The organism is Paenibacillus sp. S-38, assembly GCF_049942825.1.
Lineage (GTDB): Bacteria > Bacillota > Bacilli > Paenibacillales > NBRC-103111 > Paenibacillus_G.
In genome coordinates this window covers 3550435-3606800 of sequence record NZ_CP187970.1, presented here as the reverse complement: position 1 = coordinate 3606800, position 56366 = coordinate 3550435, and the positions used below count along the sequence as shown (strand labels likewise).

The 56366-nt window shown below is 59.3% G+C and carries 55 protein-coding genes and 3 pseudogenes (2 of these 58 only partly in view); 15 read left to right on the top strand and 43 right to left on the bottom strand.

The features are described from left to right. Window positions 1-437: pseudogene (locus ACP26L_RS16585) on the top strand (family 16 glycosylhydrolase); it begins 160 nt to the left of the window's first position. 482 nt (window positions 438-919) lie between these two features. On the opposite strand, the gene ACP26L_RS16580 reads toward ACP26L_RS16585, so the two are convergent. Beyond that, window positions 920-1621: a TetR/AcrR family transcriptional regulator gene (locus tag ACP26L_RS16580; RefSeq protein WP_426454144.1), complete on the bottom strand. Its 702-nt coding sequence runs from the start codon at window positions 1619-1621 to the stop codon at window positions 920-922. A gap of 96 nt (window positions 1622-1717) precedes the next feature. Between ACP26L_RS16580 and ACP26L_RS16575 the strand changes: the two are divergent. Both ACP26L_RS16575 and ACP26L_RS16570 read left to right on the top strand, forming a co-directional pair. Continuing rightward, window positions 1718-2100, top strand: a pseudogene (locus ACP26L_RS16575) (DUF6022 family protein); the annotation flags it as partial. Between the two features lie 150 nt (window positions 2101-2250). After that, window positions 2251-2412: a hypothetical protein gene (locus ACP26L_RS16570; RefSeq protein WP_426455255.1), complete on the top strand. Its 162-nt coding sequence runs from the start codon at window positions 2251-2253 to the stop codon at window positions 2410-2412. Window positions 2413-2658: 246 nt separating this feature from the next. On the opposite strand, the gene ACP26L_RS16565 is transcribed toward ACP26L_RS16570, so the two are convergent. The 8 genes from ACP26L_RS16565 to ACP26L_RS16530 form a co-directional block, all read right to left on the bottom strand. Then, window positions 2659-3084 carry a GNAT family N-acetyltransferase gene (locus ACP26L_RS16565; RefSeq protein ID WP_426454142.1) on the bottom strand — a complete coding sequence of 142 codons (426 nt, stop codon included), beginning with the start codon at window positions 3082-3084 and terminating at the stop codon, window positions 2659-2661. Window positions 3085-3158: 74 nt separating this feature from the next. Then, window positions 3159-3599 (bottom strand): HIT family protein, encoded by a 441-nt coding sequence (locus ACP26L_RS16560; protein ID WP_426454140.1) that lies wholly within the window; start codon window positions 3597-3599, stop codon window positions 3159-3161. A 328-nt stretch (window positions 3600-3927) separates the two neighbouring features. Beyond that, window positions 3928-4236, bottom strand: coding sequence for a hypothetical protein (locus ACP26L_RS16555; RefSeq protein WP_426454138.1), 309 nt, complete (start codon window positions 4234-4236; stop codon window positions 3928-3930). Between the two features lie 75 nt (window positions 4237-4311). Then, window positions 4312-5526, bottom strand: a complete 1215-nt coding sequence (locus tag ACP26L_RS16550; RefSeq protein ID WP_426454136.1) for an MFS transporter — start codon at window positions 5524-5526, stop codon at window positions 4312-4314. Window positions 5527-6242: 716 nt separating this feature from the next. After that, the gene (locus ACP26L_RS16545) at window positions 6243-7412 is read right to left on the bottom strand and encodes an iron-containing alcohol dehydrogenase (RefSeq protein WP_426454134.1); all 1170 of its coding nucleotides are present in this window, start codon (window positions 7410-7412) and stop codon (window positions 6243-6245) included. A 51-nt stretch (window positions 7413-7463) separates the two neighbouring features. After that, window positions 7464-9221 carry a glycoside hydrolase family 13 protein gene (locus tag ACP26L_RS16540; RefSeq protein WP_426454133.1) on the bottom strand — a complete coding sequence of 586 codons (1758 nt, stop codon included), beginning with the start codon at window positions 9219-9221 and terminating at the stop codon, window positions 7464-7466. A gap of 374 nt (window positions 9222-9595) precedes the next feature. Further along, window positions 9596-9991 (bottom strand): hypothetical protein, encoded by a 396-nt coding sequence (locus tag ACP26L_RS16535; RefSeq protein ID WP_426454131.1) that lies wholly within the window; start codon window positions 9989-9991, stop codon window positions 9596-9598. A gap of 232 nt (window positions 9992-10223) precedes the next feature. Continuing rightward, on the bottom strand, window positions 10224-11039 hold the full coding sequence (locus ACP26L_RS16530; RefSeq protein WP_426454129.1) for an SDR family oxidoreductase: 816 nt from the start codon (window positions 11037-11039) through the stop codon (window positions 10224-10226). Window positions 11040-11290: 251 nt separating this feature from the next. Between ACP26L_RS16530 and udk the strand changes: the two genes are divergently transcribed. Next, window positions 11291-11905 carry a uridine kinase gene (udk, locus tag ACP26L_RS16525; protein WP_426454128.1) on the top strand — a complete coding sequence of 205 codons (615 nt, stop codon included), beginning with the start codon at window positions 11291-11293 and terminating at the stop codon, window positions 11903-11905. 348 nt (window positions 11906-12253) lie between these two features. On the opposite strand, the gene ACP26L_RS16520 is transcribed toward udk, so the two are convergent. The 4 genes from ACP26L_RS16520 to ACP26L_RS16505 form a co-directional block, all read right to left on the bottom strand. Beyond that, on the bottom strand, window positions 12254-13651 hold the full coding sequence (locus ACP26L_RS16520) for an MATE family efflux transporter (RefSeq protein WP_426454126.1): 1398 nt from the start codon (window positions 13649-13651) through the stop codon (window positions 12254-12256). 290 nt (window positions 13652-13941) lie between these two features. Next, window positions 13942-15456: a flotillin family protein gene (locus tag ACP26L_RS16515; protein ID WP_426454124.1), complete on the bottom strand. Its 1515-nt coding sequence runs from the start codon at window positions 15454-15456 to the stop codon at window positions 13942-13944. Between the two features lie 88 nt (window positions 15457-15544). Further along, window positions 15545-16093 (bottom strand): protease, encoded by a 549-nt coding sequence (locus ACP26L_RS16510; protein ID WP_426454122.1) that lies wholly within the window; start codon window positions 16091-16093, stop codon window positions 15545-15547. A gap of 538 nt (window positions 16094-16631) precedes the next feature. Beyond that, on the bottom strand, window positions 16632-17441 hold the full coding sequence (locus ACP26L_RS16505; RefSeq protein WP_426454120.1) for a hypothetical protein: 810 nt from the start codon (window positions 17439-17441) through the stop codon (window positions 16632-16634). A 311-nt stretch (window positions 17442-17752) separates the two neighbouring features. On the opposite strand from ACP26L_RS16505, the gene ACP26L_RS16500 reads away from it, so the two are divergent. Further along, window positions 17753-18733 (top strand): YpdA family putative bacillithiol disulfide reductase, encoded by a 981-nt coding sequence (locus tag ACP26L_RS16500; RefSeq protein ID WP_426454118.1) that lies wholly within the window; start codon window positions 17753-17755, stop codon window positions 18731-18733. An 80-nt stretch (window positions 18734-18813) separates the two neighbouring features. On the opposite strand, the gene ACP26L_RS16495 is transcribed toward ACP26L_RS16500, so the two are convergent. Further along, a complete protein-coding gene (locus tag ACP26L_RS16495; RefSeq protein ID WP_426454116.1) occupies window positions 18814-19542 on the bottom strand; it encodes a phosphonate ABC transporter ATP-binding protein in 729 nt (242 codons plus the stop codon). 165 nt (window positions 19543-19707) lie between these two features. Between ACP26L_RS16495 and ACP26L_RS16490 the strand changes: the two genes are divergently transcribed. Next, complete coding sequence (locus tag ACP26L_RS16490) at window positions 19708-19881, top strand: hypothetical protein (protein WP_426454114.1); 174 nt, start codon at window positions 19708-19710, stop codon at window positions 19879-19881. Window positions 19882-20062: 181 nt separating this feature from the next. On the opposite strand, the gene ACP26L_RS16485 is transcribed toward ACP26L_RS16490, so the two are convergent. Further along, window positions 20063-20230 (bottom strand): hypothetical protein, encoded by a 168-nt coding sequence (locus ACP26L_RS16485; protein WP_426454112.1) that lies wholly within the window; start codon window positions 20228-20230, stop codon window positions 20063-20065. A gap of 162 nt (window positions 20231-20392) precedes the next feature. Here ACP26L_RS16485 and ACP26L_RS16480 point away from each other — a divergent pair, with 162 nt between their 5' ends. The 3 genes from ACP26L_RS16480 to ACP26L_RS16470 all read left to right on the top strand — a co-directional run bounded on the left by ACP26L_RS16480 (window position 20393) and on the right by ACP26L_RS16470 (window position 22310). Next, the gene (locus ACP26L_RS16480) at window positions 20393-20563 is read left to right on the top strand and encodes a Spo0E family sporulation regulatory protein-aspartic acid phosphatase (RefSeq protein WP_426454111.1); all 171 of its coding nucleotides are present in this window, start codon (window positions 20393-20395) and stop codon (window positions 20561-20563) included. Between the two features lie 186 nt (window positions 20564-20749). Then, window positions 20750-20932: a hypothetical protein gene (locus ACP26L_RS16475; RefSeq protein ID WP_426454109.1), complete on the top strand. Its 183-nt coding sequence runs from the start codon at window positions 20750-20752 to the stop codon at window positions 20930-20932. Window positions 20933-21125: 193 nt separating this feature from the next. Next, the gene (locus ACP26L_RS16470; protein WP_426454107.1) at window positions 21126-22310 is read left to right on the top strand and encodes a M20 family metallopeptidase; all 1185 of its coding nucleotides are present in this window, start codon (window positions 21126-21128) and stop codon (window positions 22308-22310) included. A gap of 131 nt (window positions 22311-22441) precedes the next feature. Here ACP26L_RS16470 and ACP26L_RS16465 read toward each other — a convergent pair whose 3' ends face one another. From ACP26L_RS16465 to ACP26L_RS16455, 3 genes are all read right to left on the bottom strand, one after another. Beyond that, window positions 22442-23164 (bottom strand): amino acid ABC transporter ATP-binding protein, encoded by a 723-nt coding sequence (locus tag ACP26L_RS16465; protein WP_426454105.1) that lies wholly within the window; start codon window positions 23162-23164, stop codon window positions 22442-22444. Next, entirely contained in the window at window positions 23161-23838 is a 678-nt protein-coding gene (locus ACP26L_RS16460) for an amino acid ABC transporter permease (RefSeq protein WP_426454104.1), read from the bottom strand. The genes ACP26L_RS16465 and ACP26L_RS16460 overlap by 4 nt, the downstream gene beginning before the upstream one ends. A 147-nt stretch (window positions 23839-23985) precedes the next feature. Then, entirely contained in the window at window positions 23986-24810 is an 825-nt protein-coding gene (locus ACP26L_RS16455; protein WP_426454103.1) for an ABC transporter substrate-binding protein, read from the bottom strand. A 239-nt stretch (window positions 24811-25049) separates the two neighbouring features. On the opposite strand from ACP26L_RS16455, the gene ACP26L_RS16450 reads away from it, so the two are divergent. Continuing rightward, window positions 25050-26378 carry an MFS transporter gene (locus ACP26L_RS16450; RefSeq protein ID WP_426454976.1) on the top strand — a complete coding sequence of 443 codons (1329 nt, stop codon included), beginning with the start codon at window positions 25050-25052 and terminating at the stop codon, window positions 26376-26378. Window positions 26379-26459: 81 nt separating this feature from the next. On the opposite strand, the gene ACP26L_RS16445 is transcribed toward ACP26L_RS16450, so the two are convergent. The 19 genes and pseudogenes from ACP26L_RS16445 to ACP26L_RS16355 form a co-directional block, all read right to left on the bottom strand. Then, window positions 26460-27470 carry an aldo/keto reductase gene (locus tag ACP26L_RS16445; protein WP_426454101.1) on the bottom strand — a complete coding sequence of 337 codons (1011 nt, stop codon included), beginning with the start codon at window positions 27468-27470 and terminating at the stop codon, window positions 26460-26462. A 69-nt stretch (window positions 27471-27539) separates the two neighbouring features. Then, window positions 27540-28022 (bottom strand): OsmC family protein, encoded by a 483-nt coding sequence (locus ACP26L_RS16440; protein WP_426454100.1) that lies wholly within the window; start codon window positions 28020-28022, stop codon window positions 27540-27542. Between the two features lie 28 nt (window positions 28023-28050). Further along, window positions 28051-28944 (bottom strand): ABC transporter permease, encoded by an 894-nt coding sequence (locus ACP26L_RS16435; protein ID WP_426454099.1) that lies wholly within the window; start codon window positions 28942-28944, stop codon window positions 28051-28053. A 37-nt stretch (window positions 28945-28981) separates the two neighbouring features. Then, window positions 28982-29758, bottom strand: a complete 777-nt coding sequence (locus tag ACP26L_RS16430) for an ABC transporter ATP-binding protein (RefSeq protein ID WP_426454098.1) — start codon at window positions 29756-29758, stop codon at window positions 28982-28984. Between the two features lie 14 nt (window positions 29759-29772). Then, window positions 29773-30126: an RNA-binding protein gene (locus ACP26L_RS16425; RefSeq protein ID WP_426454096.1), complete on the bottom strand. Its 354-nt coding sequence runs from the start codon at window positions 30124-30126 to the stop codon at window positions 29773-29775. Between the two features lie 82 nt (window positions 30127-30208). Further along, a pseudogene (locus ACP26L_RS16420) lies at window positions 30209-30883 on the bottom strand (ATP-binding cassette domain-containing protein); the annotation flags it as partial. 128 nt (window positions 30884-31011) lie between these two features. Further along, entirely contained in the window at window positions 31012-31794 is a 783-nt protein-coding gene (ssuC, locus tag ACP26L_RS16415; RefSeq protein ID WP_426454094.1) for an aliphatic sulfonate ABC transporter permease SsuC, read from the bottom strand. Continuing rightward, window positions 31791-32966: an FMNH2-dependent alkanesulfonate monooxygenase gene (gene ssuD / locus ACP26L_RS16410; protein WP_426454093.1), complete on the bottom strand. Its 1176-nt coding sequence runs from the start codon at window positions 32964-32966 to the stop codon at window positions 31791-31793. The genes ssuC and ssuD overlap by 4 nt, the downstream gene beginning before the upstream one ends. 86 nt (window positions 32967-33052) lie before the next feature. Next, window positions 33053-34078: a sulfonate ABC transporter substrate-binding protein gene (locus ACP26L_RS16405; RefSeq protein WP_426454091.1), complete on the bottom strand. Its 1026-nt coding sequence runs from the start codon at window positions 34076-34078 to the stop codon at window positions 33053-33055. Further along, window positions 34075-34656: an NADPH-dependent FMN reductase gene (ssuE, locus tag ACP26L_RS16400; RefSeq protein WP_426454089.1), complete on the bottom strand. Its 582-nt coding sequence runs from the start codon at window positions 34654-34656 to the stop codon at window positions 34075-34077. The genes ACP26L_RS16405 and ssuE overlap by 4 nt, the downstream gene beginning before the upstream one ends. A 227-nt stretch (window positions 34657-34883) precedes the next feature. Further along, window positions 34884-35087, bottom strand: a complete 204-nt coding sequence (locus ACP26L_RS16395; RefSeq protein WP_013916782.1) for a YezD family protein — start codon at window positions 35085-35087, stop codon at window positions 34884-34886. A 153-nt stretch (window positions 35088-35240) separates the two neighbouring features. Further along, a complete protein-coding gene (locus tag ACP26L_RS16390; protein ID WP_426454087.1) occupies window positions 35241-36071 on the bottom strand; it encodes an alpha/beta hydrolase family protein in 831 nt (276 codons plus the stop codon). 172 nt (window positions 36072-36243) lie between these two features. After that, complete coding sequence (locus ACP26L_RS16385) at window positions 36244-37305, bottom strand: sulfate/molybdate ABC transporter ATP-binding protein (protein ID WP_426454085.1); 1062 nt, start codon at window positions 37303-37305, stop codon at window positions 36244-36246. 4 nt (window positions 37306-37309) lie between these two features. After that, a complete protein-coding gene (gene cysW / locus ACP26L_RS16380) occupies window positions 37310-38194 on the bottom strand; it encodes a sulfate ABC transporter permease subunit CysW (protein ID WP_426454084.1) in 885 nt (294 codons plus the stop codon). A gap of 21 nt (window positions 38195-38215) precedes the next feature. Continuing rightward, window positions 38216-39052: a sulfate ABC transporter permease subunit CysT gene (gene cysT, locus ACP26L_RS16375; RefSeq protein WP_426454082.1), complete on the bottom strand. Its 837-nt coding sequence runs from the start codon at window positions 39050-39052 to the stop codon at window positions 38216-38218. A 62-nt stretch (window positions 39053-39114) separates the two neighbouring features. Continuing rightward, the gene (locus ACP26L_RS16370) at window positions 39115-40209 is read right to left on the bottom strand and encodes a sulfate ABC transporter substrate-binding protein (protein WP_426454080.1); all 1095 of its coding nucleotides are present in this window, start codon (window positions 40207-40209) and stop codon (window positions 39115-39117) included. A 360-nt stretch (window positions 40210-40569) separates the two neighbouring features. Beyond that, on the bottom strand, window positions 40570-41046 hold the full coding sequence (locus ACP26L_RS16365) for a Fur family transcriptional regulator (protein ID WP_426454079.1): 477 nt from the start codon (window positions 41044-41046) through the stop codon (window positions 40570-40572). Window positions 41047-41108: 62 nt separating this feature from the next. Next, window positions 41109-42155 carry a CobW family GTP-binding protein gene (locus tag ACP26L_RS16360; protein ID WP_426454077.1) on the bottom strand — a complete coding sequence of 349 codons (1047 nt, stop codon included), beginning with the start codon at window positions 42153-42155 and terminating at the stop codon, window positions 41109-41111. A 207-nt stretch (window positions 42156-42362) separates the two neighbouring features. After that, window positions 42363-42644: a hypothetical protein gene (locus ACP26L_RS16355; RefSeq protein ID WP_426454075.1), complete on the bottom strand. Its 282-nt coding sequence runs from the start codon at window positions 42642-42644 to the stop codon at window positions 42363-42365. A 706-nt stretch (window positions 42645-43350) separates the two neighbouring features. On the opposite strand from ACP26L_RS16355, the gene ACP26L_RS16350 reads away from it, so the two are divergent. The 4 genes from ACP26L_RS16350 to ACP26L_RS16335 all read left to right on the top strand — a co-directional run bounded on the left by ACP26L_RS16350 (window position 43351) and on the right by ACP26L_RS16335 (window position 46672). Next, a complete protein-coding gene (locus ACP26L_RS16350) occupies window positions 43351-44727 on the top strand; it encodes an N-acyl-D-glucosamine 2-epimerase (RefSeq protein ID WP_426454073.1) in 1377 nt (458 codons plus the stop codon). A 159-nt stretch (window positions 44728-44886) separates the two neighbouring features. Beyond that, window positions 44887-45513, top strand: coding sequence for a PAQR family membrane homeostasis protein TrhA (gene trhA, locus ACP26L_RS16345; RefSeq protein WP_426454071.1), 627 nt, complete (start codon window positions 44887-44889; stop codon window positions 45511-45513). Window positions 45514-45726: 213 nt separating this feature from the next. Next, a complete protein-coding gene (locus tag ACP26L_RS16340; protein WP_426454069.1) occupies window positions 45727-46422 on the top strand; it encodes a GT-D fold domain-containing glycosyltransferase in 696 nt (231 codons plus the stop codon). An 82-nt stretch (window positions 46423-46504) separates the two neighbouring features. Next, complete coding sequence (locus ACP26L_RS16335) at window positions 46505-46672, top strand: hypothetical protein (protein ID WP_426454067.1); 168 nt, start codon at window positions 46505-46507, stop codon at window positions 46670-46672. Between the two features lie 524 nt (window positions 46673-47196). Here ACP26L_RS16335 and ACP26L_RS16330 read toward each other — a convergent pair. Next, window positions 47197-47604, bottom strand: a complete 408-nt coding sequence (locus ACP26L_RS16330) for a DUF4395 domain-containing protein (RefSeq protein ID WP_426454066.1) — start codon at window positions 47602-47604, stop codon at window positions 47197-47199. A gap of 67 nt (window positions 47605-47671) precedes the next feature. After that, window positions 47672-50194 carry a DNA topoisomerase 3 gene (locus tag ACP26L_RS16325; RefSeq protein WP_426454064.1) on the bottom strand — a complete coding sequence of 841 codons (2523 nt, stop codon included), beginning with the start codon at window positions 50192-50194 and terminating at the stop codon, window positions 47672-47674. Window positions 50195-50404: 210 nt separating this feature from the next. On the opposite strand from ACP26L_RS16325, the gene ACP26L_RS16320 reads away from it, so the two are divergent. Further along, complete coding sequence (locus ACP26L_RS16320; protein WP_426454062.1) at window positions 50405-51694, top strand: MFS transporter; 1290 nt, start codon at window positions 50405-50407, stop codon at window positions 51692-51694. A gap of 299 nt (window positions 51695-51993) precedes the next feature. On the opposite strand, the gene ACP26L_RS16315 is transcribed toward ACP26L_RS16320, so the two are convergent. From ACP26L_RS16315 to ACP26L_RS16300, 4 genes are all read right to left on the bottom strand, one after another. Continuing rightward, window positions 51994-53067, bottom strand: coding sequence for a LysM peptidoglycan-binding domain-containing protein (locus ACP26L_RS16315; RefSeq protein WP_426454060.1), 1074 nt, complete (start codon window positions 53065-53067; stop codon window positions 51994-51996). A 163-nt stretch (window positions 53068-53230) separates the two neighbouring features. Continuing rightward, complete coding sequence (locus ACP26L_RS16310; RefSeq protein ID WP_426454058.1) at window positions 53231-54172, bottom strand: type II secretion system F family protein; 942 nt, start codon at window positions 54170-54172, stop codon at window positions 53231-53233. 3 nt (window positions 54173-54175) lie between these two features. Further along, entirely contained in the window at window positions 54176-55138 is a 963-nt protein-coding gene (locus tag ACP26L_RS16305) for a type II secretion system F family protein (RefSeq protein ID WP_426454056.1), read from the bottom strand. Window positions 55139-55141: 3 nt separating this feature from the next. Continuing rightward, a protein-coding gene (locus ACP26L_RS16300; protein WP_426454054.1) for a CpaF family protein crosses the window boundary here: on the bottom strand, window positions 55142-56366 show its 3' portion. It continues 200 nt past the right edge of the window; only the last 1225 of its 1425 coding nucleotides appear in the window; its start codon lies off the right edge, out of view — the gene reads right to left on this strand; it ends in the stop codon at window positions 55142-55144.

The following is a 56366-nucleotide window of genomic DNA, read 5'->3' as shown; positions in this document are numbered from 1 at the left end:
ACTGCACGTGGAAGGCGGGCAACGCCAATTTTACAAGCTCCGGGAAGCTGGAGCTGAAGATCACCAGCCCTTCGTACAACAAGTTCGATTGCGGCGAATACCGTTCCACGAACAATTAAGGATACGGCAAATACGAGGTGAGCATGAAGCCTGCGAAGAATAGCGGCATCGTCAGCGGGCAGGAGAAGGTCGTCTACCTCGGCTTCGACGCTTCGAAGGGATTCCATACGTATGCGTTCGACTGGCAGCCCGGCCATATGAAGTGGTACGTAGACGGTGTGCTCAAGCATACGGCAACCACTGACATTCCGAAGACACCGGGGAAAATCATGATGAATCTCTGGAACGGAACGGGCGTGGATGACTGGCTTGGAAGCTACGGCGGGACCAATCCGCTGTATGCTTACTATGACTGGGTGAAATATACAAGCCATTGAACGGCAGCACAAGAAGGGGTACCGGTGATCCTCCATGGATTCCGGTACCCCTTCTTGGTGCGATCATAGGCACTTCGCGTACATGCGTCTTTCCTACCTTGGTCTCATCCAAAGACCTGCCACCCGGGTGAATGCAGCCGATTTGAACCCCACGGTGTCAGCGCGCAGCGAGGATGGCCGCGCTTCCCTGGAGAAAGCGCTGGCAGTGGAGCATGTCCGGGCGGCGATGCCGTCTTGGCCGACCTGCCGGCGCGTACCTGCCGCTGTGCGGTTCGGCTTGGACCTCCTAGGAGAGGGCCCTGCTCTCCTCCGTGGGCAGGACGCCGAATGCCGTGTCACTGCTGCCCTGAATTCCGCTGGAATGGGAGAACACATTCCCATAGTGACACCGGAGGGTTATATTATGCCTGCCCGCTTCCTCGGCGGAACGCCTGCGGGGATGAACCATTCCGACTCATCGGCAGCGCCGCTTCTCTCCCGGCCTACTTCCGCGCGGCCAGCTGAGCCTCGAACCCATCCAACAGCACTTGGATTCCGCATATGAATTCGTTGTCAAAATCGGAGGAAGTCGTGTACTCAGCCAGCCTGACCAAATGTGGATACTTCTCTTCAGGAAGGGATGGAAACGGCGAATTCTCCGCGGTTCCCGCATTCTTCTGCTTTTGTTTCGAGCGCTCGAGCAGGCGATTCTCTTCATCCACAAAGCCAAGCACGTAAGCTTTCAGCATCGAAGCAAACCATGGAATTTGGGGATCCGGGAAGCCCTGCCGCGCAAACACCCGATATAGAAATTCAATATGTGCCAGCCGGTGGGGAGTTGCTGCGAAGGTGGCATTCATAATCTGTACGGAATCCCGGTACCGCTTCAGGGTATCCCGAAAATTACAGGCCCAGATCTTCAGCCCTTCCCGCCAATCCAGTTCCGGACCGGGCAGTTCGACCTCTGATCGGATCTTCTCGCCCAATAATACAATCAGCTGATCTTTGTCCTTCACATGATAATACAGGGAAGCTGCTTTTACCCCAAGGAAATCGGCAATTTTGCGCATCGAAATCGGCTCCAGGCCCTCCGTCTGCAGCATACTCAAAAAGGCGTTCAGAATGCGCGGCTGGTCCAAGGGGGTATGCAGTTCCTCCACGGCTCCGTTCTCTGTTTCGCTGGGATAGATTCGTCTTCTTGCCATGTCAGCCTCCTATTCCTGCTTGACAAAGTATACCACATCGAAGTATTCTAACACCATTAAATTAATAATTTATCGATGTTAGATTAATTTGAGAGGATGTGTGCGAAAATGACAATGATGAAGCTTAAGGAGATCGTCCGCCGGGCGGAGCAGGTTCTGTCCGATTCATGGAGAGCCGTGTATGAGAAGAGAAAAACCGAACTCGAGGAGATGTTCAGAGCGTATGGAGACCGCGCTTACGGGGCATGGATTCAAGATTTTATGAACCCGGTCGCAGCGCATCTCAGTCAAGAGGGCTTCATGCAAAAGCAGGATTTCATCTCAAGAACTCCATAGAAAATTGGGGCCCGCCGGAGGAGCGGGAACGCTGCATCTGGTATACCTTATCCGGGAATGACGGAGTACCGCTCGGGTCCCTGGTTCTGCAGGTGTATCATTCACACCGCGCCTTCCATATCCCCCGGCCTCCCCGCCTTCTGGAATTGGAGACGGTTGAACAGGAAGAAATCATTTCATTGCTCTCCCACGCCTCTACCCGTGTAAGATGGGACCGCAAGGAAGAACGATTGCCTCCTGCGGACGGTCCAGGGTCAGGGTCTGGTGCAGGGAAGTGGGAGTATGCCTCCGATGTGTCTTTGGGCGACTGCTTGAACGGTACGGACGGAAACAACGGCAGCTGGGCTCTGGATGAAGCCCTGTCCCACTGGGGCCGCTATGGCTGGGAGCTTGTATCCGTTGTCCCCTCGGAGGGCAGGATCATCGCCTGCTTCAAGAGGCCCTATCGGGAATGATGCCTTTGCTCAGGCTTCGGCGGGCCTCTCCGTACCAGCAGCTCCCCGATGCATAAAAAACAACCGGCCTGCATGGAGGCCGGTTGTTGGGAAGGGATGCAGGGGAGGAGACGCCCCGCCCGGTCGCATTCTTGACTGGTTCTTCGTCTGGAAGGCGGCTTCCCCTGCGGTTACCGTACAGCCCCCTGTGGGGACCGGCCTGCACGGGGCGATAGTCATGGATCGCCTGCCGACCCTTGAATCCTGCTACTCCGCATCATAGGTGCAGGCGAAGCGCTCCACACCCGGGTAGGGCTCCCCAAGCGAGACGACCGAGAAGCCGTTGCCCCGGTAAAAATCAACCGCCTCCTCATCCGTCTCGGCCCGGAGCGCGGAAGGCTTGCGTGCTTCGAGCAGCTCAAGGATCACTCCCCGGCCGTAGCCGATCCGGCGGAATTCCGGATGAACCACAAGGTGACGGATATGCAGCACACGGCCGTCCTCCTCCGTGAAGCCGATCATGGCCACGACGGTACCCTCCTGCTCAAGGCCGTACAGCTCCCAGGCCGGATCCTCCCGGTACGATGTAAAGGCCGCTTCGATCTGTTCCGGATCAGGGAACATGGAGTAAGACAGCAGCTCCTGCAGGGCTTCTTCGTTGATGCGTGGTTTCAGATCGATGAATGTGGTCATTTGAACGTGGCTCCTTTATCCATTGCTTTTTATGTCATTTTCTAAGATTGTCTTAGAAGTACCGCAGGTCAGACTCACAGCGGCGCCAGCAGTTCCGCTAACCGGTCCCGGATCACCGTATTCGCGATGTCCGTCCCCCGGGGAGCAGACGGTTCTCTCCATCCGAATCCATCCTCCTGGTAACGGGGAAACACATGCAGATGAACATGGCCGAGGTCATTGAATATCCCGCCGTTGCTCATGGTCGTAATGCCGTCAGGCGCGTACAGCAGCTTCAGCGCCCGGGCGATCCGCGCCGCAGCCTCGGTAAGCGCCCGAAGGTCTTCCGGGGCCAGCTCGTCCAGGTCGAGCGCATGCCGCTTCGGCAGCAGGAGCACATGCCCCCCGTTCAGCGGGGCAATATCCAGCAGTGCGGTGATCCGCTCGTTCTCGTAGACGATCTCCGCTGCCTCTTGTCCGCACGCCAGCCGGCAGCCTAAGCACGATTCCGTGAACTTCTCCGCTCTCGTCTCCATTCTCCGATCCCCTCCGTTTCCGGCGGCATTCCACTTTTTGGCGCCTGCCCTGCTTGATATACCTTACCATATGGGGGCAGGTCTTGGGGAGGGCTGCGGCCGGGCTGCAGCGTGCAAAGGCAAAAACCCGCGCTGCCGCGGGTTTGCCGGGTGTATCCGTATGGATACATGCCGATACGTAAGGAGGCATACTCAGGAGTGCAGGACACACGTCAGTGTGCGCTGCTGTTCAGCCTTCCGTGGGGTAGAACGGCCCCATTCCTTAATTTATCACAGCCGCTCTGCGCTTCTATCCCAAGTTCGTACGGAGCCTAAGGACAGGCCCCCTCTATCCGCTCCACCGGCCGCTGTACCGGAAGAGACCGGTCCAGCCGCGGTAGAAGCCATAGAGGCCTAAATATCCGCCTGCGGCAAGAAACAGAGGGTTGTAGAAAATCCGGTGCACCTCCGTCATCATGACCGTATTGCGCAGCAGAATCCCCGCTACCGCATCGCCCGCAATGACTCCGAACGCGTACATGCTGACGAGAGCGGCCGCATCGAACCAGAAGGCGGATTTTGGGACAAAAGCACGAAGAGCGAGCATCAACGCCGGAACAACGAGCGAAACGGCAAGCAGGAGCAGGAACAGGGTCATCACCTCATTTTCCTTTATTCTCCATACTTTACCCCATTCTTTGCCGGATGAGTCGGCTCCTGAGCAGCCGGAGCGCTAGATGCTGTCGGTCCGCCCTTCTGCAACAAGCCCGGCAGCCGGCTTTCTCGCCCGCTTGAACCAGTAGAGCGTCAATCCGGCCGCAGCGGCCCCTAGTAGGCCTGCAAGATAAAAGCCGCTCTTCAGCCCGCTCCATTCATTCAGCGTACCGGCGACGAAAGGACCCGCGAACATCCCCACGGCATAGACCGCCTGGTAGAAGCCCATCGCGGTTGCCCGTTTGCGTTCGTCGATATGGTCGATGGAGAGCCCGAGCAGCAGCGGAAAGTGCAGGCCCTGAAACCATCCGTTCAGCGCCTGCGTCAGCAGCAGCAGGCCGAACGTCGGCACCACCGAGGTGGCCGCCGAGCACAGCGCCGAGATGAGGAATCCGGCCAGCACCACGTTCCATGCGCCGAACTTTGGCGCCAGAACACGGCCGGTCAGATAAGAGCTGACCGCGTGAGGCACCATGAAGGCGGCGACGAGCAGCGTCAGGTCTGCTTCATCCGCCCCCAGCTGCAGAGCGTAGGACGGCGTGAAGCCGAACATCGTGATGAACAGCACGCCGTGCGCCAGGATGGAGAGTGTCGAGACTCTCCAGAGCAGCCCGTCTTTCATCACGGGCAGCAGGTCGCCGTACCGCATCGGCGTTCGGTCGATGCCTCCCCGCGGCTCCCTCAGGAAGAGCGCAAGCAGCAGGCCGGCGGCTCCGATCACCGCGCCGGTCCAGAAGGAGGATGCCCAGCCCCCGGACTTCAGCAGATAGCCGCTCAGCAGCATCCCGATGAGCTGGCCGCCGGCCGTAAGCAGCGAGATCGTACCCATGGCCCGCGTCGCCCCGCCCTCCCGGTGCAGGCCGGCATACATGACCGTGAAAGCAACCCAGGTGGAGGCCGCCACGCCGGAGAGAATGCGGCCGGCGAGCGCCCACTCGATCTGCTCGCGCCAGGCGAAGCACAGACAGCTGAGCGCCGCCGCCAGCATGCCGAGCAGGATGTACGGCTTGCGCAGCTTCATCCGGTCGGAGGCAATGCCGAGCGGCAGCCGAAGCAGGATCTGCGTCAAGCCGTAGCTGCCGAGCACGATCCCAGCCATGCTGTAGGAGGCTCCTAGATGCTCAAGGTAGGGAGACAAGATCGGGACGTAGACATACAGCGAACACCAGTAGAGCAGGGTGACGCCCACAAACAGCAGATGATTCATCCGGTCGGACTTGTTCGTCGTTTTCATGGCCGAACAGCCCTCCTTTCGTTCCTTTGGAAAACGTTTCTCCGTGTTACGAGGCCATGCAGCCTTGAGTGACGCGATCCGCGCTCTTGCGAGCGCGGATTTTCCGTCTTAGCTGGCATTCGCGGCTCTGGCGGCTCATCTAACACGGTTTTTCCGTGTTAGATGGTAGCGACGCCTTGCTCAGTGCGCTCCTCGCACACACTTGCACGGTTTTTTCGTCCTAGCTGGGCGATCGCGACACTCGCGGCTCATCTAACACGTTTTTTCCGTGTTAGATGGCAGCGATGCCTTGCGAAGCGCGCTCCTCGCCCATGCTAGCACGGATTTTCCGTCTTAGCTGGGCGTTCGCGGCTCTGGCGGCTCATCTAACACGTTTTTTCCGTGTTAGATGGCAGCAATGCCTCGCGAAGCGCGCTCCACACCCTCGCTTGCACGGTTATTCCGTGCAAGCTGGGCGGTTCGCGGCTCTGGCGGCTCATCTTCCCCACTGCCCCCCTCTTCAGCACGCTTCTACGTGCCAGCTGCGCCATGGTGGCGCTTGCCGGGCTTGCCGGGCCCCTGCCCCACACCGCCATGAGAGCCGGCCGCCTTCAGATGAGCAGCTCCTGGCTCCGCGCACAGCTCCCATAACAACACGAAATAGCGATGGGATCCATCGCTATTTCGCACTGCCGCATCCCCTGCCTAACCGGTCAGGGGACTGCGGCTCCTATTCATTACAAGCTCAGGCGCAGAATCGCCTTCACGTCGTCCTCATTCAGCGGCTTGAAGCCGCCGACCGGGCCGAAACGGACCGTTTCCTTCGCCATGCGGTCGATGTCCTTCTCGCCGATGCCGAGGTCCGCCAGACGCGCCGGCGCCCCAATGCGGCTGAAGTAATCGCGTGTCGCCTGGATGCCAGCCAGCGCCACTTCCTCGTCCGACTTGCCGGTCGGGTCGACGTTCCATACCCGCACCGCGTACTGCACGAAGCGGTCGATGCGCTCGCTGTACACGTACTTCATCCAATTCGGGAACAGGATGGCGAGGCCGGCCGCGTGGGCAATGTCGTAGATCGCGCTGACTTCATGCTCGATCATGTGCGTCGCCCAGTCGTTCTGCATACCGACGGAGATCAGACCGCCGTTCAGCGCGAACGTGCTGCTCAGCATCAGATTCGCGCGGGACGTGTAGTCGTCCGGCTTCGCCAGTGCCTTCTCGCCGTTCTCGATAACCGTCTGCAGCACACCTTCGCAGAAGCGCTCCTGCAGCGGCGTATCCTTCGTCGGGGAGAAGTACTGCTCGAACACGTGGGACATCGTGTCGACGATACCGTTCACGGTCTGATCGCGCGGCACGGAGTAAGTCAGCGTCGGGTCGAGAATCGAGAACTTCGGATAGGCATGGATGCTGCCGAACGATTTCTTGAGATTCTCTTCCCAGTTCGTGATGACGGAGTTGCCGTTCATCTCGGAGCCCGTCGCCGACAGCGTCAGCACGGTGCCGAGCGGCAGGGCGCTTTGGATCTCCGCCTTACGCATCATGAAGTCCCAGACGTCGCCTTCGTACGGCACGCCTACCGCCACCGCTTTGGCCGCGTCCAGCACGCTGCCGCCGCCGACGGCGAGGATCAGGTCCACGCCTTCGGCGCGGGCCAGCTCGATCCCTTTGCGTACGGTGGTCACACGCGGGTTTGGCTCAACGCCGGGCAGCTCGACGGCACGGGCGCCGGCCTGCTCCAGCTGGGTGAGCACGCGGTCATACAGGCCGCTCTTTTTGATGCTGCCGCCGCCATATACGAGGAGCACGGTGCGGGCGCCCTGCGCCTGCACCTGCTCGCCAAGTTTGTCAACCATCCCTTCGCCGAAGAGAATACGGGTCGGGTTCACGAAAGAGAATGCGTTCATTGCGGAGATTCCTCCTTGGCCATTAAGGTCTTCAATTGGGTACAGGACCCATTATACCGTGCCGGCGGAGGATTGAGAATGACTGAAAAAAGGTTGAGCAGCTTTCGTCAAGGTAAGTAAGTATACTCGGGACTCGTACGGCTGCAGCGGCAGTACCTCCGGCAGTACGCCGGTATCCGCCAGCTGGGCGGCCGGATTGCCGCTGTCCAGCAGCAGCTGGGCCTTGCACCCCGTAAGCTCTTCCGGCATGGAGCTCGCCGTGATGAGATCCGAGAAGCTGCAAACCACCAGCAGCGCTTCGTCTCCCAAGCGGCGCAGGTAAGCGAAGATCCGCTCGTCTTCCGGCAGCAGCAGCTCATAGGAGCCGTGAACGGCGACCGGGTAAGATTTGCGCAGGGCAATCAGGCGCCGGTAATGGTTCAGGATCGAATCTTCGTCGGCGATCTGCGCCTGAACGTTGATCTCGGTATAGTTCGGGTTCACCCCGATCCAAGGCGTGCCGGTTGTGAAGCCTGCGTTCTCTCCCGCATCCCACTGCATCGGCGTACGGGCGTTGTCGCGGCCCTGCGCTTCGACGGCGGCCAGAATCCTCTCTTCCGTCCAGCCCTCAGCCGAGGCGTCGCGGTGCAGGTTCATGATCTCCACGTCCCGATAATCGTCGATGGAGGCGAAGCTCACGTTCGTCATCCCGATCTCCTGGCCCTGATAGATGTATGGCGTGCCCTGCATGAGCATGTAGAGCGTCGCGAGCATTTTGGCCGAGGCGGCATGATGCTCCTTGTCATTGGCGAAACGGGAGACCGACCGCGGCACGTCGTGATTCTCGAGGAAGAGCGCATTCCAGCCGCGGTTCTCGAGGCCATTTTGCCACCGGGTCAGAATGTCCTTGAGGTCCGTCAGCTTCCAGTCCGGGTTGTAATCCCACTTCCCGCCCGGCCCGTGGTCCACCGACATATGCTCGAACTGAAACATCATGTTGAACACGCCGTTCTTCTCGCCCACGAAGTCCTCCGCCTGCTTGAGCTCGACGCCGTTGGCTTCCCCGACGGTCATGATGTCGTACTTGGCGAACGTCTCATCGCGCAGCTCGCGCAGGTAATCGAGGATGCCCTCCCGGTTGCGGTGGCCCTCCCACGAAGTGACATACTTCTTGCCGAGCGGGTTCGGCAGATCCGGCAGCGCCTGGATTTTTTTGATGTGCGTGATGGCGTCCACCCGGAAGCCGTCAATCCCTTTGTCCAGCCACCAGTTGATCATGTCATAGAGGCCGCGGCGCACCTTCTCGTTCTCCCAGTTGAGGTCCGGCTGACGCGTGGAGAACAGGTGCATGTAGTACTCGCCCGTCGTCTCGTCCAGCTGCCAGGCGGAGCCGCCGAAGATTGACTCCCAGTTGTTCGGCTCCTCCCCGGTTTTGCCCGGCGGTCTCCAGATGTAGTAATCGCGCTTCGGGTTATCCTTGGAGCTCCGGGATTCCAGGAACCACGGGTGCTCGTCGGAGGTGTGGTTGATGACGAGGTCCATAATGATCTTGATGCCGCGCTTGTGCGCTTCGGCCAGCAGCTCGTCGAACTGGGCCATCGTGCCGAATTCCTCCATGATGTCGCAGTAGTCGCTGATATCGTAGCCGTTATCGTCGTTCGGCGATTTGTAGATCGGGCAGATCCAGAGGACATCGACCCCGAGACCCTTCAGATAATCGAGCTTCGAGAGAATGCCGCTGAGGTCGCCGATGCCGTCCCCGTTGCCGTCCATGAAGCTGCGGGGATAAATTTGGTATACGACGCTTTCTTTCCACCATGTGGTTTTCATCTATATCAGATCTCCTTCGGATGCGGAATGGTTGAGTCTATGTACTTTCATGGTACCCCTGGTGAACGGCACACAACACCGACAGGATTGACCAAAAGGGTGTCGAAAATTGTTTAATCCAACCAATTACACCCAAAAAGGCATGGAATAAGCCCAGAAAACGTTCTTTATAACGAACAACACAAGGCATCGCCTGCCTCACTGATCCGTCCGTATGCAGAAGCGCATAGTCCGTCCGAATAAAGAAACACCCCGCAGCACACCTTCTTGTGTACTGCAGGGCCATAAGCGATACGACAATCCGGCTTGACGGGACACGGCATTGATCAGAGCCGCATAAGCAGCCCCTGCGGATTCCCGCGCTTCCGTCCGTCTTATTCGAACGCATCCATCCCGCCGTATTTGGAGATCGCACGGAGCAGGTCCTCATGCACCGGCAGAATGAACTGCGAGGGCCCCATATGGAAGATCCCGCTCCGGTTATGCACGTGGGCCTCCTTGACGTAAAAGCGGTAATGCTGCATGCCCTCCTGCATGTAGACCGTTTCGCTGGCGGTGGAGGAGCTTGCGCTGAGCCTCATCGGACGCGAACCGACCGGCACCTCGAAGGGCGTTATCGAGAGAATATCCTGAAGCTTGATATAAAAGTTTGCATGGGGCTTCTGGTAAATAAGCTCCTGGGTGGACACCGTCAGCCCGAAGTGCCTTTTCTTATGGGAAATCTTCAGTTCCCCCTGCATCGACTTGATCTGCATAAAATCATCATTCATCCGGCTTCCCTCCCCTTGGCAAGTCATGGGCGAACGCCTGCATGTGGTACGGGCCTTGGGCCCAGATGTCTCCCTGACCATGAAGAGAGCATACCATGTTTCAGAGGGGACACGCCACTTCGCGAAACCAGGGCAGATGAGGAATCGGATTCCAGCCGCTCCAAGGAGGCAGCGAAAACCAACTCTCTCGTCCGGCTGCCGGTCCAGATTCTTGATCCGCTGAGCCCCTGCCTTACAGCAGCGATTCCGCCCCGTCGATGAACAGCTCCGTGCCCGTAATATGGCTCGATGCCCCCGAGGCAAGGAACGCGACGAGCTCCCCCACCTGCTCCGGTTTGCCTGGACCGTGCTCAAGCGGCATGCTGCCTTCCGGGTACTGCACCGGAATCTTGATTTTGCGCAGCTCCGGCGTCGAATGTGTATTCTCCCCGATATGGGTCGTAATCGCCCCGGGGCAGATGACGTTGACGCGGATCTTATAGCGTGCGAGCTCCAGGGCCGCCATCTTGGCAAAAGCAACCTGTCCGGCCTTCGACGTGCTGTAGGCGGACATCCCGAAGTTCGAGAACACCCGCGAGCCGTTGATCGAGGAGGTGATGATGATGCTTCCCCCTTTTTCCTTCATATGGGGAATAGCATACTTCACGCTGAGGAACGTACCCTTCAGGTTCACGAACATCGTATGGTCCCAGTCCTCGGGCTTCATATCTTCGATCGGGGTCAGCACTCCGTTGATCCCGGCGTTGGCGAACACGATGTCGAGCCGCCCCCAGGCTTTGGCCGCCTCGTCGAACGCCCACTGTACCCGTACGGGGTCCGACAGATCCGCGTCCAGGGTGACCGCGTCCGCTTTCATGGCGGCAAGCTCCGCCTTCACCTGCTCCCTCCGCTCGTCCTTCAGATCCACGAGGACAAGCTTCGCGCCCTGCCGGCCAAGCTCGAGCGCCGCCGCCCTCCCGATTCCCGATCCGGCCCCGGTCACAACCGCCACTTTATCCTTGAGGTCCGGCAGCATCAGGCCCGGCACTTCTATCGTCTGCGTACTCAATGTATTATCGCTCCTTTAGGGGAGATTCCCGGAGATTGGGATGCACCGGATTATTTTGCCGAAAGCTTCGAAGAATATGTGACAAAAGAAAGACGCCCCGTACACCCTGGCTCACCGAGAAGCACGGCTTGGCGGCAGTGGGACTTTTGTCCTTACCGCGATTGTGCTACAATATCAAAATCAATCCGCAACAAGGGATTCACCGCATCAGCTGTTCATCGCATCAATCACCGGGAGGCTTCATCTTAACCATGCTCATTATTGGAATCGCCGGGGGAACGGGCTCCGGCAAAACAACGGTAGCCCGCTCGGTTATCGACCGTCTGGGTTCGAAGAAAGTTACTTTTATTTCCCAGGATAATTATTATAAAGATCACTCTCATCTTCTGCTGGAAGAGCGCGAGACGATCAACTATGACCATCCGCTGGCCTTCGACAACAGCCTGATGCTGGCGAACCTCAAGGCGCTGAAAAACGGCGATACCGTCCATGCGCCTGTCTACGACTTCGCCAACCATGCCCGCTTCGTGGACAAAACGGTTGAGCTGAAGCCCAACAAGATTGTCATCATCGAAGGGCTGCACGTGCTGTCGGACGAGCAGCTGCGCGAGATCCTCGACATCAAGGTGTTCGTGGATACGGACCCGGACGTCCGCATTCTCCGCCGGGTGCTGCGCGACATCAATGAACGCGGGCGCTCGATTCAATCGGTCTACGACCAGTACCTCGGTACGGTCAAGCCGATGCACGAGGCGTTCATCGAGCCGTCGAAGAAGTACGCCGACCTGATCATCCCGGAGGGCGGCCACAACGAGGTGGGTATCCAGCTCCTCTCGATTCTCACCGAGAAGTACCTTATGGCTTGATGCCTCGAGACTTCTCGAGAGTAGAGCGGGAACGGTTGACAGCAAGGTACATAACCGTCCGTCATACGAACCCCAAAAAACCATCTCCAGCGTCCAGTGGACAGCCGGGGATGGTTTTTTGGGATGTCTGAAAAACGGCACTGCAAAGAGGTGAGGATACTTACCCTCGGGCAGCTTTACGTACGCACTAGATGGCAAGACTTCCTCTGGCCTCCCCTTTCCCGCTCGGAGATGGAGAATAGGCCGGGCGGAGATGCAAGGATACACCTCCAAGCTGCCAGGCGGCCCCTGCGGCTCCACGCACGTGAGCGGACAAGCCGAACGGCTGTCTCTCGCCGTGCCTGCAAGCTACTCCACCCCTGGGGCGGCGGCAGGCTCCATCATCTTGGCTTGACGCCAATTACCCCACAAATAATACGCGGATGACAGCACGATTCCGATGCCGAACCCGACCGGAAAGCTCCACCACAACGCCTCCAGCCCGTACGCGTACCCGAGATAGTAGGCGAGGGGAACTCGGAAGCACCAAAGAGCCAGGAACGTGGTCAGCATGGGGATCATCACCGCTCCCGTCGCCCGTACGACCCCGGACACGACGAAGGTGATTCCAAAGAGGATGAACGCCCACAGCGTAATATGGTTGATCGTCATGCCGATGGCGATCGCCGCCTCGTCTTGGAGGAACAGCTCCAGCGCCTGCCTGTTGAACAGGTAGATCACACCGACCAGTGCACCGGTCATCACGAAGTTGAACAGGATCCCGAGCAGGGTCGTCTTGTGAACGCGGTCCCACTTGCCGGCCCCCACATTCTGCGCGGCCAGCGTCGACACCGCTCCGCCGATCGCCATCGCCGGCATCTGCACATAGCTCGAGATCTGCATGGCCGCCCCGAAGGCCGCCGTCGCCACGGAGCCGAACGAGTTCACAAGCTGGACGATGGCGATCGCACTGGTCGAGACGATCATCATCTGCAGGCCCATCGGAATGCCCTTCTTGACCAGCGCGGCCACGATCTGCGGATCGAAGCGCAGCAGATGCCGGTCGGCCGCCGTGAGACGCAGGAAATGCTCGCGTCGGTACAGGTGCCACAGCAGTCCGATGAGCGCCGTGAGCTGGGCGATGACCGAGGCCAGGGCGGCACCGGCCGTCTCCATCCGCGGCAGGGGCCCTAGCCCAAAGATGAATACGGGATTGAGCACGATGTCGAGTACCGTGGAGAGCAGCAGGAAGTAGAACGGCGTCTTGGCGTTACCTGCTCCGCGGAGAATCATCATAATGAAGTTGTAGAAGAACATAAACGGCACGCCGAGAAAAATGATCCTCAGGTAGGCCGTCGCATACGGCATCGCATCCGCCGGTGTGCTCATCCCCCGGAGTATCGCTTCCGAGAACACCATGCCGATCAAGGTGATCACGATCGAAAGGGAGGTGAAGAACAGCGCGCTCGTACCGACGACCCGCTTCGCCTGCGCCTCATCCCCTGCTCCGATGCTTTGTCCGATCAGAATCGTAGACGCCATGCCGATGCCGAATACGAGACTGAGCAGGAAAAACATAATGTTATTCGCATTCGAAGTCGCCGCGAAAGCGCTCTCTCCAAGATAGTTGCCAACCCAGATCGAGTTGATCGTCCCGTTCAGCGACTGAAGCACGTTGCCCATGAGCACCGGCAGCGAGAACAGCAGCAGGTTACGGCCGATCGGTCCCTCGGTGAGATTGGCCTTCGCCGGCAATGCCTTTGACATCATCGTCCCTCCCCGTTATAACGCACACTGCCGGTTGTCATCTTTTGCAGGACAGGCAGTTCGGTTCTGCTTCCTATGTAAAACGTTTCATTACTAAACCAATTATAAACCCGCCGAATCTCCGATGACAAATGCTTACCCATTTTCCCCGCAGCAAGAACACCCTTCAACAAAGAAAAGCTCCCTCTGTGCAGAGGAAGCTTTCGGACGGAAACCAACCGGGTTCCAGCCACGCCATGATTACCGTTCCAGCCTGTGGAGTCAAGCCGGACCGGGCTATTCCTGACCGTTTATTCCTGCCCGTTCCCGCCGCTGCCGCGGGTGCCAGCAGACGGCTGGGACTCCGCCGTCTGGCCCGCCCGCCGGGTCAGCCCCTTCATGAGCTGCTCCACGTCGATGCCGCTGACGCTCTTCAGCATCTCGGGCGCTGTCGCCATCAGCTGGGTCACGTAGTTGCTGACCCGTGCCGCGCCTTCGCCATGCCCCGTATCGACGACCGTCAGCTTGTCGATCGCTGCGATCGGCGAAGCCACCCGCTCGGCGAGCTCCGGCAGCATCTTCACGATGATGTCGAGCACGGCCGCTTCGCCGAACTTCTCGAACGCCTCGGCAAGCTTCTGCTTCGCTTCCGCCTCGGCGAGACCGCGCAGCCGGATGACCTCCGCTTCGGCGGTACCCTTGGCCCGCTCGGCGTCCGCCACCGCCAGGCCCTCGAGCCGCTTCTGCTCCGCATTCGCCTTCGCCTCCGCTTCGATGCGGTACTGCCTGGCATCCGCTTCGGCGAACTGCCTCGCCTTGTCGGCTTCCGCCGCCTGGACGACCGCATAGCGGTCGGCATCCGCCTTCTTCTTGACCTCGGCGTCATACTGCTTCTCGCGGCGCAGAATTTCCTTCGTCTCGAGGTCGATCTCCCGCTCCTTGCGCACGAGCTCGACGCGCATCTGTTCTTCGACCACGCTCTGTTTCGCGCGGGCTTCCTGGATATGGTAAGCCTGATCCGCTTCGGCGCGGGCCATATCCTGGTCCTTTTTGAACGAGGCGACCTTGAGCTCCTTCTCCTTGGACGCTTCGGCGATATTCGTATCGCGCAGCAGCTCCGCCTTCTGGCCCTCTTCCTCGGCCTGTGCCTTCTGGATCCGCGCATCCCGCACCGCCTGAGCCTCCGCAATCTCCGCATCCCGCTTCACAGCGGCAATCCGCGGCTTCCCGAGCGCCTCGAGATAGCCCTGCTTGTCACGGACGTCCTTGATCGTGAAGGAGACGATCTGCAGCCCCATCTTCTTAAGATCCTTGGCCGCGACGCCCTGCACCTCCTGGGCGAATCGGTCGCGGTTGCGGTACACTTCCTCCACCGTCATCGTCCCCAGGATCGCTCTCAGGTGTCCCTCGAGCACCTCCTGGGCCTCCGCACGGAGCGCTTCCGTCGGCTTGCCCATGAACTGCTCGGCAGCCGTGGCGACATCCTCCACGGACCCGCCGATCTTGATGATCGCCACGCCGTCGGCAAGCACCGGCACCCCCTGCTCGGTGTACACCTCCGGCGTCGAGATGTCGAGTTTATGCGACAGCAGGGAGAGAAACTCCGCCTGCTGGAATACCGGCAGGATGAAGGAGCCGCCTCCGCGTACAATCTTGATCTTCCGTCCCGTATCGTCTGTCAGCACATGCTTCGTGCCCAGGAAAGAACCCGTGACAATCATCGCCTCGTCGGGCGATACTGTCTTGTATCTCGCCCAGAAGGCAAGCCCGAGTACAATAATCACACCAACGACGATCGCAGGCACCAATACCGCATCCATTGCCATTCCACCACTCCTCGTTCAGTTGGAATTAGAGCCATTCGTTTGCATCATGAAAGATGATGAGTAAGTATTACAAAGCGTGTCAAGCAGACTAAGGATCGAGTCCCGGCTCATCCGTATCGAGCGCCGTCACCATCAGCACCCCGCAGATCACTTCCACGGTGACCACGCGCTTGCCCCAAGGAATCTCGCTTCCGTCGTAGCTCTCCGCAATCTGGTTCGTCAGCCCTCCGCCGATGCGCAGCACCACTTCCCCGCTGCCGGCCGCCGGAATCGGAATAGTCACCTCACCGATCCTGCCGACGAGTTCGTCCATAGAGAAGCCCAGCGACTGCTCCGTGTTCTCCATCGGCTTGATATAGAGCAGGTAGATCAGAACACAGGAGAAGACCGCCGCCAGTACGCCCAGTCCCAAGACCATGCCTGCCGTGAACGCCGTATACTTCGTAAGCAGAATGCCCGCTCCTCCGAGCACGGTAATGCCGCTGAACAGCACCATCGGCTGCAGCGCATGAAGCACGTCGCCCGACATCCAGTCGAACATCCCGCCCAGAGCACTGCCGAGCAGATCCCCGAAGAGCACGGTAACCAACGCGAAGAGCACGCCTGTAATGAGCAGGCCCCAGTACACCTCCAGCATCGCAACTCACCTCCTTCTGACGTATTCCCGGCAGTCCGCCCACCGCAGCGGGATACGCAGACCGCTGTTCCCTTCCCGTTTATGTACGTCTGCGGAAAATGGGATGACATAGAATAATACGGAAGAAATAGTAATAATGTTGCATAATTTCCTCTAGAATCCATAATTTTGTCTAAAAAGTGCCTGGAAGCGCAAAAAAAGACAGTCCTTCACCCTTAGGACTGTCTTATAACCCCAAATGACTCTTTGCACGTATTAAAGTATTCGCGCCCAGCCTTGAATTTTCACTTCGGAAGCATTTGAATCGAAAAGGGAGGCCGTAAAAAGAAGTTGACTTTTGGTCTGTTGCTTTGGTCTGCAGCTTTGGTCTGCAGCTTTGGTCTGTTGCTTGGTATGTAGCTTTGGTCTGTTGCTTTCGTCTGCTGCTTCTGTCCGCAGCTGCTGTCTGCAGCTTTGGTCTGCGGCTGCTGTCTCTAGCTGCTGTCTGTAGCTTTGGCTAGCGGCGGCTGTAGCAGCGACCTTCCCCCTACGCCTCCCCCTATTTACGCCGCAGCGCCAGCATCTGGTACACCTCGCGGGAGTCTCCCTTAAGCGCTACCTGCCTGCTTCTCATCTGTGACGATCCGTCCCCGTCGAGGAAGATGCCGTCCACGAGCTGTCCCGGCGCAATGACCTCGAGCACCGCAGCGCGGAACTCGGGCACCGTGCAGGGCTGATCCGACACGAGCAGCCACAGGTTGTTCATCCTGTCATAGACGGCGCCGGAACGAAGCCTTGCCTCCCCGAAGGCCGGCATGTCCTCCTTCTTAGCCTGGTCGGCCCACTGCGCGCCGGCACCGAGCGACATGCTCACGCCGCCCTGGGCCCAATACCGGCTGCGGTCCGTAACCTGAAGCTGGTTGGCGCCCTCCACCACCTGAACGGAGAATCGTCCGGCGGCTTCGTCCCAGACCAGCGTCCCCTTGGGGTAATCGATGTTCGTCCAGCCGGAGCCATATTCATGCGGCACCCCGCGGATCGGCATGTCGTTCATCACGGCGATGCTGAGCAGATCCCCGTTCCAGAAGAAGCCTCCGTTGATGCCGAACTCTTCCGTCCTCGTTACGTTCGAGCGGATAGGCTTCAGCACGATATTGTCCGGTACCGTCCGCATGGCATGCAGCTTCACACCATTCGCCGCTTTGTAGGTCGAGTAGGTGTAATGGCGGGACGGATTGTGAAACAGCGGCATATCGCTCAGGGCTCCTATCATAAGCGACAGGATAAGACCGAGCAGGAATCCCAGCAGCAGAAGCTGCCCCCTGCGTTTGGTCAGGGCGGGAAGCCGGTTTTTGAGTACAATGAACATGCTTCTTGCCTCCTTCGAAGACGGGCGCATCGGTAGGCCGCGGGCGCAGCCCATGAATCCCCGATTCTATCTCTTATCTCTATATTCTATTTCTACATTCTATCTCTATATTCTATCTTTATTCCTTTTCTCGCATTCTATTCCTATGAATCTTCCGGATACTTGAGGTTTAGGAAGAGTCCACCCGCTGCCCCAACTCCTCTTCCGGTCAGGCAGGACTGGCATCCTCCTCCGGCTTGCAGTACTATAGGGAGATACATGAGGCGGGAGCATGCATCCCGCCCTCAAGAGAAGCTAACGAGGTGTTGACTATGCAGGACGTTATCGTGATCGGTGCCGGCCCCTGCGGCTTATCGGCCGCACTGGAGCTGCAGAGACGAGGGCTGAAGCCCGTCATCATTGAAAAAGAGTGCGTCGCGCGCTCCATCTATCTGTATCCAACCTATATGACCTTCTTCAGCACCCCGGAGCTGCTGGAGATCGGCGGCTATCCCTTCCCTACGCCGAATGAGAAGCCGACCCGCCTGGAGGCGCTGACCTACTATCGGACCGTGGCCCAGCGCAGCGGCATCGAGATCCGGCCTTACCAGAGCGTAACCGGCATCCAGCCGCTGCCCGGAGGCGGCTTCGAGCTTACGGTGCAGACAGGCTCCGGCGCTGTCCATACCGTACGCACTCGATATACCGTTGTGGCAACGGGGTACTTCGATCATCCGAATCTGCTCGGTATCCCCGGCGAAGAACTGCCGAAGGTTACCCATTATTACAGGGAAGCCCATCCGTACAGCGGAACGCGTACCGTGGTCATCGGAGGCAGCAACTCGGCGATCGACGCCGCCATGGATCTGCTCAAGGTCGGGGCCGAGGTGACAGTGGTCTACAGGGGAGAAGCTTACTCCCCCTCCATCAAGCCATGGGTGCTCCCGATCTTTGACAGCATGGTGGCCAAAGGAAAGATCCGGATGCACTTCGGCTCCCGGGTCACCGCTATTGCAGAGGACTCCGTGACCGTCACGGGCAGGGAAGGAAGCTTCGAGCTTCCAAATGACTTTGTGCTGGCCCTGACAGGCTTCCGGCCGGACCGTGCCCTGCTCACCGGAGCCGGAGCGGCCCTGCGGGCAGCCGACGGATGTCCGGAGCATGATCCGGAGACGATGGAGACGACGGTGCCCGGGCTTTTCATTGCGGGCGTAGCCGCCTCAGGCTCCAACGCCAACGAGGTGTTCATCGAGACCGGACGCCTGCACGGCAGACGGATCGCGGAGTATTTGGTTCCAGGCGTTGTATCCTAACCCAAACAGGCCGGAGAGTTTATCGCTCGCCGGCCTGTTTTCTTCATGTCCGTATGAAACTGATATCGATAAGTGCCCGGTTAAAAAATAAGCTCCTTCTCCCGCTGCGTCAGCCGGCGTCCTGCGATATCGACCACCAGCCTGCCTCCCGACAGCCCCCAGATGCGCGAGCCGTATTGCTCCGCAAGCTCGATCTGGTGCAGCGAGCAGAACACGAGCAGCTTGTGCTTGCGGCAGATGCTCTGCAGGTCTTCCATCACCCGGCTCGCCGCTTCCGGATCGAGGCCCGATACGGGCTCATCTGCGAAGATAACCCGCGCTCCCTTGATCATGGCCTTGCAGACAGCGACCCGTTGCTTCTCCCCGCCGCTGAGCTTCTCCACCGGCTCATGCGCCTTATCGAGCAGGCCGACCCGGTCCAGGTAATCCATGGCCTCCAAATGGTCGTCCTCCGACACCGTGCCGGTAAGAAAGCGCACCCAGGATTTTCGGAAGAGCAGCGCACTCAGCACGTTCTTCAGAGCGGATTTTTTCGGATTCAGCTTCGGCTTCTCCTCAAGGTATGCCCACTGCTTGCGCAGCTTGAATTTCTCACTGAATCCCGCCTTCGTAATATCGTTCCCCTCATAAATATACTGCCCCTCGTCCCACTTCTCCTGGAGCATCAGGCAGCGGAACAAGGTCGTCTTCCCGCTCCCGCTCGCTCCGAGCAGTGTAACCAGCTCTCCTTCATCGGCCTGGAAGCTCAGCCGCTGCAGCACGCGCGAATCCGGCGGAAAGCTCTTGCTTAAGTTGCGTACGATGATCATGCGCCAAGCTCCTTCTTATGTAAGCGGTGCCTGTCCGGTCTCTGGATTCCAGCAGCCGTACCCCGCACCTGTTTCTTTTACTATACCAAACCCCCCACATAAAAACCACAATTCGGCACATCCTATTGAAGTCTTGGACTACCTATTCGGGGAGGAGGTGCCGCCATGAAACATCAACTGGTTAAGCTGGTCTGCGAGCAGGCCGGCATCACGGAGGGCCAGGCGGACGAAGCGGTGGATGCGGTCGTCGGGTATTTCCGGACACGTCTTCCGGCCGAGCTCGCCGAGGAGCTGCATAACCTGGCCCAAGGGCATAACAGCGACGTCAACGAGGAATAGTCTGACGCAAGTTGCTTCAGCGGTAATTCCGGAAGTGCAGCGGGGCTTCGGGGATTGCCGCTTCCTTACGATTGGGGGCTTGGAACCTTGCCGTGCCATATACAACGGAACGCCAAGAACCGCCGGGCGGATTGCCGGGCGGTTGGCCAGATGATTCTGCTCACTTCCATGGCCATACGGATTACTGCGGATTCGTTTCCTTCTGAATCTCATTCAGACTCGGAGGACGCTGTGCCGCTTTGTCGGCATGCATGATCGCTTCCTCTTCGGTGAATTTGTTTTCCTTGAAATTCGGATTGTTTCGCGTATTCGCCTTCGCACTATCCACCATCGGTCCGTTCACCTCCATTTTGCTAATATGCCGCTCTCCTCCTCCTTCTATTCCATCTGCACAAATATGTCACAAAATTTTTATAAGTCTTCGACAGGGATTTACAAAAATCCCAAACGGTATAGATTATAATAAAATAAATTCATCGTAACTATGTTCTAGAATTGGGGTAAGATGAGGATGGAAGAACAGGAACTCAAACGCCACTTGGAGCAGATGCAGCATCAGCTCTACAGGCTGGTGGAACAAATAGGCAGCTTTGTCGATCCCCAAGTGGTCGAGTTGAGCCAAGAGATCGATGACGTGGTACTGGGTATCCAGCGGCTGCGGATGAAGGAAAAAGTCGAATAAGCGGAGGCCATTTTTCCCCCCGAAAAATGAGCCTCTTTTTTTATTCTCCGCTTGCTAAATGTTACATGATATGTTATATTAAAACCAAGGAAAATCAAGGGTTTTCCTCACAACAGACTCCCAAAACTCTCAATTTTTTTTCGATACAAAACCTTGGCCACAACCATTCAGAAGGAGCGATGCGACATGACTCACGAAGTTCGCGAATCCCAAGAGAAGAAGATTTCCGTTGAGCTTACGCTGAACGAGGCCCTGGCCCTGACCGGTACCCGCTTCCCTCAGAATCACCAGCTGGAAGTCGATGCGATGCACAAGATCAAGAAGCAGCTGGAAGAGCAGATCATTGACGCCCGCCGCAACCTTCAGTAAGATCGCAGCGTATACCGCTCAGAGAATGCCAGTTACACCAGTTTCAAAATGAACACCCCAAGGCCCGAGGGTTTATTCCTGAAGGCCTTTTTTGTTTGCGTTTTCATCGCAGCTTCCATACTTTGCAACGCCTGCAGCCTTTGCCTATAATGAAAGGATAGCGCACGAGGATCAGGAAGGACGGAAGGAAACCATGAAAGAACATATCATCACGACCATCGACGCCCATGCCGGCGAGCTGACCGGCATCTCCCGTTATATCGGCGACAATCCGGAGCTCGGGCATGAAGAATGGAAAGCGTCCGCCCGCCTGGTAGAGGCGCTGAAGAACAGCGGTTTCGAGGTCCAAGCCCCCGTGCTGGATCTGCCGACAGCGTTCCTTGGTACATACCGCGCCGCTAAGCCCGGGCCGACCGTAGCGTTCCTGTGTGAATATGACGCCCTGCCGGAGATCGGCCATGCCTGCGGCCACCATCTGATCTGCGTCATGGGTCTTGGAGCGGCCGTCGGGCTCAAGAGCGTCATCGACGACATTGGCGGCGAGATCCGCGTCTACGGTACTCCGGCTGAAGAAACCAAGGGAGCCAAAGTCACGATGGCCGCCGCAGGCCTGTTCGATGACGTGGACGTCGCTCTGATGGCCCACCCCTACTATGCTTACGAGAAATCCGGCGAGTCGCTCGCCATGGATGCGATCCGCTTCGAGTACACCGGCAAGGCGGCTCACGCCGCTGCAAGCCCGTACGAAGGCGTCAACGCGCTGGACGCCGTGCTGCTCCTCTTTCAGTCCATCGGTGCCTTGAGACAGCAGCTGCGCAGCCATGCCCGTATCCACGGCATCATCACGCACGGCGGCAAAGCCCCGAATATCATTCCGGACTATGCCGCGGCGGAATTTTATATCCGTTCGGCGAACCGACCGTATACCGACGAGGTCGTACAGAAAGTGCTCCGCTGCGCTGAAGGAGCGGCACTTCAGACCGGAGCGGAACTGAAGTGGTCCAATTACGAATACTCCTACGACGAGCTGAACACCAACGAAGTCCTCTCCGCTGCGTTCACGGCCAACCTGGTTGCGATGGGCGTACCGGAGAGCGAGATCGGCACCGGCCAGGACCACGGGTCGCTGGACCTCGGCAACGTGTCGCGTCACTGTCCGGCGATCCACCCCTACATTAAGGTTGTCGACGAGCGCCATCTGCTGCACACGGTCGAATTCCGCGACCTGGCGATGCAGCCGCGCGCCTTCGAGGGCATGCTTCTCGGTGCTAAGGTGCTGGCTCAGACGGCCTATGACGTGATCACTGACCCTGCCCTGCTCTCCGCGGTCCGGGAAGAGTTTGCCCGCAAGGTCAAGGGGGCTGCGCACGCCGGCTAAACCGGATGCACCTTACAGCCGGCCCCTTGATATGCGGCTGTGCAGCAGCAGGCTTTATTACGGCCCAATTCATCAAAATAACAGCAAAGCCGCAGGCATCTCGGGAAGAGAAGCCTGCGGCTTTGCTGCGATTACAAGACTTTACGCAAAAATTCTTGAGTCCGTGGATGCTGCGGATTCGCGAAGACATCCGCCGGCCTCCCCTGCTCGACGATCTTGCCGCCGTCCATGAAGATCAGCCGCGTGCCGACTTCACGGGCGAAGCCCATCTCGTGCGTGACGACGACCATCGTCATCCCCTCCGCAGCGAGCTCCTTCATCACGTCGAGCACCTCGCCGACCATCTCCGGGTCGAGTGCCGAGGTCGGCTCGTCGAAGAGCATCACGTCCGGCGACATCGCCAGTGCGCGTGCAATGGCGATCCGCTGCTTCTGACCTCCGGAGAGCTGGCCTGGGAAGCTATCCGCTTTGTCGGCCAGGCCGATCCGGCGCAGCAGGTCCCTCGCCACCTTCTCGGCTCCCTCCCCGTTCAGCTTTTTCAGCTTCAGGGGCGCCAAGGTAATGTTCTTCAGCACCGTCATATGCGGGAAGAGATTGAACTGCTGGAACACCATGCCCATCCGCTGCCGGAGCCGGTTGATGTCCTGCTTGCCCTTCAGCAGCGACACGCCGTCGAACTCAATATCTCCGCCGGTCGGCTCTTCGAGCAGATTCAGGCAGCGAAGGAACGTACTCTTACCCGAGCCGCTGGGACCGATGACGACAACCACTTCGCCCTTGCTGATTTCGATATCGATGCCGTCGAGCACCTGATTGGAGCCGTAGGCTTTTTCGAGCGCTTTTACGTTAATCAATGCGTCTTCATCCTCCTCTCCGCCACGCCAAGCAGCTTCGACAGCGTGAAGGTGATGATAAAGTAGATCACGGCCACCACGATCAGCGGTTCGAAGGCTTGGTACGTATTACCTTTAATCGTATCCGCTTTGTACATCAATTCACCGATCCCGATGACCGAGACAATCGAAGATTCCTTGATCACGACAATGAACTCGTTGCCGAGTGCCGGCAGAATGTTGCGCAGCGCCTGTGGAAGAATAATGTTCCACATCGTCATGGCATGGGTAAGGCCAAGCGAGCGGCCGGCTTCCATCTGTCCTTTGTCAATCGCTTGAATTCCTGCACGGAACGTCTCGGCCACATATGCGGAGGAGTTAATGGAGAGCGCCATGATGGCGGCCATCATATCCGGGAAGTTGGAACCAAGGAAAGGCACCTGGGGGAATTCCACCCCTGCCATCGGCAATCCGTAATAGAAGAGATATACCTGTACGAGCACCGGTGTTCCACGGATAAATTCCACATAGGCGGAAGCGAAGAACTTAAGAGGCCAGAGGCTGGAGAGCCTCATCAAGGCAATGATCACCCCGAGAATCACCCCGAAAATAACAGTGAACAAAGAGAGGATCAGCGTGACGCGGGCTCCCTCAATAAAAAAACCGTAATACTGTGACAAAAACGAGAAATCCATCGATTCCCCCCCTTTCTTTATCTTTTGCTGCCTAGGTTATTGAATGACAAACAAAAACCCGACGGAGGCGCTGCTGCACAAGTTAGAATCCATGGGTTTGCGCAGCGTGTCCCGCCGGGTCCTTCTTTTGTATATGCTTAGTGAAGCTTATTGCTCCACCAATGCGTTGGCTTCCGTCACGAACTTGTCAATGGACTTGTCTCCGATCAGACGGTCAAGCGTCTTGTTCATGGCCTCTACCAGGTCAGTGCTGCCCTTCTTCACGGCAATCGCCGAGCCGCTGTCTTCCGTCGTCAGCTTAATATCAGCATACACGAGGTCCGGGTTTTTGCTGAGGAAAGCATCCGCCACCGGCTGCTCTACCACCAGCGCCTCGATTTTCTTTGTCTTCATTTCCATGATGAGGTCGGTAATTTTACCGATCGCTTTTACTTCGGAGCCCGGCATTTGTTCCTTTACGATCGTCTCTTGGGTTGCTCCCTTTTGAGCGCCTACCTTCATGCCTTTCAGTGAATCGATCGTTGTATACTTTGCCTTGTCCTCTGCACGAACCACTACACGCTGAACGGCGGTATAGTAGATTTTCGTAAAGTCAACCGACTTTTGACGCTCAGGCGTTGGTGTCATGCCGGAGATAATGAAATCGACGTTACCTGCTTCCAGTGCGGGGAGCAGACCTTCGAACTTCATGTCCTTCATCTCAAGCTTAACTCCGAGATCCTTAGCTATTTCCTTGGCGATTTCAATATCGAAGCCAACGATCTCGTCTTTCTTGTTCACTTCTTTATGGAACTCGTACGGAGGATAGTCAGCGCTCGTCCCCACAATAATTTTCCCCGCTTTTTTAATCGCATCCAACTTCGATTCCTGCTTCGTTGTGTTAGCTGCAGCCGGTTCGCCGGAACCTGCACTGCCGGAGGTCTGCTCTGCCGGCTTCGTGCCGCAAGCGCTGACGAGAAGCGCCAGACTCATAATGACAGATAATACCATCTTATTTTTATACACAGGTCAATTCCCCTTTCTCTCAATGAACTTCCACATTATATAATAGAGGGTAATAGTTTGACAATAACCCCTGCTTTTCGACATCCGCTGACCCCGCATAAATCGGCTGAATCTGTAACAAAATAACACTTGTGCGTTGACCGGGCTACCGGAAACCTCCCGCATCGCAGCTGTGCCATTATGACCTACCCAAGGGGGTAACCCGACTGGAAGCCAAAAAGACTTGGGATCTTGTCGCCGTATCATCCATACCGCTCATCATGACCCTTGGTAATTCCATGCTGATTCCGACGCTTCCTTTGATGAAGCGGGAGCTTGCGGTCACCTCCTTTCAGATTTCGCTGATTATTACGCTGTACTCCGTTGTAGCGATCGTCCTGATCCCGATCGCGGGGTACATGTCGGACGTGTTCGGGCGCAAGAAGATCATCATCCCGAGCCTGTTCATTGCAGCGGTAGGAGGACTCCTCTGCGGGACGGCCCACTGGTTTGCCGGAGCCTACACGTTCGCGGTCATCCTGATCGGACGGTGCATTCAGGGAATCGGTGCTGCGGGAGGACTCCCGATCGTGCTTCCGCTGGTCGGAGACATGTTCAAGAAGGAACAGGATGTGAGCAGGGGGCTCGGGATCGTCGAGACTTCCAATACGTTCGGCAAGGTGCTCAGTCCCATTGCTGGATCACTGCTCGCCCTGCTGTCCTGGTATGCTGTCTTTCTGTCCATTCCGGTCTTGTGCCTGATCTCCATCCTGCTCGTCGCTTTCCTGGTCAAGGTTCCTCCGGCAGCCAAGGATAAGGAGAAACCGAAATTCTCCGCATTCCTGCAATCTTTGGTAAATATAGCCAAAGTAAAAGGACGCTGGCTCAGCGCGATTTTCTTAATAGGGATTATCGGCATGCTGGTGCTCTTCGCCGTACTGTTCTATCTTTCCACTCTATTGGAGGAGCTGTACGGCATCGACGGGGTACCCAAAGGCGGCCTGCTCGCCGTGCCCCTCTCCGCCCTGTGTCTCGCTTCTTATCTCACGGGCAAATGGATCGGTGAGGATAAGCTGCGGATGAAGTGGGTGACCGTTATCGGACTTGTGATCCTGACCGCATCCATGCTTTTTATGGCTTGGTTCGGCATCACGACGCTCTGGCTGCTGCTGCTCGTTGTCGGCATCGGCGGTATTGGCATCGGCATCGCCCTGCCGTGCCTGGACGCCCTCATCACGGAGGGCATCGAGAAAGAACAGCGCGGCACGGTCTCTTCGGTGTACAGCTCTATGCGGTTCATCGGCGTAGCCGCAGGTCCGCCGCTGATGTCGATCGGCATGAAGTGGACGACGGCAGCCCTATTCTATTCGCTCGCGGGCGTCTCGATTCTGGGGGTGCTCACCGCACTCTTCGCCATCCGGCCGAAACAGAAGGGACCGAAGGCGCCGGGCGGAGCCCAGCATGCGGAGGAGCAGACCGAACCCGTCGCCGTCTTCAAGCCGGCGGCCGTCAGAGATGCGCCGGGCAAAATCAAAGGGACTGCACCCGAGTCGTAAAGCTTGGGGCAGTCCCTTTTTGAATGTTCTAAACGTCTAAACGTCGCTGCACTTCTGTCAAACAGCTCCGGCCTGCCCGGGTTACTGTGCCTGACCCGCCTTGCGGCGGCCGAGCCCCGGCCGGGTTAACTCATCAATCTCCCGAAGCTCCTCGTCACTCAAGCTCTCACCAAGTTTGGCCGTGGAATCCAGAATATGCTTAGCCTGCGAAGCTCCTAGGATTGCAGAGGTCACGTGAGGTCTGCCGACCACCCAGTTCAGCGCAAGCTGGGCAAGCGTCCAGCCCTTGCGCTGTGCGATGGCACCGAGCCCTTCGACGATCTCGAAGTAGCGTTCCTCTTCCAGCAGCGTCTGCAGCCGCTTCTCCCCTGCGGCACCGCGCGAGCCCTCCGGCGGAGTCTGTCCATAGGCGTATTTGCCGGTGAGCAGCCCGCGGCCGAGCGGACTGTACACGATCACGCCGACCCCCTCGGAGCCGGCAAAGGGCAGCAGCTCCTGCTCGATCCCGCGGTTGATCAGGCTGTATTCCGGCTGGACGCTCTCATAGCGGTGAAGGCCGTGCAGCGCCGAGATGCCGTGCGCCTTGGCCAGCTGCCAGGCGGCATAGTTAGAAGCGCCGATATAACGGACCTTGCCTTGGCGCACCAGATCGTCCAGCGCGCGCAGCGTCTCCTCGAGCGGCGTTTCTTCATCGAACCGGTGTACCTGGTACAGGTCGATGTAGTCGGTCTTCAGCCGCTTCAGGGAATTTTCCACGGCGCGGTAGATGTGATACCGGCTCTGGCCGGCATCATTAGGCCCAAGTCCCACCCGTCCGTGCACCTTGGTCGCCAGAACGACCGCTTCCCGCCTTGTGCCCAGCAGCCGCCCGAGGATGGTCTCGGATTCCCCCGTCTCCAGCGGATTGCCCTTGTCCATGCCTGATCCGTACACGTCGGCCGTATCGATCAGGTTAATCCCCGCATCAAGCGCTGTGTCCAGCACATCGGCGGATTGTTTCTCGTCGATCCAGCGGCCGAAGGCCATCGTTCCCAGGCTTACATTTGAAACTTTGAGCCCGGTCCGGCCCAATCTGCGGTATGCCATGCTCATTGTTCTTCCCTCTTTTCTTATGTATGGACTTCCCCTGCTTGATCCGGCGGGGCTGCCCCTGATCCTTGCCTAGATGCAGCACGCTCCGCTTTCGGCAGAGCAAGCTTCCGGCGGCTCCTGCTGCTCCGAGTCTCCGCCGACTCCCGCGAGGACGCTGGATTTGCGCGCATCCAGGAATTCCACATGGATGGACGGGTGCACCGTCTTGACCACCTTGCAGCGTCCCTTCACTTCCCGGAGGAGCTCATCTCTCTCCTCATCCGTCAAGGCGCCTTCAAGGGTCGTATGGAAGGTGACGCGGAAGATCGTCCCCTCCCCATTCGTTTCCTCTACAGCTTCGATGCTCACACGATCGAGGGCAAAGCCCTTCTCCCGGGCGAGCCCCTTCAGCGTCCCTGCCGCGCAGCCGGACAGGCCGATCAGCCACAGCTCCGTCGGACGGAAGCCGCCGTCGTCTCCACCCCGCTCCGCCGGCTGGTCCAGCACCACACGGTGCGTGCCGGCGGTTCCCAGCAGCTGCTTGCGCTGCAGCGGCTCAATTTGAATTTTCATGTCAAGCCTCCCTCATCCGAGCAATGAATTACCCTTTGTAGCTGTCACGCCATTTCAACAGACGCTTCTCCAGCAGGCGCACCAGCGAGTCCGAGCCTTTACCTACCGTAGCAAAAATAACGATCCCTACGAAAACGACGGCCGTCTGCGAGAACTGCCGCGCGTCGAGGATCAGGTAGCCGACCCCTTCGCTGGAGCCCATGAGCTCCGCCACGACGAGGCCGAGCCATGCCACCCCGATGGACAGCCGGAGGCCCAGCAGAATGTTCGGCAGTGCGGCAGGAAGCACAAGCTTGGTCACCTGCTGCAGCCGGCTGAATTCGAGCACCCTCGCCACATCGAACAGCTTGGAGTCCACACTGCGGATCCCAAGGAACGTCTGCACGTACAGCGGGAAGAAGGCCCCCTTGGCAATCAGCAGAATCTTCGAGAATTCCCCGAAGCCGAACCACAGGATGAACAGGGGCGTAACCGCCAGATGCGGCACCGTACGCAGCATCTGAATCGAAGGGTCGACCGACTGCTCTACCCCGCGGAACAGGCCCGCCGCCAACCCGAAGAGCAGTCCAAGGGTCCCACCTACCGCGAAGCCCACGGCCGCGCGCCAGAGCGAAATTTCCAGATGCCCGAGCAGCTCGCCGGAGACAAGCAGCTCCCAGAACGCCTGCACGATGGCGACCGGGGTCGGGAGGATCGTCTCTGAGACGAGCTCGAAGGTGCCGAGCAGCTGCCAGATCACCAGGATGGACACCGGCAGCACACTGCCGCGCCATATCGCGTTCCACAGGTCCTTGCGCTTCTGCGACTTCACGCGATCCTCATACTTTGCGGACGGCTGCGAAGGGGCGGGTGCCTGTTTGCCCGTGCCCCCCTCCTGGACGATCACACCGCCGGGGCTTCTTACGGCTTCTGTTTGACTCATCGTGTCTACTTCCTCTCTTCTCGGTTTGAACCGTTTGTCAGATGCCGGAGCTGTCCACCAGCTCCAGCTCGTCGACCTGCTCGAACTCGCTCAGTACCGCTTTGCGGAATTCGAGGAAGGAAGAGCTGGCCTTCTTGCGGGGGAACGGAAGGTCGACCGGCACGATCTGGCGGATGGTGCCCGGCCTCGCGTCCATGACAATGACGCGGTTCGCGAGGAATACCGCCTCGTCGATATCATGCGTGACGAGGATCATCGTCGTGCGGTTCTTCTGCCAGATATCGAGCAGCACCTCCTGCAGGTGGCTTCTCGTGAAGGCGTCGAGCGCGCCGAACGGCTCGTCAAGCAGCAGCACTTTGGGACTTCGGAGCAGGGCTCTGGCAATCGCCACCCGCTGGCTCATCCCGCCGGACAGCTCCCTCGGATAGGACTTCTCGAAGCCCTGGAGCCGGACGAGGGCGATCAGCTCGTCGACCTTGGCCCTCACCTCAGGGCGGTTCAGCGGCAGGTCCGCCGCGATATTCTTCTCCACGGTCAGCCAGGGAAACAGGCGATGTTCTTGGAAGATGAATCCTTTGTCAATGCCCGGCTTCACGACCTGCTGCCCCTCGAGCAGCACGCGTCCCCCGTGGTCCGTATCCAGGCCTGCGATAATCTTGAGCAGGGTGCTTTTGCCGCAGCCGCTCGGTCCGATGATGGTGATGAATTCCCCTTGGCGGATGCTGACGCGGATATCCTGCAGCGCCTTTACGCTTCCCTGCGGGGTGGAGAAACTTTTTTCCGGCAAATCAATATCGATGGAAACCGTGCTCATCGCCGGCACCTCCCTTATTCTGGTTGAACTCCATTCGTTACAAAATCGTGGAGAAGCCCGGTCAATGCGCCCTTGCCGAATTTGAGATAGGTGCCGGGCGGGCGGCCCTGCCGCTGCTGCTCCGACAGGAAGGCGATCACGGTCTGGCGCCGCTTCGTAATCTCGAGAATGCCGCTTCGGTACAGCCACTCGTCAATGGTATTGTAGATGCCCCGGTTCAGACCGAACGTCCGGAAGCAGTAAGTGACGAAGAGCAGATCGGGCAGCTGCAGCACATCGGCCCCCTCCTGCGGGGGTGTACCGGCTTGACCGGCCGAACCGGCTGGTGGAAAGGTTACGTCTTCCTGTAATGCGGAGTACGCCGTCATGGATCGGGCTCCTTCCAATTTTGAATTGAGACGCTGGTTCTATGAAAATATGGTTTATATATTTCCTATGCGAAAAGTCGGATTATATAGAAAACGAGATCTCCCGTTTCCGCTCCGTTACGGCCTGCTCCCGGGTGCGATGCATGATCCGGTCCAGAATCAGCTTCTCGTAATAAGCGAAGCCGCTGTCCCGCTCGCGGGGACGGTCCAGCTCGATGGGCAGGTCCATGGCGACCCGGCCCTCTTCGATCAGCACGACCCGGTCCGCGAGCGCTACGGCCTCACTGACGTCATGAGTGACGAGGATCGCCGAGAAGCCCTGCTCCAGCCACAGCCGCTCTATCAGCTCCTGCATGTCGATGCGGGTAAGCGCATCAAGCGCGCCAAGCGGCTCGTCCAGGAGGAGGAGCTTGGGCCTGCCGGCCAGCGCCCGGGCGAGGGAGACACGCTGCTTCTGCCCGCCGGAGAGGACCCCGGGCCAAGCGCCGGCCCGGTCCGATAGGCCGACCAGCCGCAGCGCATCGGCCGCCGAGGCCTTATCTCCGGGCAGCGCGCCGATCTCCACGTTGGCGAGCACCCGCTGCCAGGGCAGGAGCCTCGCATCCTGGAACATGATGCGGGTATCCGGGTGGATGCCCCGGGAAGCGGCGCTGTTCACAGCAATGCTTCCCTGCGTAGGCTGCTCCAGCCCGGCCACCAGGCGCAGGAGCGTGCTTTTGCCGCACCCGCTTCGTCCGACGATCGCGGTGAATTCGCCCGGCTTCAGTTCGAGGTCTATGCCGGTCAGCACCGTTTTCTCCCCGAAGGTCTTCGATACTCCCTGGACTCTAAGCTCCGTTCCCTGTTTGCGGCTCATGCGATGAGCCCTCCTTCCGTTGTGCCCGGTCAGGCTTTCTTGAAGTTCGGATGCCACTGCAGCCACTGCTTCTCGAGCAGCTTCGCCATCACATCGGACAGCTTGCCGAGCAGGGCATAGATCAGGATACTGAGGACGACGACATCCATCTGCATGAATTCCCTGGCGTTCATCGCCATGTAACCAATCCCCGAATCAGCTGAGATCGTCTCGGCCACGATCAGGGTGATCCACATAATGCCAAGCGCGTAGCGGACGCCGACGAGAATGCTCGGCAGCGCGCCGGGGAGAATCACCTTCCAGAAGAGCGGACCGCCCTTCAGGCCGTATACCCGCCCCATCTCGATCAGACCCGGGTCCACGGACCGGATGCCGTGGAACGTATTGAGATAGATCGGGAAGGACACGCCCAGCGCCACGAGGAACAGCTTCGCCTCCTCGCCGATCCCGAACCACAGGATAACCAGCGGGATGAGGGCCAGATGAGGAATGTTGCGGACCATCTGCATGGAGGAGTCCGTCAGCTTCTCCAGCAGCGGAGACACCCCGTTGATGAGCCCGAGCAGGAAACCGATCCCCCCGCCGATCGCAAAGCCCAGGAAGGCCCGTTTCGTGCTCACGGCGATATAGGTGAAGATCGTTCCCTTCTGGATCAAGAGCAGGAGCGCCTCTATCACCTGCAGCGGGGTAGGCAGCGTGCGGGTCGAAATCACGCCGGTCTGGCCGAGGATCTGCCACACGACGATCAATACGACGGGCACGAGCCAGGGCAGCAGCTGCCCTGAACGCGGAAGTCGGATGGCCGCCTTCACTTCGCGTGCACCTCTTCCCTGCCGGCCGCCGCTTCCTGCTTCGGCAGCTCATTGTTCGCCACGATTTCGCCGAAAGGCGAGATGTTCTTGGCGCCTTCGGTACGCCGCGCATTCTCCTGCTCCTTCAGCGGCAGCAGCGGGAACACGAGCTCCGCAAAGCGGTAAGCCTCCTCCAGATGTGGGTAGCCCGACAGGATGAATGTCTCGATACCGAGATCCGCGTATTCCTTCATCCGGGCCGCCACGGTCTCCGGATCGCCGACGAGCGCCGTGCCGGCGCCGCCGCGAACCAGCCCGATGCCGGACCACAGGTTCGGCGAGATTTCCAGCTTGCTCCGGTCTCCGCTGTGCAGCTGGCTCATCCGCCGCTGGCCTTCGGAATCGAAGCGGGCGAACACCTTCTGCGCATTCGCGATGGTCTCATCATCGAGATGCGAGATCAGCTCATCCGCCGCAGCCCACGCCGCGTCCGCCGTCTCGCGGACGATCACGTGCAGCCGGATGCCGAAGCGCAGCGTCCGTCCCTTCTCTGCGGCCAGGGCGCGCATCGTGCGAATCTTCTCCTCCACCTGCGCCGGCGGTTCGCCCCATGTCAGGTATACGTCGATATGGTCTGCCGCTACCTGCTGCGCTGCCGGTGAGGAACCGCCGAAGTAAAGCGGCGGGTAAGGGCCTTGCAGCGGCGGATACAGTACCTTGCCGCCTTCTACCTTCAGGTGCTTGCCTTCATAGGTGACTTCCTCGCCGGCCAGCTCTCTTCTCCAGATCTCGAGGAACTCATCGGTAAGGTCATAACGGGCCGTATGATCGAGGAACAATCCGTCACCTGCGAGCTCCACCGGGTCGCCGCCCGTCACCACGTTGATGAGCAGCCGTCCGCCGGAGATCCGGTCGAGGGTCGCCGCCATTCTGGCCGACAGCGTCGGAGACATGAGGCCCGGTCTCACGGCGACGAGAAACTTCAGCCGCTCCGTTGCCGGCACGAGCGAGGATGCCACGATCCAGGCGTCTTCGCACGACTTGCCCGTCGGCAGCAGTACCCCGCCGTAACCAAGCTGGTCTGCCGCCTGTGCGATCTGGCGCATGTAAGGATAATCCACCGCTCTTGCTCCCTTATTCGTCCCCAAATAACGTCCGTCCCCGTGTGTCGGGATAAACCAGAATACTTCCATGTCTCATCTTCCTCTCTTCATCTCATGTTTGAGTCTGTTTGGTGTATATACGGCTGTGCCGTTTCTTTTTCTTGGAAGTACTGATGTTACTTATTGGAAAGCACGGCTTCCTTAATCTGGATGGGCTTCGGAATGAGCCCTACGTCCAGGAATGTGTCTGCAATCTTCTGCTGCTCCGCAATCACCTTGTCGTCGATCGGCAGCACGCCGTATTCCCGGCGCTTCGAAGCGAGCTCCAGCGACGGAATATCGATGCCTAGCTGAGGGGAGAGCAGCTTCGCGAGTTCGCCTTGGTTCGTCTTTGCCCATTCATCCACCTTGTTCAGCTCCTCGAGCAGAATAGAGGTGACCTCTCGGTTGTTCTCCGCGAAGCCTCGGGCGGCCAGGTAGAACTCATGGTTTGACACGGTATCCGTCCCGTCGGCCAGTACGCGCGCTTTGGTCGCCGTCTGGGCCGCCGCAAAGAACGGATCCCAAATGACCCAGGCATCCACGCTGCCCCTCTCGAAAGCGACCCTTGCATCGGCGGGCGGCAGGAATACGGTCTGGATGTCGCTGTATTTCAAACCGGCCTTCTCGAGCTGTTTTACCAGCAAATAATGCACGTTGGAGCCTTTGTTCAGCGCCACCTTCTTGCCCTTGAGTTCAGCCACGCTCTTCAGCGGGGAGTTCTCCGGGACGAGGATTGCTTCACTCTTCGGGCTCGCCGGCTCGTGGGCCAGATAGACCAGCGGCGCTCCGGCAGCCTGAGCGAAGATCGGCGGCGACTCACCGGTATGCCCGAGGTCCAGCGATCCTACATTCAGCGCTTCAAGCAGCTGCGGGCCGCCGGGGAACTCGGTCCAGGTCACGCTGTAGCCTGCGTCCTTCAGCTTCTTGTCCAACTTTCCTTCGGCCTTCAGGAAGTTCATCGTTCCGTACTTCTGGAATCCGATGCGCACTTCCTTTGCCTTGGCGGATGGCTCCGCTCCTTTGGCCTCCTGTCCGGCAGGTGAGGCTCCCTGGGCTTTGTCTCCACCTTGAGGTGCGGACGTGCCGCAGGCGGCAAGTGCGGTAACCAGTGTCATCAGTAAACCGGCTTGAAGCGTTCTTCTCAGCACAGCGGTAATCATGCAGTCGCAGCTCCTTCATTGTTCGTATTCGTACGGGATGCCCCGCCCAGCAGGCGGACCTCGTTCACCAGATCGGCAGCAGCCTGCTGCAGACGGCCGGTGAGCTCCTCTGAGACTTCGAAGCCGCCTTCCTCCAGACGCTTCACCTGGGTGTCGAGCGCATAGACACCCTGCAGCTGGTTGCGGGCGCCGAGCGCCGACAATACCGGCTTCAGCGCATAGTCGATGGCGAGCAGGTGGGCCAGCGTTCCGCCGATCGCCAGCGGCAGGATCACTTTGCCTTCCAGGCCTTTCTGCGGGATCAGATCGAGGAAGGCTTTGAGCACGCCGGTATAGGAAGCTTTATAGATCGGCGTGGCCACGACCACCCCCGCCGCACGTTCGACGATGCGGTTCGCTTCGATAATCGCAGGGGAATCAAACTTCGTATAGACCAGGTCCTCGGGCGGCAGCTGGTGTACATGCACCCACTCCAGCTCAATTCCCGCTTCCTTCAGCTTCGCTTCGACACTTTGCAGCACTCCGTTCAGACGGGAGCTTGGGGATGGACTTCCGGATATAATCGCGATCGTTGTCATAAGGGCAATTTCTCCTTTAGTGGTTGGGATGATGGCAAGTAAAAGAGACCTCCTGAAGAGCACAGCTGCCTTTGATGCGGCACTGCGTTACTTCGGGAGGTCTCCGGCGGTCCGGTAGACCCTGCTGATTCCGTTGGCGGTTCGTTCTTTCAGCTTTCTTCATGATCAGGCCCACACTTCTTCTTCCGGGTGCTTCTGGGTGTCGCCGGATTGCTTCTTTAGAAAAGCTAAGGGGTCCGCTTGTGCTGCTTCGGTTCCGCCGCAGTCCGCTGGGAGGCCGTATCGGATTCGAACCGCTTGCGCTCCGTTCTCTCGATCTGTACGATTCGTCCGTCGTGCACAACGATCTGGACCGTTCCGTATTCCAAACCGTTCACACTTCCAATAATCCGTTTCGTCCACAATTCATCTACATCCAGCGGCTTCGCCATTATGCATCCCTCCGGGAATTTTTTTGTTACATTCCTATGTGTTTAGTCGGTTTTATATGTGAAGGAGAAACGCCTACTTCTCGTTCCTGATCCGTAAGCGTTCACCCGGGTGTACGGTGTCCACCGTGTTTGAATCTGATCTTGCGTTTTTCGTCAAATTGTCCAGTCATTCCATTCCTGCTTACGCTTGTCGATGTAGAGCAGCCAGTCACGGGTTTTGCTCAGCAGCTGCGCTTTGGCCCTGGCTCCGGTGAACGTATGATCCGCCTGGAAAATCACTTCCTTATCGCACTGTCCCTGGCTCCGCAGCCAGAACAGCTTCTGGAACAGGAAGCAGTAGTCGACCGGAATGACCTCGTCGGCCGTACCGTGCACGAGAAGCACGTCGCCTGTGAATTTGCGAAGCTGTTCGAACGGCTGGTGCTTCTGCAGCGATTCGAAGAATACCGGGTGGAGCGAGTAGCCTAAGTAATCGACCGAGCCCTTCTGCACCGCTTCTTCGTAAGCAGCTTTGCCCGTGATACCGACGATGTCGTTGAACGGGTAGCCTACCGCGGACCAGAGAACCAGCGTCTTGATTCGCTTATCGCGAGCGGCGGTGAGGACCGATACGGCGCCTCCCAGGCTGTGCCCCAGCAGGATGACCCGCTGCGGATCGACGCAGTCGATATCGAGCACGTAATCGATGACGCTGCGCGTCTGGTCGATCATCGAATCCAGTCCCCCGGCTCCGTATTCGCCGGTGCTCTCCCCGCATCCGCCGTAATCGAAGCGGAGCACCATATAGCCGGTCTTGGCAAACTCACGGGCGGCAAGGACGAACAGCCTGTCGATGCCGATGCGGGTGCCCACAAAGCCGTGGGCAATCACAATGACCGGGTACTTTCCGCACGTCCTTCCTGCGGCTCCTTCCCCTTCGGGGTAATGCAGCGTTGCAGCGAGCTCGAGCCCTTCTATGCTGCGTATGGTGATATGATGTTCCAATGCCTTTGCCCCTTTCGACAAGAAGTAACCTGAGGATGGTGCTATTATCCGCCTCCAGGCGGACGGACGGGCTGTCGTTTGCCCTTCGGAAGCCGGCCGCCTGAGCGGGCGCCCTGCTCCGCATCTACCAGTGTTCCCAGGCCGGGTGTCTTACAGCCCAGCCCCCGGCGGGTTAGATGTGCACTGGCATCGGATCGATCTTGAGCCCGTTCTCCTGGGTAAGCTGCTCCTGCTCGTTGAACAGGTAGACCCGGTGGATCAGCACCTGCACCTGCTCGCCGGCCTTCAGCTCCGGCTGCTCCGGCGAACGGTAGGCGAACAGCCTGTCGCCTTCGACCTCCACTTCCACCTGCCAGTTGATCCCGCGGAAGTACACCTGCTTCACCGTTCCCTGTTCGGCAGCCGATGGATAAGACACCTCGCCCGGCCGGCCGATCTCGATGAACTCTGGCCGGATGATCGCTTTGGCGCCCGGCAGCAGATCCGCCTCGAAGCCCTTCAGGTTCGAGATGTCCCCGAGCTGGTTCGATTCGCCGATAAACCCGGCGACGAACGGCGTGCGCGGCTTCTTGTAGATCTCGATCGGCGTGCCCTGCTGCTCGAGCCGTCCCTGGTTGATGATCATGATCTGGTCCGCCACCTCGACCGCTTCCTCCTGGTCGTGGGTAACGAAGATCGTCGTGATCCCGACCCGGTCGATCATCTCCTTGAGCCACGTGCGCAGCTCCTTGCGGACCTTGGCGTCGATGGCGGCGAACGGCTCGTCGAGCAGCAGCAGCTGCGGTTCCGGCGCAATAGCCCTGGCGAATGCAACCCGCTGCCGCTGTCCGCCGGAGAGCTGATGCGGCAGCCTGCCGGCGAGGCCCTTCAGCCCTGTGAGCTCGATGAGCTCCTCCACGCGGGCCTTGATCTGCGCTTTGCTCTTCTTCTGAACGGTCAGCCCGAAGGCGATGTTATCGAAGACGGTCATATGCCGGAACAGCGCGTAGTTCTGGAAGACAAAGCCGATCCCCCGGGCCTGCGGCGCCAGGTCGTTGACCCGCTGCCCGTGGAACAGGATATCGCCGCTGTCCGGCTCCTCGAGCCCGGCGAGCATCCGCAGGATCGTCGTTTTGCCACCGCCGCTTGGGCCCAGCAGGCCGATCAGCGTTCCTTTCTCTATACCGAAGCTTACGTTATCCGTCGCCCGGAAGCTGCCAAAGCTCTTCGTCAAGTGTCTGGTCTCGATATGCATGATCTTACTCCTCCTCCGGGCGCTGCTGCCCATGTTTCCACTCGATGATGCTCTTGACTGCCAAGGTCACTACGGCGAGAAGGACCAGCAGAGACGCCATGGCGAAGGAACCCGCAAAATTATATTCGTTGTACAGAATCTGAATGTGAAGCGGCATCGTATTCGTCGATCCGCGGATATGACCCGAGACCACGGACACGGCGCCGAACTCGCCCATCGCCCTCGCATTGCATAGAATCACGCCGTAGAGCAGGCCCCACTTGATATTCGGCAGCGTGACCTTCCAGAAGATCCGCCATCCTTTGGCCCCGAGAGTGACCGCGGCTTCTTCCTCGAGTGTTCCCTGCGCCTGCATCACCGGGAGAAGCTCCCGGGCAACAAACGGGAAGGTCACGAAGACGGTGGCGAGCACGATCCCCGGCAGGGCGAAAATGATCTTGATGTCGTTCTCCTGCAGCCACGGTCCGAACCAGCCCTTCGCTCCGAACAGGAGGACGAAGATCAGGCCCGAGATGACCGGAGAGACGGCGAAAGGCAGGTCAATCAGCGTGATAAGCAGGTTCTTGCCTTTGAAGCGGAACTTCGTGATCGCCCAGGCGGCCGCGACCCCGAACACCAGATTCAGCGGTACGGCGATCGCCGCCACAGTCAGCGTCAAGCGGATCGCTGCGGCCGCATCCGCTTCAACCAGCGCCGCCTCGTAGACCTCCCAGCCCTTGCGGAAGGCTTCGACGAAGATACTGGCGAGCGGAAGGATCAGCAGGAAGCCCAGGAACAGCAGTGCGATGGTAATCAGAATGCCGCGGACCAGTCCCGATTCCGTAATATGCCGGGGTCTCCCGGCAGCGGCCGTCTTGGTCCGTACGGCGGTAGCTACATAACCGGCCATGTTCTCTCCTCCTTCTCCATGCTATGCCGAGGTGACATGACGGTTCGCACGCCACTGCAGCAGGTTGATAATCAACAGGGTGATGAAGGAAATCACGAGCATAACCATTGCAATCGCCGTAGCCCCCGCGTAATCGTACTGCTCGAGCTTCGTCATGATGAGCAGCGGAGCGATCTCGGTCTTCATCGGCATGTTCCCGGAGATGAAGACGACGGAGCCGTACTCCCCTACCGCGCGGGCAAAGGCCAGCGTGAAGCCGGTCAGCAGCGAGGGGAACAGCGCCGGGAAGATGACCTTCGTGAAGGTTCTCCACCGGCCCGCCCCCAGCGAGACGGCCGCTTCTTCCACTTCTTTATCCAGCTCCTCCATCACCGGCTGCAGCGTTCTTACCACGAACGGGATGCCGATGAAGGTCAATGCCAGCATAATACCGAGCGGCGTGAAGGCGATCTTGATGCCGTGCGGCTCCAGCAGCGAACCGATCCAGCCGTTCTGCGAATAGATCGTTGTAAGGGCAATCCCCGCTACCGCGGTAGGCAGAGCAAATGGCAGATCCACCAGCGCATCGACGAACTTCCGGCCCGGAAAGGTGTAGCGCACAAGCACCCAGGCGACGATGAAGCCGAAGACGGAATTGATGAGGGCCGCCCCGAAGGCGGTGCCGAAGCTGATCTTGTAGGCCGCGATAACCCTCGGGTCGAGGATCGTCGCCCAGAACTTATCCCATCCCATGCCCGATGTCTTGATGAAGATCGCAGACAGCGGGAAGAGGACGATCAGGCTGAGGTACATCACAGTAAAACCCATCGAAAGCCCGAACCCGGGTAGAATACTGCGCTCTTTCCAAGCTTTTGCCATGGATATCGTTCTCCCGTTCCATTAATAAATTCAGCAGATCTGGGTGAAATAAGCGAATCGTATTATGGCTTATAGATTTGGTCGAAGATGCCGCCGTCATTGAAGTGCGTCGTCTGTGTTTTCGTCCAGCCGCCGAACGGCTCGTCGTTGATGGTGAAGAGATTGATCTTGCTGAACTGGTTCTCGTACTTCTTCGCGACGGATTCGAGGCGCGGGCGGTAGTAATTCTTCGCCGCAATCTCCTGCCCTTCTTCCGAGTAGAGGTACTCAAGGTAAGCTTTGGCCACCTCACGGGTCCCCTTCTTGTCGACTACCTTGTCAACAATGGCGACCGGCGGTTCGGCGAGTACGGAGACCGAAGGTGTGACGATCTCGTATTTGTCCTTGCCGAATTCATTGATGGAGAGGTAGGCTTCATTCTCCCAGGCGATCAGTACGTCGCCGATGCCGCGCTGTACGAAGGTCGTCGTGGAATCGCGGGCCCCGGAATCAAGCACCGGCACGTTCTTGTAGAGCGCCTGCACGAATTCCTTCGCTTTGGCCTCATCCTTGTTGTTCTTCTGGTATGCGTAGCCCCAGGCCGCCACATAGTTCCAGCGGGCGCCGCCGGAAGTCTTCGGATTCGGAGTGATGACCTGCACGCCCGGCTTGACGAGATCATCCCAGTCCTTGATGCCCTTCGGGTTGCCCTTCTTCACCAGGAAGACGATCGTCGACGTGTAAGGCGATGCATTGTCCTTCAGTTCCTTCTCCCAGCCCGGTTCGATCAAGCCGGCCTTCTGCACCGCGTCGATGTCGTAGGCAAGGGCGAGAGTGACCACGTCCGCTTCCAGACCGTCGATTACCGAGCGGCCCTGCTTGCCTGAGCCGCCATGGGACTGCTTGAACGTGACGTCCTGCCCCTTTTCCTTCTTCCAGTACGCCTGGAATGCTTTGTTAAAGGAGACATACAGCTCGCGGGTCGGATCGTAGGATACATTGAGCAGTTCCACCGGCTTCGCCGACGCTGCCGGTTTGGCCCCATCGCCTGCCGCCGGTGCGGTAGTGGACGAAGTCTCCTTGCTGCCGCAGGCGGTAACCCCTGCAAGGGACAAGGCCAGTACGGTTAAGGCCGAGAATCTTCCGAATCGAGCCAGCAGGCTACTTTGTGTTTTCATAAGAGTGACGCTCCCTATTTATCATATTTACTTATATATGGTTTATCAGATGGGATTAGGCGGATATGTGCCTATGCCAAAAGATATGCGCTCCGGTAGACCGGTCACTCATATTCATAATTCCGATAAACTTACTTTGTTATTGCGTATCTTAGCATCAGGGCTCCTGTCCTGTCAATCGGTTTTTTAGAAAATTATACCTTCCTTTTTGTAAGTGAAAAAAAGCCTTCATCCCATGCTCTCCCAAAGGAAAGATGGAATGAAGGCTGCTGTCTGCGGTGATACATTGACTTTTGTGAACGGAAGAGCGAACTGCCCTGCGGCATCAATGCGTTGAAAACAAGCGAATATTCCTCTCTTCTAGTCGGCAGACTCTTCGCTGCCTGACTCCGCCGCCTGCGAACAATCTCCGCAGTAGCCGAGCACCTCGAAGCGGTGGTTGACGATCTGAAAGTCATCCGGCAGACCGGGCACCTGCTTCATCGGACAAAACTCGAAGGGAATCGTCTTCTCGCAGCGAAGACAGATCAGGTGGTGATGATGATGGGTCTGGCAGCGGGCACGGAACTTAAGCCCGTCGTTCAGATAAATCTGCTCCAGCACGCCCATCTCGCTCAAGAGCCGGAGATTGCGGTAGACGGTATCGAAGCTGACACCGGGGTACTTCTGCCTCATATGTTCATAAACGTCCTTGGGGGACTGGTAGCCATCGGTTCCGGCGAACAGCGCGGCCAGGCTTTTGCGCTGATCGGTAATCCGCCATCCCTTGCTCGACATCGCCCCGACGATTTCGTCGATCGTGCTTTGAACCTCGTGCGCATGCTCGTGTTTGGACATAATGACCTCTTCCCTATGAAGACTTGACCTCTTCTAATAATGCCCTATGAGCCGCACGCGCGTCAAGATTGGCCGGCCTCCAGCGCGGCCAGCTCCGCCTCCAGCCCCCGCTTGTCAAAGTGCTCGCCGATGAACACCGCCACGCTCGGCAGCTCTTCCTTCGGAGCGATCTTCATAAGGTCCATTTCCCGGTACGCGTATTGGAAAAGGAACGGGGAGACCGTGTCGGAGAAGCGCAGAATGCCCTTCGCCCGGAAAATCTCTTTCGGCAGCCGGCCGACCATCGCCTCGAACGCTTCGCTGTCCACCGGTACCCCAAAATAGTGCGTATGCACCATCACGTGCTCATGGCTGTGGTGCGTATGCCCCGGCTCCGCGTCTGCATGTCCGCAGTGCTCGTCGTGGGCATGGCCAGGCTCGTGCGAGTGGGAACACGTGCGGTGTCCGGCCTCTGCCTCGCCCGCGGCCGCAGCTGCCGCATGCCGCTCCGCCACACCGCCTTCGAGCCGGTCGAAGAGCGACAGGTCGATCTCGCATTTCACGGCCGCCGTGATCGGTGCAGAACCGTTCAGCTCCCGCAGCAGGTTCTCGGTATCCAGGAGCTCCTGAGGCGTCACCAGATCGGCCTTGTTGAGAACAATCTGCGTGGCACAGCGGATTTGGTCCTGCATCAGCTTGTACGTCCTGGCCTTTGGCGTACGGGAGCGCTCCAGCAGATGCGCTGCATCGACGACCGAGATGACCGACTTCAGCTCCACCCGGGTCAGCATCGAGGCATCCGTGATCCCGTCGAGCATCTCGATGGGATTGGCCGCCCCCGTGCATTCCACGAACACGGCGTCCGGCTCATGCTCTTCGATGAGCTGCTTGAGCTCCATTCCAAGGTCTCCGCGGATGGTGCAGCAGATACAGCCGCCGAGCATTTCCGTCATCGGCACCTCCTCATCGACAAGCATACCGTCAAGGTTAACATCGCCAAGCTCGTTCATCAGCACGGCCGGCCTCCGGCCGGAGAGCTGGTAATAATCGATAACCCGCGTCAGCAGAGTCGTTTTGCCGCTGCCGAGAAAACCGCTGAGAATATGTACGGGTACTGCCTTCTTTTCCATGCCGCATCACTCCGTTCGGATCTTGGCCGCCGCCCTGTCTGCTGAGACGGGCAGCGGCATTTCTAAACTAATATTGTACCTTCCGGGCCCGGAGCCCGTCAATTTGACCTCAGAGATGGGAGGCAAATCTTCATCAGTACTTGAACCTGCGGATGCTTCCCTGCGGCTCGCCTGCCGGTTCGTCCATCTTCGGGGACGACCGCGCAATCACGTCCGATCAGCCGCAGCTGGTCGCTGAACGCCTGCTCCGCCGCTCCAATCCAACCTGCCCGCCCTTGCCGCCCCTGTCGCCTCTTCCGCCAACGCTGCGATCCCGACCATTGCAGCAGGCGCCTCCCCGGTGCCGTCCGACGTCTGTTCGGCTGCGGCCGACACGTCCTGGGCATGCTCATCAAGCGTGCAGGCCATCCGGATCATCTGACCGAGCGCACCCTCCACCTCGCGGACCCTGCCCACGCTGCGCAGCACTTCCCTGATATTGCCGTGCATTGATCGGCCGCCTCCTGCATCACCATCTGGGTCTCGCCGATCATCACCGTGATGCGGGCCGAAGAGCTCACGACTGCTCGGCAAGCTTGCGAACCTCGCCAGCAATCAAGGCAAAGCCCTTGCCTCCCCGCTGCTGCGGCCGGCTTTTATCAAGGCGTTCAGCGACAGGATGTTCATGTGGCCCGCCAGGGGCGTAATGACCCCCGCGTACTGCGGATTTCACCGGAGAACTCCGTGAGCCTGCGGATCGGTTAAAACCTGTTTCAACAAATTTCGCAATAATCGTAGGAGCTTCTTTCCTTTGTTCTATGCCGTCCTTCAGTCAGGTACAATAAGAGAGACAAAGGTTTCCCGGGAGCTGGCCTGGAAGCATGCCCGGAACAGCACGTGCTGCTAAACGGGCCATCTGCCTGCGGCTGAAGCAATCAGCCGATAGTAACTGGACTATCTAAACCGACTGGAATCCACCCGAGCGTTATGCCTGCAGCTGAGTGAGCCGGTCGAAAGTCACTCAAGTCCCGACCATTGACCGGAACAAGATTCAATGGATTGCAGCCATTCGAAACTGCCTTAATGGTCCGCAATCACCTGGAACGAAGCTATCTTCCCGACAGCCATCTTCTTGTTCAGTATCCATTTCCAGAGTTCATTTCCAGTGCCCATCTCAGCCCTCGCACCCTCTGATCTGCAAAGGAGGCCAGCCAACGTGACCGCAAGCCCTGCAGCACACCTGTCCATCGAAGCAACGATCCAGATCGACCCCACATTCCCGTACTATCTTGACCGCTCCTCCGAGAGTATCGCCTCCGAACTCCTCCTGGCCGGCTACCGGAACGTCAGGTATTTCGTCACCGATGAGACCCGGGTGAACGGCGAGCTGATCCGCGCCCTCCGCAGGCACGGCATGCAGGTATGGGCCATGGTGCTCGGCAACGGCGCCTACTCGACCGGTCATCTTCCTCCGGACTGGCCCAGGTGGCAGATGACTCTGCTCAAGAAGACGGACGACGGCTACTTCCGCTTCTCCCCTCACAGCACCGCCTATCTGAGATGGAAAAAAAGCAGCATCGCCCGCCTGCTCCAGGAGCATCCCTTCTCCGGACTTGAAGTGGCCGAGCCCTATTTGCCGGAGTGGAATGGATTGACCTCCGGCGTATACGGCGATGTCGGTCCGATGGCCCAGGCGGCCTTCAAGGCATTCAGCGGCAGCGAGATGCCTGATTTCACGCACCGCACCTCGCCGCGGTACTATAAAAAGGACCGTGCCCGGTATCTGCTCTGGGTCGACTTCCGGGTCCGGGCGGTCAACGGCTTCCTCCACGAGCTGATCAACGGACCCGGCGGAGCCCGCAGCGTGCGCCCGGACATCCGGATCGCCACATGGTCGATTGCGGTGGATGCCGGACGGGATCCGGTCGGCGCCAACCGCGAGGTCCAGGGCATCGATGCCGCCGAGATGATCCGCCTGATCCGGCCCGACCTGCACATTCTCCAGACCCATTGGCCGGATTGGATGCGGGCGGGCCTGCCGGCGGATTACGTGCGCCGCTATGCGCCGTTCGTCCGCCACATCCGCGCCTCCCATCCCGGTGTGCCCCTTGGCGTACAGACGGATATCGGATCTCTCGCACCCATGCGGCGCAGCCGGGCCTGGCTGGATACCTTCGCGCGGACGGCCCGGGAGGAAGGCTACCGGATGTGGACGGCCTACGAGTATTCGATCGGCCTGTCCATGTACACGGAGCCGCCGCGTGCGCTGCGCGCCCGGCGGACGGACCGCCGGACGGTCTTAGTCGAGTTCGATAAGCGGATCGATGAAGCCTCGGCGGCGGCGGTCTCCTCTTACCGCTGCCTTGAGGGCGGGCAGCTCCGGGACGTCTCGCCGCTGAAGGCGGTGCCGGACGGCAGCCGGGTGATCCTGATGACGGCTGCTTGGCCCGACGGCTCCTTCGAGCTGGAACTGAGCGGCATCCGCGATACGCCCGAGCGGTGGCTCGTCCCCGGGCAGCAGCACAATGAGATTGCACCGGGCAGCCGGGTCAGGGTTCCGGCTGCGAAGCCGGAAGAAGGCTCTGTGCCTTAAGAAAAGTTTCACAATTAGACATTGGTCATTTGGACGCGGGAGCGTTACAATAGTAGAAACAAAGTGGAGCCCCGAATGTGGACGCCGTTTGGAAATCCCGAATGGGCAGTCCTTTCCCCCGGCCTACCTTGATTCGGATTCGGACAGGAGTTGATCTCTTTGGAGCAGTCCATTCTACGGCAGGAGCGCGCGAACGCCATCTCGCACGGCGTAGGCATCCTGCTCAGCATTGCCGCCCTCATCCTGCTCATCCTGCAGGCTGTGCAATCCGGCAGTGTGTGGCATATCGCCAGCTTTACCGTGTTCGGCTTGTCCCTGATCCTGCTGTATACGGCCTCCACGCTGCTGCACAGCGCCCGCAGGGAGCCTTGGGTCAGCATCTTCGAGATCCTCGACCATTCGGCCATCTACGTGCTGATCGCCGGTACCTACACGCCCTACCTGCTCGTCACGATCCGAGGCCCGCTGGGCTGGAGCCTGTTCGGCACGGTGTGGGGACTGGCTTTGATTGGGATTATTTTCAAGTTTTTCTTCGTCAAAAAGTTCAACTTTCTCTCCACCCTCTTCTATATCGGGATGGGCTGGCTGATCATCTTCGCCTTCGAGCCGCTCCAGCAGCAGCTCTCCGCTCCCGGCGTCATGTGGCTTGTCATCGGCGGCGTGCTGTACACCTTCGGTACCGTATTCTACCTGTGGCGCCGGCTGCCGTATCATCACATGATCTGGCATCTGTTCGTGCTCGCCGGGTCGGTCTGCCACTTTATATCGGTGTACCTGTACGTATAGGCGCCGGAGCTCTGCGGCTGCCCGGCTCTGCGGAGGGACTGGCGTCCATTTACAGCTGCCTCCCGCCCTTTCGATGCACCCCCTAGTACGACGTTCATAGTATACCTATGGACAGTCATACGAAGGGGTGTTTTGTGTATTATGCTAAGCAGCAGGCAGAGGGTAAGAACCATCGAAAAGCATTTTCGCCGCAAGACAGCCGGTCCCGTGTGGGTGTACAAGGCAATTAAACGTTCAATCGACCGCCGCAGGCCCATCTCGGTCATCCGGCTGGGCGATGTCATGGCCAAGCTGCTGTCGGGACGCAACGTGAAGTCGCTGAATTACGTCTCCGACTTCCTCGGCATTCCGCTGCCGCCGCCGAAAAAGCTGCGCATGCAGCTGGTGCAGGCCGTCCGCTCCTCGCACATCGTCGGTCTCTCCCACTATGAGAGTTCCATGAAGTACATCTCGCTGTTCATGAAGCGTTCGGGCTGGCGGCCGCCGGTCATCGCCGACTCTTTCATCAATGACCAGCTCTATGAGCGCGGCATGGTCCACCGGCTGCTCCGCAGCTATAAAGTAGCTCTCGTGGGACGTGCCGCACCTGCAGCGGCCAAAGAGCTGCGCCGCCGCGGCATCCGTGTGGCGCTGACCGTGCCGCTCGATAATTACGGAGGCCTGGCCGCCGCTTACCGCAAGCTGGCCCGGCACCGGGGCAGCTATCAGCTGGTGCTCGTCGGCGCAAGCGTGCCCGGGCGGATTCTCTGCCCGCGCATCGCCCGGCGGCTCGGCCGCACGGCCATCGAGATCGGCCACATGATGGACGCGCTCTCCCAGCCCCGCAGCTGGGGCAAGCACAAGGACAGCCGGCGTGTCTTCAAGTTCCGCTGGATGCGCAAGATCCGCGCCCGCCGCAAGCGGCGCTGAGGCAGGCCCGCTGCGAGCGGAGCGTAGAGCGTGAGCGTAGAGCGTGAGCGTTGAGCGTGAGCGTAGAGCGTGAGCGTAGAGCGTGAGCGTAGAACTTGAGCGGCGCCGAGGCAGGTACGCAGCGAGCGAAGCGCTGAGCGTGAGCGGCGCTGAGGCAAGGCCGCAGGCGGTGCGCGGCATGCGGGCCTTGGACTCGGGCAAGCGAGGAGCGCGGGCGCTTGCATCGGGCGAGCGTGGAGCGCGGGCGTAGGACTCGGGCGAGCGAGGAGCATGGGCGTCCGCCTCGGGCGAACGTGGAGCGCGGGCGTTGGACTCCTGCGAGCACGGAGCTCAGGCGTTGCACTCGGGCAGTGCGCACCTCTAACTGGCGCCTAGACCAGCAAGGCTGTGTTTGTGCCGAAATGCCGCGCCTTCCATTCAGCTGCCTCCCTCGCACCGTTATCTATCGCATCATGAAAAAACCTGTAATACAGCTGACCGGCCCTCTCCATGCCAAAAGAACCTTCACTCCACGAATTATCGCGGAGATGAAGGTTCTCTTTGTTTACCTGTGACGCTGACCACAGCATAACGGAACTCAGATGTCTTATATCGTCTGCAGCAGGATCTCGCAACTATTTAACGGAACTCAGATCACTTATTTGGGAGTTTCTGAGGGTTGTGGAAGCAATCCGGCCCGGATAAGATACTTGAGTTCCGCTATTCTTTGGGAAATACCGGGAAATACACCAATAAAGAATCGTAGTTCCGCTATTGCGATTTTCACACCGAGGGTCAACGCCGCATCCTTTTGAACTGGTAGTAGAGAAAGCAGCCGACACAAAAGCCGCAGATCGCCACCAGAGCGGCCAGAGCAACCATGCCGGCGAACAGATAGCCGATCCAGCTCCCCGGGCTGATCCAAAAGGAGATCAGGGAGAGGGTCAGCAGCCCGACCGCAATCGAGTTATTAAATCTCTGCAGTTCCCGGGATTCGGTCGGCGCACCGGCTATGCGATGACGCAGCAGGGGAGCGGCCAGCTGGACGATCAGATTGGCGCGGATTCCCTGCCACAGCCCCAGCACTTGGATGGCCCAGAGGGCCACAATCAGTACGGGGAGCTGGAAGACGACCGCCAGGAGGACAAAAAGCACTATCCCCGCCTGGTTGGCCCGAACGTATGGAATAGGAATCTCTTTCATAAGTGCCTCCACTCTCCGGCTCTATGCGCAGGGCTTATGCTGCAGCAAAGGGCCGTTCTTTTGAAGATCATACGGGTTCAATTCCCAGCCTTCCGGTCGCACGGTCCAAAAGGACCATTCTGGCTTCCACCGGCTGTCCCTGCTCGCCGATCAGCTGCATGGCCGCCGTCCGCCCGTGCTTCAGCAGATACATGACAGCCGTATCCGTAAGCGACGCCCCGAAGCTGTCTTTCCAGATTACAAACCCGCAGCCGAATTTGTAGTGGCTGCAGCCGTAGCCCCGCTTGCCGCGGATGATGCGTCCGCCGCAGCCATCGCGCGGGCAGGCGCCAAGCGTCGCCGCCGGCGGTGCAGCCGCAGCGGACGCCGCAACCTGAGCCTGCGTCAGCGCCGCCGGCTCACTTGCTCCAGCCGCTGCGCTCCGCGTCCCGCGCACTGCGCCCGCCGCCGGCTCGCCCGCTCCAGCCGCTGCGCTCCGCGTCCCGCGCTTCGCTCCCGCTGACGCCGCCAGCTCGCCCGCTCCCGCCGCTGCGCTCCGCATCCCGCGCTTCGCTCCCGCTGACGCCGCCGGCTCGCCCGCTCCAGCCGCTGCGCTCCGCGTCCCGCGCTTCGCTCCCGCTGACGCCGCCGGCTCGCCCGCTCCCGCCGCTGCGCCCCGCGTCCCGCGCTTCGGGCCTGCGGTGCGCCCGCGACCGCGTCCCGCTCCGCCTGCGGCAGCCGCTTCGCCCTCGAATGCCGTCTTCTCGGCCGGGCGCTGCACGCGCACCTTATCGACGATCATCGTGGCGAACTTCTTGACGTTCGCCATGAACTGTTCGTCGGAAGCGGAACCGCGCGCGATCTCGTTGAGACGACGCTCCCAGTGGCCGGTCATCTCCGGGGAGGTCAGCAGCTCGACGCCCGCCCCCCGGATGAGCTCCACGGCCGTACGTCCCTTCGGCGTGATTGCAATCCGCTTGCCCTGCATTACGACGTAGCCAACGTTCTTCAGGCGCTCGATCACTGAAGCCCGGGTAGCCGGCGTCCCGAGGCCGGAATCTTTCATCGCGTCGCGCAGCTCTTCATCCTCGATCTGCTTGCCCGCGCTCTCCATCGCCTTGAGCAGCGTGCCCTCCGTATAGGGCTTCGGCGGCTGGGTTTCCTTCTCTTTTGCCGCGCTCTTCTTGCAGCGTACATCCTTCGACGCATCGAGAGTAAACGGCGTCTGGACTTCCTCCTCCGCCGACTCCTCGTCGTCTTCCTTGCCGTCCGCCTTGCCCTTGCCCCTGCCGGACGGCTTCTCTTTCTTCTGGTCGGCGTAGATCACCTTCCAGCCGAGGTCGAGCAGCTGCTTGATCGTGCTCTTGAAGCGCTCCCCCTCCGCCGCGGTCAATACGGTATGCATTTTGTAGGAAGCGGCCGGGTAGAACTGCGACAGGAACCGCCGGACGATGAGGTCGTACAGCTTCGCTTCATCCGGAGGCAGCGCCCCCGGGGTCTTGTGGGTCGGAAGAATCGCATGGTGGTCTTCAACCTTGGAAGGGTTGCAGACCGCCTTGTTATTCTTGTGCACGAACTTCTTGTCCGCCCCTTCCACCAATCCGCGGTAATCCGTCTTCCCCAGCTGGTCGAGCGCCCGGTGCATCTCCGGGATGTTCTGCTCCGTGACATAGTTGGAGTTCGTCCGCGGGTATGAGATCGCCTTATGCTTCTCGTAGAGCGTCTGCGCCAGATCGAGCGTCTTCTTCGCGGAGAAGCCGAACTTCGCATTGGCTTCCCGCTGCAGCAGTGTCAGGTCATAGAGCTTGAACGGATACTCCTTCGTATCCTTGACTTCATAGCTCTCGATCGTTCCTCGCTTGCCCTTTACCTTCTCGGCCAGCGCCTTCGCCTTCTCGCCGTCCGTGAGCCGATCGCCCTGCCAGAGACCCCGGTAGAGGGTCTCGCCCTGCTCGAACCAGGCTTCCACCTCGTAGTACTTGTTCGACTGGAAAGCTTCGATTTCTTTCTGCCGGTCATACAGCAGCGCGAGCACCGGGGTCTGCACCCGACCGACCGACAGCAGCTCCTTGTGCTTGGTCGTAAACGCGCGCGACCCGTTCATCCCGATGAGCCAGTCCGCTTCACTTCGAGCCTTCGCCGCACGAGTAAGCGGTTCGAAGTCCGCTCCCTCCTTGAGCTCGGCGAATCCCCTGCGGATCGTCTCCGGCGTCAAGTCGGAGATCCACAGCCGCTTTACCGGCTGCTTCAGCTTCAGATGCCGCTGGATCAGCGAGAAAATATGCTGCCCCTCCCGCCCGGCGTCGCAGGCGTTGACGAGCAGGGAGGCGCGCTTGGCGAGCTCTGCGATGACTTTGAGCTGGTCTTTCGTTCTGGCATTCGGCACAAGCTTGAACTGCTCCGGAATGATCGGCAGGTCGCCGAGATTCCACTTCTTGTACCTGTCATCGTAAGCATCGGGCTCCGCCAAACCGATCAGATGGCCGATCGCCCAAGTGATGATATATTGTTCTCCTTCAATATAAGTCCGCTGGTTTTTGGCTTTGGGATCGATTGCGGCCGCAATGTTCCGGCCCATATCGGGCTTTTCCGCAATGATGAGTGTTTTCAACAGTGTATCGCTCCTTAGTCCATCCTAAAGCATATGGCAGGCCCTATCGACAGACCGCCTGTCTATTTTACAGACTTCGGAGCCAAAAAGAAATGCATTTCTGAGATAATCGGCCCCTCCGCCTTCTAGTTCTTTACCGATTTTCCATTCGACTTTTGGGGTTACATATATTACCATTGATTTGTTGGAATAGAAAAAGGAGAGGTATTGATGAAACCGCTGTTCGAAGTGCTCCGCATCCCGAATTACCGCAATCTTCTGCTTGCCGCGTTCACCTCCCAGATGGGGAGCGTGATCGGACTTACGGCTTTCATGTTCTATCTGCTCGACCGCTTCTCGGGCCAGCCCTTCTACGCGACGCTCTCCGAACTGATGCAGTCCCTTCCCGCCTTGTCCGTCTTCTTCTTCGTCGGCGTGCTTGCCGACCGGATGGACCGGCAAAAGATTGCGGCAAACTGCGACTGGATCAACGCCTTGCTGTCCCTCGCCCTGCTCGTGATGGTACAGTGGGACTGGGTGCCCCTGATCTTCGCCGTGCTGTTCATCCGAAGCGCCGTCTCCCGTTTCTTCTTTCCGGCTGAGCAAGCGCTCGTGCAGGGCGTTTTGACCGACAAAGACTACAGCGTAGCCGCAGGTCTCAACCAGATGATGGGGAGCTTGTTCCTGCTGTTCGGCACTGCACTCGGCGCCGCCGCCTACTGGAAGCTCGGGATTAGCGGCGCCCTGCTCTTGGATGCGGTCTCCTTCGCCGTATCCGGACTGCTCATCCGCTCCTGCCGGATTGGGGAAGCCGTCCGCCTGCCGAACGGACGCCATACCTGGGGGCAGCTGAACTTCCGGGTGATCGTATCCGACTTCGCGGACGGGCTCCGCTACATTCTCGGGCACAAGCTCCTATCCATGCTCGTGGCAGGCTTTGCTGTCTTCGGGATCATTAACGGCGGCATGAGCATCATGCCGGTCTTTATTCTGAAATACAAGCTCGCGCCCCAAACCTACGAGGAGCATGCCGTATGGCTGGGCATCCTCTTCGGGACCGGCCTGCTCCTTGGCAGTCTCGCCGCATCCCTCCTTGCCGCAAAGTGCAAGCCGTATCATCTGATTATCGGAGGACTGATGAGCAGCGGCCTCCTGCTCGGACTCTGCGGATGGGTCACGTCCATCCCGTATTTTTATGTCATCAGCTTCATCGTCGCCTTCACCCTGCCCGCTGTGAATATCGGCCTGGGCGGCTGGCTGCCGCGTATTGTCGACCCGGGACGGATGGGGCGCGTTCAAGGATGGATCGGTCCCTTGATGATGCTGACTCAATCGGTAACGCTCGGGCTCATCGCCCTCTTCTTCCCCTCCCGGATCGGCATCGAAGGGCTGTTCCTGATCGTGGGCGGCTGCTTTCTGGTTACCGGACTCTACTATTTTGCCGTACTTCCCCGCCAGTACCGGGAGGATGCAGCCGTCGCCGCTTCACCGGTGCCGGCCGCCGAGGAAGCCTCCGCATGAGGACGACGAGAGGGCAGAGACGGGCATTCCTGCCTGTCACTGCCCTCTCCCGGCTCTTCTGCACTTCGTTTTTGTCCAACCAATTGCACACCGCCCCCTGTCCTATCGGCCCCGCCTCCAGCCCTCTTCCTCGCAGTGAGATCAACGCCGCTGCCCCCATTTAGGACGAAGCGCGTTTATTACAATGTCAGATGACCCTAACGAGCTGATGCGCGTCATACTTGATGAATAGGATAAAAAACCGCTTCCCCCGACCCCAAAAGGACCACGGACAGCGGTTGCTTCCCCATCTCCTGCGCTTACCGTGTCTCCCACCATTTCAGGTACGGATGCGGGTTGAGCGGCTTCCAGGACGAGTTCGTATCGTACATGCCGAAATGCAGATGGGAGATGAACTTGCCGGAAGTTCCCTCCGGACCGTAGCCCGTGGACCCGACATACCCGATCAGCTGCTCCCGTTTGACCTTCGAGCCCAAAGCGATCCCGTCGGCATAACCGGACAGATGGGCGTAATACATCGCAATTCCGTTATCCGCCTCAATGGTGAGTCTCCATCCGCCATACGTATTCCACCCTATGCGGATGACCTTGCCGTCCCAAGCGGCGAACACCGGCACACCGGTATTCGCTTCCATGTCATTGCCTTCATGCACCCGCGCCGTCTGGCCGAGCGAGAACATGCGGGCATCTCCGTACGTATCCCCAAACGGCAGATAGGTACGCCCCATCAGCGGAAACGTGCCTTCGACGAGCATCCCCGGAGCGGAAACGGACGGCGCAGCGGGAATCGTCAGCTTTTGCCCCTCACTCAGCCTGTCGCTTGTAAGTCCATTGGCTTTCTTGAGCGCGGAGATCGTTGTCTCCGTCTTGCCCGAGATCGAATAGAGGGTGTCCCCCTTCTGTACAATATACCAGGGACTTACCGTCGTGAGATGCTGTCCCGCCTGGATGACATCGCTCTTAAGCCCGTTCCACGATTTGAGCTGGGCCACGGTCACACCGTATTTGAGCGCAACACTCCAGAGCGAATCGCCCTTCTGCACGAGATAATGGCGCTCTTTCTTATAATTCTTGGCCAGCGGATAGACGGCGTAAGCCGAGATCATGGCTTTGCCGGAGGCGCTGATCGTCACCGGCGTATCCATCACGACCGCCGTCCCGTTCTTATATGCGGTGCCCGAGCCGGTCTGAAACCGCAGTGTCACTTCGTCGCGTTGGATCTCGATCCTGCCGCTGGCCGCCGTCCAGGTAACCTTAGCGCCCATCGCCTCGAATACATCCCGCAGCGGCACGGTCGGGCTTTTGGCCGATGCACCGCCTGCGGCAGGGAAGATGGAGACCAGGACGGCCGTGGCCAGAATCGGCTTTCTCATGCTTCGAAACACACTCGTTTCCTCCCTTTGTCTCCGGTTCTTTTCCGTTACTGTTCCTCCATTTACCAGAGACTATGAGAGGAGTTTCTTACCAAACGGAGGGGATAACCTTTAGACTAGGGGGCAGTCATATCACGGGAGCCGGGGAGGCTGCCGTCAGCCGTCATTTCGCAAACGCTTCGATAAACTGGATGACAGCCGGGCCGAGCAGCACGATGAACAGCGACGGGAAGATGAAGAGCACGAGCGGAAACAACATCTTAATCGGCGCCTTCATCGCCTCCTCCTCCGCCCGCTGCTTGCGCTGCTCGCGCACCTCGTGCGACTGCACGCGGAGCACCTGCACCATCCCGATTCCGAGCTTCTCCGCCTGCAGAATCGAGGAGATCAGCACGCGCAGCTCATCGAGCGGAAGCCGGTCGCGTACGCCGATCAGCGCTTCACGCCGCGTCTTGCCGAGGCGGATCTCCTCGAGGCAGTAGCGGAACTCGCCCGGCAGCACGCCGCCCGACTTTGCCACGAGCTTGCTCAGCGCGGCATCGAAGCCGAGTCCGGCTTCGAGCGACACCGTGAGCATATCGAGCACATCGGGCAGCTCGCGGAGAGAGAGGCGCAGCCGCTGCTTCGTCTTCAGCCGCAGATAATACGCAGGCAGCATGGCTGCTCCCGCCAGCCCCATGCCGGCGAACAGCACGATGCCCCCGAAGCCGGAGCCGATCAGCCCCCCGTACAGCCCGAAGAGCGTGGGCAGCAGCACGTACAGCACGAGCTGCAGCATGCGGAACTCCAGCGTCCCCATGCCCATTGGCCGTCCGGCCTGCAGCAGACGCAGCTCCATGCGGGAGGCCTGCGCCTCTGTCATCCGCCGTCCAAAGCGCCGCTTGGCCAGCAGCAAGCCCTTCTTCACGAAGGCGGCCAGAGCGGCCTTCCGGCCGGGATCGCCGCCCTCGGGATCGCCGCTCTCCTGAATCGCTGACGCGACCGTCTCCCCTTCCGAGGAGATCATCGCCAGGCGGCGGCGCACCATCCCCCGCCGCTGCTCCCACGTGACGAAGAGGGCATAGACGGCTAAGGTAACGGTTAGAAAAAAGCTGAGAAACACCATGGTCTACACCTCAATCGTCGTCATTTTGCGAATACACACGAACCCGATGATCCCTGAGAATACGCCCGCGCCTACCATGAGCAGGCCCACCGGGTGGTGGAAGAGCGAGCCGATGTAATCCGGTTCGATAAAATAAATCAATATACCGAGCACCACCGGCAGCAGACCGATCACGATGCCCGACAAGCGCCCCTGGGCCGTAAGCGTTCGGATCTGGCGCTGGATCTTGTTCCGGTCGCGGATCGTCTGCACGATCGTCTCTAGCACGACGGCCAGATTCCCGCCGACCTGCCGCTGGATGAGGATGCACTGGATCATGAGATCGAGATCCGCGCTCGGCATCCGCTCCTTGAGACGAAGCAGAGCCTCCTCCATCGTAGTTCCGTACTGCATCTCCTTCAGCACGATCTCCATCTCGCCGCGGATCGGGTCTTGGGATTCGTCGACCACCGTCTTCAGCGCCTGGGCAAACGAGAAGCCGGCCCGAAGCGAGCCGATGATCGTCGTAATCATGTCCTGCAGCCCGTCATTGAACCGGTTGATCCGCTCCTGTTCCTTGCTCTTCACCACCCACTTCGGTGCGAGGTATCCGAGAAGCACCCCGAGCAGCAGACCCAGCATGCTGCCGGTAACCAGCAGGAGCAGGCCGCCGAGCAGCGCCATGGCGACCCACTGCAGCAGAATGTATTCCTCCGGGCGCAGGGTGAGGCCGGCCCGGCTGAGCATATCTTCCAGCCGGTCGTTCTTCTTCTTCGTCAGCACGTTCTCCTTGACCGCCTGCTTGTAGAGCTGCAGCTGCACGAGCAGACTGAACTGCCGGCGGCCGAGCCGGCGTTTGTCGTTCAGCGCCAGATAGCGCCGGACACGCCCCTTCAGCTTCCGGTCGGAGAGGAAGAGCGTCTGCAGCAGCGCCGCGAACAGCAGGAAGGAGGAGAAGGCAAAAAACAATACAAGAAGCCATTTCATCCGTCATTCCTCCTCAATGAAGACTGTCGGCGGGATGAAGATCCCCGAAGCCTCGAGCCGCTCGTAGAATTTCGGCCGGACACCCGTCGGCACGAGCCGGCCGATCATCCGCCCCTCGTCGCTGACGCCGGTCTGCCGGTAGACGAAGATGTCCTGCAGCACGATGACATCGCCCTCCATCCCCTGCACTTCCGTGATGTTCGTGATCTTGCGCGAGCCGTCCTTCAGCCGGGACTGCTGGATAATCACATCGATCGCGCCGGCGATCTGCTCGCGGATCGCCTTCACCGGAAGGTCGATCCCCGCCATAAGCACCATCGTCTCCAGACGGGAGATCATATCCCGCGGGGAGTTCGAGTGTCCGGTGGCCAGCGAGCCGTCGTGGCCCGTGTTCATCGCCTGCAGCATGTCCAGCGCCTCACCGCCCCGCACCTCGCCGATGACGATGCGCTCGGGGCGCATCCGCAGCGAGTTGCGCACGAGGTCGCGGATCGTGATGCCGCCCTTGCCCTCGATGTTCGGCGGGCGGGATTCCAGCGAGACGACATGGTCCTGCGAGAGCTGCAGCTCGGCCGCATCCTCAATCGTCACGATCCGTTCGTCGCTCGGAATGAACGAGGAGAGCACGTTGAGCGTGGTCGTTTTGCCGGAGCCCGTGCCGCCGCTGACGAACATGTTCAGCCGCGCCTTGACGCAGGCGTCGAGGAATACGGCCATCTCGCGGGTCACTGTGCCGAAACCGATGAGGTCCTCGATCGTATACGGATCCTTCGAGAACTTCCGGATCGTAATCGTCGGACCCTTGAGTGCCAGCGGCGGGATAATGACGTTCACCCGGGAGCCGTCGGGCAGCCGCGCGTCCACCATCGGCGAGCTCTCGTCGATGCGGCGGCCGATCGGCGCGACGATCTTGTCGATGACGCTCATGACATGCTCGTCATCGCGGAACTGCACATGCGAGAGCTCCAGCTTGCCCCCCCGCTCCACATACACCTGATTGGGCCCGTTGACCATCACTTCACTGACTTCATCATCCAGCAGCAGCGGGTTGATCGGGCCGAAGCCGGTCAGATCGTTAACCAGCTCGTCGATAACCTTCTTGCGGTCGATCCGCCCGCGGAACGACTCGTCTTCCTTGAGAATCTCGACGGCCATCGCATCAAGCTTGCCGATCACCGACTCCACATCGTCGTCCTTCAGCTCGCTCAGCACCTGCTTGTACAGCCGA

Bases quoted from the DNA above. Each gene is read 5' to 3' on its own strand.
- ACP26L_RS16385 (WP_426454085.1), bottom strand. From the start codon at position 37,305: ATGCATATCGAGACCAGACACTTGACGAAGAGCTTTGGCAGCTTCCGG.
- ACP26L_RS16455 (WP_426454103.1), bottom strand. From the start codon at position 24,810: ATGAGTCTGGCGCTTCTCGTCAGCGCTTGCGGCACGAAGCCGGCAGAG.
- ACP26L_RS16510 (WP_426454122.1), bottom strand. From the start codon at position 16,093: ATGCTGGAGGTGTACTGGGGCCTGCTCATTACAGGCGTGCTCTTCGCG.
- ACP26L_RS16430 (WP_426454098.1), bottom strand. From the start codon at position 29,758: ATGAGCACGGTTTCCATCGATATTGATTTGCCGGAAAAAAGTTTCTCC.
- ACP26L_RS16550 (WP_426454136.1), bottom strand. From the start codon at position 5,526: ATGAAAACGACGAACAAGTCCGACCGGATGAATCATCTGCTGTTTGTG.
- udk (WP_426454128.1), top strand. From the start codon at position 11,291: ATGCTCATTATTGGAATCGCCGGGGGAACGGGCTCCGGCAAAACAACG.
- ACP26L_RS16360 (WP_426454077.1), bottom strand. From the start codon at position 42,155: ATGGAAAAGAAGGCAGTACCCGTACATATTCTCAGCGGTTTTCTCGGC.
- ACP26L_RS16395 (WP_013916782.1), bottom strand. From the start codon at position 35,087: ATGGCGAAGCCGCTGGATGTAGATGAATTGTGGACGAAACGGATTATT.
- ACP26L_RS16480 (WP_426454111.1), top strand. From the start codon at position 20,393: ATGGAAGAACAGGAACTCAAACGCCACTTGGAGCAGATGCAGCATCAG.
- ACP26L_RS16540 (WP_426454133.1), bottom strand. From the start codon at position 9,221: ATGAAAACCACATGGTGGAAAGAAAGCGTCGTATACCAAATTTATCCC.
- ACP26L_RS16365 (WP_426454079.1), bottom strand. From the start codon at position 41,046: ATGTCCAAACACGAGCATGCGCACGAGGTTCAAAGCACGATCGACGAA.
- ACP26L_RS16505 (WP_426454120.1), bottom strand. From the start codon at position 17,441: ATGTTCATTGTACTCAAAAACCGGCTTCCCGCCCTGACCAAACGCAGG.
- ACP26L_RS16435 (WP_426454099.1), bottom strand. From the start codon at position 28,944: ATGAGTCAAACAGAAGCCGTAAGAAGCCCCGGCGGTGTGATCGTCCAG.
- ACP26L_RS16555 (WP_426454138.1), bottom strand. From the start codon at position 4,236: ATGACCCTGTTCCTGCTCCTGCTTGCCGTTTCGCTCGTTGTTCCGGCG.
- ACP26L_RS16485 (WP_426454112.1), bottom strand. From the start codon at position 20,230: ATGGAGGTGAACGGACCGATGGTGGATAGTGCGAAGGCGAATACGCGA.
- ACP26L_RS16330 (WP_426454066.1), bottom strand. From the start codon at position 47,604: ATGAAAGAGATTCCTATTCCATACGTTCGGGCCAACCAGGCGGGGATA.
- cysT (WP_426454082.1), bottom strand. From the start codon at position 39,052: ATGGCAAAAGCTTGGAAAGAGCGCAGTATTCTACCCGGGTTCGGGCTT.
- ACP26L_RS16520 (WP_426454126.1), bottom strand. From the start codon at position 13,651: ATGTCAAAGGCATTGCCGGCGAAGGCCAATCTCACCGAGGGACCGATC.
- ACP26L_RS16355 (WP_426454075.1), bottom strand. From the start codon at position 42,644: ATGCACGGCAATATCAGGGAAGTGCTGCGCAGCGTGGGCAGGGTCCGC.
- ACP26L_RS16440 (WP_426454100.1), bottom strand. From the start codon at position 28,022: ATGAAAATTCAAATTGAGCCGCTGCAGCGCAAGCAGCTGCTGGGAACC.
- ACP26L_RS16370 (WP_426454080.1), bottom strand. From the start codon at position 40,209: ATGAAAACACAAAGTAGCCTGCTGGCTCGATTCGGAAGATTCTCGGCC.
- ACP26L_RS16475 (WP_426454109.1), top strand. From the start codon at position 20,750: ATGACTCACGAAGTTCGCGAATCCCAAGAGAAGAAGATTTCCGTTGAG.
- cysW (WP_426454084.1), bottom strand. From the start codon at position 38,194: ATGGCCGGTTATGTAGCTACCGCCGTACGGACCAAGACGGCCGCTGCC.
- ACP26L_RS16460 (WP_426454104.1), bottom strand. From the start codon at position 23,838: ATGGATTTCTCGTTTTTGTCACAGTATTACGGTTTTTTTATTGAGGGA.
- ACP26L_RS16560 (WP_426454140.1), bottom strand. From the start codon at position 3,599: ATGGAGACGAGAGCGGAGAAGTTCACGGAATCGTGCTTAGGCTGCCGG.
- ACP26L_RS16425 (WP_426454096.1), bottom strand. From the start codon at position 30,126: ATGACGGCGTACTCCGCATTACAGGAAGACGTAACCTTTCCACCAGCC.
- ACP26L_RS16320 (WP_426454062.1), top strand. From the start codon at position 50,405: ATGAAACCGCTGTTCGAAGTGCTCCGCATCCCGAATTACCGCAATCTT.
- ACP26L_RS16495 (WP_426454116.1), bottom strand. From the start codon at position 19,542: ATGATCATCGTACGCAACTTAAGCAAGAGCTTTCCGCCGGATTCGCGC.
- ACP26L_RS16305 (WP_426454056.1), bottom strand. From the start codon at position 55,138: ATGAAATGGCTTCTTGTATTGTTTTTTGCCTTCTCCTCCTTCCTGCTG.
- ACP26L_RS16565 (WP_426454142.1), bottom strand. From the start codon at position 3,084: ATGACCACATTCATCGATCTGAAACCACGCATCAACGAAGAAGCCCTG.
- ACP26L_RS16545 (WP_426454134.1), bottom strand. From the start codon at position 7,412: ATGAACGCATTCTCTTTCGTGAACCCGACCCGTATTCTCTTCGGCGAA.
- ACP26L_RS16405 (WP_426454091.1), bottom strand. From the start codon at position 34,078: ATGATTACCGCTGTGCTGAGAAGAACGCTTCAAGCCGGTTTACTGATG.
- ACP26L_RS16445 (WP_426454101.1), bottom strand. From the start codon at position 27,470: ATGAGCATGGCATACCGCAGATTGGGCCGGACCGGGCTCAAAGTTTCA.
- ACP26L_RS16315 (WP_426454060.1), bottom strand. From the start codon at position 53,067: ATGAGAAAGCCGATTCTGGCCACGGCCGTCCTGGTCTCCATCTTCCCT.
- ACP26L_RS16470 (WP_426454107.1), top strand. From the start codon at position 21,126: ATGAAAGAACATATCATCACGACCATCGACGCCCATGCCGGCGAGCTG.
- ssuE (WP_426454089.1), bottom strand. From the start codon at position 34,656: ATGACAACGATCGCGATTATATCCGGAAGTCCATCCCCAAGCTCCCGT.
- ACP26L_RS16490 (WP_426454114.1), top strand. From the start codon at position 19,708: ATGAAACATCAACTGGTTAAGCTGGTCTGCGAGCAGGCCGGCATCACG.
- ACP26L_RS16535 (WP_426454131.1), bottom strand. From the start codon at position 9,991: ATGAATGATGATTTTATGCAGATCAAGTCGATGCAGGGGGAACTGAAG.
- ACP26L_RS16515 (WP_426454124.1), bottom strand. From the start codon at position 15,456: ATGGCAATGGATGCGGTATTGGTGCCTGCGATCGTCGTTGGTGTGATT.
- ACP26L_RS16500 (WP_426454118.1), top strand. From the start codon at position 17,753: ATGCAGGACGTTATCGTGATCGGTGCCGGCCCCTGCGGCTTATCGGCC.
- ACP26L_RS16310 (WP_426454058.1), bottom strand. From the start codon at position 54,172: ATGGTGTTTCTCAGCTTTTTTCTAACCGTTACCTTAGCCGTCTATGCC.
- ssuD (WP_426454093.1), bottom strand. From the start codon at position 32,966: ATGGAAGTATTCTGGTTTATCCCGACACACGGGGACGGACGTTATTTG.
- ACP26L_RS16580 (WP_426454144.1), bottom strand. From the start codon at position 1,621: ATGGCAAGAAGACGAATCTATCCCAGCGAAACAGAGAACGGAGCCGTG.